The sequence below is a fragment of the Streptomyces sp. NPDC056628 genome (assembly GCF_042792555.1).
In the GTDB taxonomy this organism is placed as follows: Bacteria; Actinomycetota; Actinomycetes; order Streptomycetales; family Streptomycetaceae; genus Streptomyces.
Map to the genome: position 1 here is coordinate 57,291 of NZ_JBHTWG010000022.1, position 55,983 is coordinate 113,273.

The 55,983-nt window shown below is 72.7% G+C and carries 45 protein-coding genes (1 of these 45 cut by a window edge); 24 read left to right on the forward strand and 21 right to left on the reverse strand.

What is annotated here, in order from left to right:
* From ACFRAC_RS24300 to ACFRAC_RS24315, 4 genes are all read left to right on the forward strand, one after another.
* Positions 1 to 91 carry the final stretch of an amino acid permease gene (locus ACFRAC_RS24300; protein ID WP_382927442.1) on the forward strand. It extends 1,364 nt beyond the left edge of the window, so only the last 91 of its 1,455 coding nucleotides appear in the window; its start codon lies beyond the left edge, outside the window; the stop codon is at positions 89 to 91.
* 243 nt (positions 92 to 334) lie between these two features.
* Complete coding sequence (locus ACFRAC_RS24305) at positions 335 to 1,705, forward strand: peptidase C39 family protein (RefSeq protein ID WP_382927333.1); 1,371 nt, start codon at positions 335 to 337, stop codon at positions 1,703 to 1,705.
* A 103-nt stretch (positions 1,706 to 1,808) separates the two neighbouring features.
* Positions 1,809 to 1,949, forward strand: coding sequence for an SCO1431 family membrane protein (locus ACFRAC_RS24310; protein WP_107115766.1), 141 nt, complete (start codon positions 1,809 to 1,811; stop codon positions 1,947 to 1,949).
* Positions 1,950 to 2,095: 146 nt separating this feature from the next.
* The gene (locus tag ACFRAC_RS24315; RefSeq protein WP_382927338.1) at positions 2,096 to 2,755 is read left to right on the forward strand and encodes a TetR/AcrR family transcriptional regulator; all 660 of its coding nucleotides are present in this window, start codon (positions 2,096 to 2,098) and stop codon (positions 2,753 to 2,755) included.
* 59 nt (positions 2,756 to 2,814) lie between these two features.
* Here the strand turns inward: ACFRAC_RS24315 and ACFRAC_RS24320 are convergent, their stop codons facing one another.
* Positions 2,815 to 4,053: a glycoside hydrolase family 18 protein gene (locus ACFRAC_RS24320; RefSeq protein ID WP_382927341.1), complete on the reverse strand. Its 1,239-nt coding sequence runs from the start codon at positions 4,051 to 4,053 to the stop codon at positions 2,815 to 2,817.
* 335 nt (positions 4,054 to 4,388) lie between these two features.
* Between ACFRAC_RS24320 and ACFRAC_RS24325 the strand changes: the two genes are divergently transcribed.
* The gene (locus tag ACFRAC_RS24325) at positions 4,389 to 5,561 is read left to right on the forward strand and encodes an acyl-CoA dehydrogenase family protein (protein WP_382927343.1); all 1,173 of its coding nucleotides are present in this window, start codon (positions 4,389 to 4,391) and stop codon (positions 5,559 to 5,561) included.
* Positions 5,562 to 6,005: 444 nt separating this feature from the next.
* Here the strand turns inward: ACFRAC_RS24325 and ACFRAC_RS24330 are convergent, their stop codons facing one another.
* Positions 6,006 to 6,443, reverse strand: a complete 438-nt coding sequence (locus tag ACFRAC_RS24330) for a hypothetical protein (RefSeq protein ID WP_062674396.1) — start codon at positions 6,441 to 6,443, stop codon at positions 6,006 to 6,008.
* Between the two features lie 265 nt (positions 6,444 to 6,708).
* On the opposite strand from ACFRAC_RS24330, the gene ACFRAC_RS24335 reads away from it, so the two are divergent.
* From ACFRAC_RS24335 to fxsA, 4 genes are all read left to right on the forward strand, one after another.
* Positions 6,709 to 7,149 (forward strand): Lrp/AsnC family transcriptional regulator, encoded by a 441-nt coding sequence (locus ACFRAC_RS24335; protein ID WP_361340451.1) that lies wholly within the window; start codon positions 6,709 to 6,711, stop codon positions 7,147 to 7,149.
* Between the two features lie 57 nt (positions 7,150 to 7,206).
* Positions 7,207 to 8,811: an amidohydrolase gene (locus tag ACFRAC_RS24340; RefSeq protein WP_382927347.1), complete on the forward strand. Its 1,605-nt coding sequence runs from the start codon at positions 7,207 to 7,209 to the stop codon at positions 8,809 to 8,811.
* Positions 8,812 to 9,354: 543 nt separating this feature from the next.
* Positions 9,355 to 10,170 (forward strand): polyprenol monophosphomannose synthase, encoded by an 816-nt coding sequence (locus ACFRAC_RS24345; RefSeq protein ID WP_382927350.1) that lies wholly within the window; start codon positions 9,355 to 9,357, stop codon positions 10,168 to 10,170.
* A 61-nt stretch (positions 10,171 to 10,231) separates the two neighbouring features.
* Positions 10,232 to 10,786, forward strand: a complete 555-nt coding sequence (fxsA, locus tag ACFRAC_RS24350) for an FxsA family membrane protein (RefSeq protein ID WP_382927352.1) — start codon at positions 10,232 to 10,234, stop codon at positions 10,784 to 10,786.
* A 221-nt stretch (positions 10,787 to 11,007) separates the two neighbouring features.
* On the opposite strand, the gene ACFRAC_RS24355 is transcribed toward fxsA, so the two are convergent.
* The 4 genes from ACFRAC_RS24355 to ACFRAC_RS24370 all read right to left on the reverse strand — a co-directional run bounded on the left by ACFRAC_RS24355 (position 11,008) and on the right by ACFRAC_RS24370 (position 14,494).
* Positions 11,008 to 11,382, reverse strand: a complete 375-nt coding sequence (locus ACFRAC_RS24355) for an RNA polymerase-binding protein RbpA (RefSeq protein WP_030677841.1) — start codon at positions 11,380 to 11,382, stop codon at positions 11,008 to 11,010.
* Positions 11,383 to 11,660: 278 nt separating this feature from the next.
* Positions 11,661 to 13,019: an MFS transporter gene (locus ACFRAC_RS24360; protein ID WP_382927355.1), complete on the reverse strand. Its 1,359-nt coding sequence runs from the start codon at positions 13,017 to 13,019 to the stop codon at positions 11,661 to 11,663.
* 54 nt (positions 13,020 to 13,073) lie between these two features.
* The gene (locus ACFRAC_RS24365; RefSeq protein ID WP_382927359.1) at positions 13,074 to 13,844 is read right to left on the reverse strand and encodes a glycerophosphodiester phosphodiesterase; all 771 of its coding nucleotides are present in this window, start codon (positions 13,842 to 13,844) and stop codon (positions 13,074 to 13,076) included.
* Complete coding sequence (locus tag ACFRAC_RS24370) at positions 13,841 to 14,494, reverse strand: YitT family protein (RefSeq protein WP_382927361.1); 654 nt, start codon at positions 14,492 to 14,494, stop codon at positions 13,841 to 13,843. Before ACFRAC_RS24370 ends, ACFRAC_RS24365 begins: the two co-directional genes overlap by 4 nt.
* A gap of 98 nt (positions 14,495 to 14,592) precedes the next feature.
* Here ACFRAC_RS24370 and ACFRAC_RS24375 point away from each other — a divergent pair, with 98 nt between their 5' ends.
* On the forward strand, positions 14,593 to 16,092 hold the full coding sequence (locus ACFRAC_RS24375; RefSeq protein WP_382927364.1) for a PLP-dependent aminotransferase family protein: 1,500 nt from the start codon (positions 14,593 to 14,595) through the stop codon (positions 16,090 to 16,092).
* A 27-nt stretch (positions 16,093 to 16,119) separates the two neighbouring features.
* Here ACFRAC_RS24375 and ACFRAC_RS24380 read toward each other — a convergent pair whose 3' ends face one another.
* Positions 16,120 to 17,754, reverse strand: a complete 1,635-nt coding sequence (locus ACFRAC_RS24380) for a hypothetical protein (RefSeq protein ID WP_382927367.1) — start codon at positions 17,752 to 17,754, stop codon at positions 16,120 to 16,122.
* Positions 17,755 to 17,795: 41 nt separating this feature from the next.
* The gene (locus ACFRAC_RS24385) at positions 17,796 to 17,990 is read right to left on the reverse strand and encodes a hypothetical protein (protein WP_004002760.1); all 195 of its coding nucleotides are present in this window, start codon (positions 17,988 to 17,990) and stop codon (positions 17,796 to 17,798) included.
* 312 nt (positions 17,991 to 18,302) lie between these two features.
* Between ACFRAC_RS24385 and ACFRAC_RS24390 the strand changes: the two genes are divergently transcribed.
* Both ACFRAC_RS24390 and ACFRAC_RS24395 read left to right on the forward strand, forming a co-directional pair.
* Positions 18,303 to 18,695, forward strand: coding sequence for an ankyrin repeat domain-containing protein (locus tag ACFRAC_RS24390; protein WP_382927369.1), 393 nt, complete (start codon positions 18,303 to 18,305; stop codon positions 18,693 to 18,695).
* A gap of 300 nt (positions 18,696 to 18,995) precedes the next feature.
* The gene (locus ACFRAC_RS24395) at positions 18,996 to 20,414 is read left to right on the forward strand and encodes a HEAT repeat domain-containing protein (protein WP_382927374.1); all 1,419 of its coding nucleotides are present in this window, start codon (positions 18,996 to 18,998) and stop codon (positions 20,412 to 20,414) included.
* 300 nt (positions 20,415 to 20,714) lie between these two features.
* Here the strand turns inward: ACFRAC_RS24395 and ACFRAC_RS24400 are convergent, their stop codons facing one another.
* The 5 genes from ACFRAC_RS24400 to ACFRAC_RS24420 are packed head-to-tail and all read right to left on the reverse strand — an operon-like array spanning position 20,715 to position 25,139.
* A complete protein-coding gene (locus tag ACFRAC_RS24400; RefSeq protein ID WP_382927377.1) occupies positions 20,715 to 21,584 on the reverse strand; it encodes a biotin-dependent carboxyltransferase family protein in 870 nt (289 codons plus the stop codon).
* On the reverse strand, positions 21,581 to 22,198 hold the full coding sequence (locus ACFRAC_RS24405) for an allophanate hydrolase subunit 1 (RefSeq protein ID WP_382927379.1): 618 nt from the start codon (positions 22,196 to 22,198) through the stop codon (positions 21,581 to 21,583). The genes ACFRAC_RS24400 and ACFRAC_RS24405 overlap by 4 nt, the downstream gene beginning before the upstream one ends.
* The gene (locus ACFRAC_RS24410) at positions 22,195 to 22,953 is read right to left on the reverse strand and encodes a LamB/YcsF family protein (protein ID WP_382927382.1); all 759 of its coding nucleotides are present in this window, start codon (positions 22,951 to 22,953) and stop codon (positions 22,195 to 22,197) included. Before ACFRAC_RS24410 ends, ACFRAC_RS24405 begins: the two co-directional genes overlap by 4 nt.
* A 27-nt stretch (positions 22,954 to 22,980) precedes the next feature.
* Positions 22,981 to 23,796, reverse strand: coding sequence for a putative hydro-lyase (locus ACFRAC_RS24415; protein ID WP_382927444.1), 816 nt, complete (start codon positions 23,794 to 23,796; stop codon positions 22,981 to 22,983).
* A gap of 26 nt (positions 23,797 to 23,822) precedes the next feature.
* Positions 23,823 to 25,139, reverse strand: a complete 1,317-nt coding sequence (locus ACFRAC_RS24420; RefSeq protein ID WP_382927385.1) for an MFS transporter — start codon at positions 25,137 to 25,139, stop codon at positions 23,823 to 23,825.
* Positions 25,140 to 25,337: 198 nt separating this feature from the next.
* Here ACFRAC_RS24420 and ACFRAC_RS24425 point away from each other — a divergent pair, with 198 nt between their 5' ends.
* From ACFRAC_RS24425 to ACFRAC_RS24440, 4 genes are all read left to right on the forward strand, one after another.
* Positions 25,338 to 26,042: a GntR family transcriptional regulator gene (locus tag ACFRAC_RS24425; RefSeq protein WP_382927388.1), complete on the forward strand. Its 705-nt coding sequence runs from the start codon at positions 25,338 to 25,340 to the stop codon at positions 26,040 to 26,042.
* Between the two features lie 115 nt (positions 26,043 to 26,157).
* On the forward strand, positions 26,158 to 27,684 hold the full coding sequence (locus ACFRAC_RS24430; RefSeq protein WP_382927391.1) for a hypothetical protein: 1,527 nt from the start codon (positions 26,158 to 26,160) through the stop codon (positions 27,682 to 27,684).
* Between the two features lie 85 nt (positions 27,685 to 27,769).
* Complete coding sequence (locus ACFRAC_RS24435) at positions 27,770 to 28,651, forward strand: hypothetical protein (protein WP_382927392.1); 882 nt, start codon at positions 27,770 to 27,772, stop codon at positions 28,649 to 28,651.
* Between the two features lie 48 nt (positions 28,652 to 28,699).
* Positions 28,700 to 33,361 (forward strand): hypothetical protein, encoded by a 4,662-nt coding sequence (locus ACFRAC_RS24440; RefSeq protein WP_382927394.1) that lies wholly within the window; start codon positions 28,700 to 28,702, stop codon positions 33,359 to 33,361.
* Positions 33,362 to 33,388: 27 nt separating this feature from the next.
* On the opposite strand, the gene ACFRAC_RS24445 is transcribed toward ACFRAC_RS24440, so the two are convergent.
* Positions 33,389 to 33,904 carry a hypothetical protein gene (locus tag ACFRAC_RS24445; RefSeq protein WP_382927397.1) on the reverse strand — a complete coding sequence of 172 codons (516 nt, stop codon included), beginning with the start codon at positions 33,902 to 33,904 and terminating at the stop codon, positions 33,389 to 33,391.
* Between the two features lie 421 nt (positions 33,905 to 34,325).
* Here ACFRAC_RS24445 and ACFRAC_RS24450 point away from each other — a divergent pair, with 421 nt between their 5' ends.
* The 5 genes from ACFRAC_RS24450 to ACFRAC_RS24470 are packed head-to-tail and all read left to right on the forward strand — an operon-like array spanning position 34,326 to position 42,302.
* On the forward strand, positions 34,326 to 37,202 hold the full coding sequence (locus ACFRAC_RS24450; RefSeq protein ID WP_382927399.1) for a nitrate- and nitrite sensing domain-containing protein: 2,877 nt from the start codon (positions 34,326 to 34,328) through the stop codon (positions 37,200 to 37,202).
* Positions 37,199 to 37,636, forward strand: coding sequence for a roadblock/LC7 domain-containing protein (locus tag ACFRAC_RS24455; RefSeq protein WP_382927401.1), 438 nt, complete (start codon positions 37,199 to 37,201; stop codon positions 37,634 to 37,636). Before ACFRAC_RS24450 ends, ACFRAC_RS24455 begins: the two co-directional genes overlap by 4 nt.
* Positions 37,637 to 37,645: 9 nt before the next feature.
* On the forward strand, positions 37,646 to 38,041 hold the full coding sequence (locus ACFRAC_RS24460; protein ID WP_382927404.1) for a DUF742 domain-containing protein: 396 nt from the start codon (positions 37,646 to 37,648) through the stop codon (positions 38,039 to 38,041).
* A gap of 24 nt (positions 38,042 to 38,065) precedes the next feature.
* On the forward strand, positions 38,066 to 41,716 hold the full coding sequence (locus tag ACFRAC_RS24465) for a hydantoinase B/oxoprolinase family protein (RefSeq protein WP_382927407.1): 3,651 nt from the start codon (positions 38,066 to 38,068) through the stop codon (positions 41,714 to 41,716).
* Positions 41,697 to 42,302 carry an ATP/GTP-binding protein gene (locus ACFRAC_RS24470; RefSeq protein ID WP_382927409.1) on the forward strand — a complete coding sequence of 202 codons (606 nt, stop codon included), beginning with the start codon at positions 41,697 to 41,699 and terminating at the stop codon, positions 42,300 to 42,302. The genes ACFRAC_RS24465 and ACFRAC_RS24470 overlap by 20 nt, the downstream gene beginning before the upstream one ends.
* A gap of 182 nt (positions 42,303 to 42,484) precedes the next feature.
* Here ACFRAC_RS24470 and glpK read toward each other — a convergent pair whose 3' ends face one another.
* The 4 genes from glpK to ACFRAC_RS24490 all read right to left on the reverse strand — a co-directional run bounded on the left by glpK (position 42,485) and on the right by ACFRAC_RS24490 (position 46,941).
* Entirely contained in the window at positions 42,485 to 43,996 is a 1,512-nt protein-coding gene (glpK, locus tag ACFRAC_RS24475; protein WP_382927411.1) for a glycerol kinase GlpK, read from the reverse strand.
* 22 nt (positions 43,997 to 44,018) lie between these two features.
* Positions 44,019 to 44,744, reverse strand: coding sequence for an MIP/aquaporin family protein (locus tag ACFRAC_RS24480; RefSeq protein WP_382927413.1), 726 nt, complete (start codon positions 44,742 to 44,744; stop codon positions 44,019 to 44,021).
* Between the two features lie 584 nt (positions 44,745 to 45,328).
* A complete protein-coding gene (locus ACFRAC_RS24485; protein ID WP_382927416.1) occupies positions 45,329 to 46,519 on the reverse strand; it encodes a lipid-transfer protein in 1,191 nt (396 codons plus the stop codon).
* Positions 46,516 to 46,941 carry a Zn-ribbon domain-containing OB-fold protein gene (locus tag ACFRAC_RS24490; protein ID WP_382927447.1) on the reverse strand — a complete coding sequence of 142 codons (426 nt, stop codon included), beginning with the start codon at positions 46,939 to 46,941 and terminating at the stop codon, positions 46,516 to 46,518. Before ACFRAC_RS24490 ends, ACFRAC_RS24485 begins: the two co-directional genes overlap by 4 nt.
* 215 nt (positions 46,942 to 47,156) lie before the next feature.
* Between ACFRAC_RS24490 and ACFRAC_RS24495 the strand changes: the two genes are divergently transcribed.
* A complete protein-coding gene (locus tag ACFRAC_RS24495; RefSeq protein WP_382927420.1) occupies positions 47,157 to 47,693 on the forward strand; it encodes an NUDIX domain-containing protein in 537 nt (178 codons plus the stop codon).
* On the opposite strand, the gene ACFRAC_RS24500 is transcribed toward ACFRAC_RS24495, so the two are convergent.
* Entirely contained in the window at positions 47,684 to 50,059 is a 2,376-nt protein-coding gene (locus ACFRAC_RS24500; RefSeq protein WP_382927422.1) for a TIM-barrel domain-containing protein, read from the reverse strand. The genes ACFRAC_RS24495 and ACFRAC_RS24500 overlap by 10 nt on opposite strands.
* 213 nt (positions 50,060 to 50,272) lie before the next feature.
* On the opposite strand from ACFRAC_RS24500, the gene ACFRAC_RS24505 reads away from it, so the two are divergent.
* Positions 50,273 to 52,240: an acetoacetate--CoA ligase gene (locus ACFRAC_RS24505; RefSeq protein ID WP_382927424.1), complete on the forward strand. Its 1,968-nt coding sequence runs from the start codon at positions 50,273 to 50,275 to the stop codon at positions 52,238 to 52,240.
* Positions 52,241 to 52,403: 163 nt separating this feature from the next.
* On the forward strand, positions 52,404 to 53,306 hold the full coding sequence (locus ACFRAC_RS24510; RefSeq protein WP_382927427.1) for a hypothetical protein: 903 nt from the start codon (positions 52,404 to 52,406) through the stop codon (positions 53,304 to 53,306).
* A 60-nt stretch (positions 53,307 to 53,366) separates the two neighbouring features.
* On the opposite strand, the gene ptsP is transcribed toward ACFRAC_RS24510, so the two are convergent.
* Positions 53,367 to 55,037 carry a phosphoenolpyruvate--protein phosphotransferase gene (gene ptsP, locus ACFRAC_RS24515; protein ID WP_382927430.1) on the reverse strand — a complete coding sequence of 557 codons (1,671 nt, stop codon included), beginning with the start codon at positions 55,035 to 55,037 and terminating at the stop codon, positions 53,367 to 53,369.
* Between the two features lie 86 nt (positions 55,038 to 55,123).
* Entirely contained in the window at positions 55,124 to 55,573 is a 450-nt protein-coding gene (locus tag ACFRAC_RS24520; protein WP_382927433.1) for a PTS glucose transporter subunit IIA, read from the reverse strand.
* Positions 55,574 to 55,983 lie beyond the last annotated feature (410 nt).

Consider the following 55,983-nt stretch of genomic DNA (forward strand, 5'->3'; position numbering starts at 1 on the left):
GCTGTGGTGGTTCACCTCGGCGCGGCGCCGCTTCCCTGGCCCGGTGGGCTACGGCCGCCCCGACCAGATCGCAGCCATGGACCTCGTCTGAGGCCGCGTCCCACGTCCGCGGGGTACGCCGTCCTGGTGTACCCCGGGACGTGGGACGCCCGCCCCGGGGTGCGGAGGCGAAGGGTGTCTTCGCGGACAACCGCAGGTCATGCCAGTGGTCGAGACCAATATTGGCGGGCACGCCCGGGGCCGAAGTGCTGGCAGACGCCGCCGGGGGCGGCCATAGTTGGCGCACACCCGTGCACCGGACCCACCCGACTCGACACCTGGGGGTCTCCCGCCCATGAGCACAGCCGAACAGCCGTCCCGCAGAATCGTTCTGGCGGCCGCGGTGGCCGCAGCCGTCACCGGCGCCGCGGGACCCGCGGCCGCCGCCGGTACCGCCGTCGAGGCCGACACCGACCGCTCCCCCCGTGCCGCCGCCCGCCAGGTCGACTACCGCGCCTGGACCTCGTACACGGACTGGCGCGGCGGCACCGCCGCGGGCACCCGCGCCGTCGCGGGCTCCCGCCCCGGCCTGGTGATCGGCACGCCGGCGGGCACGACCGAGTACACGGACCCGCACACCGGAACGAAGGCCCGCTGGGAGTACGCGACCTGGACGTCCCCCGTCCACCGCCTCGCCGTCCCTGCGACCGAGGTGATCGCGTCCTGGAACGCGCACACACCGGCCGGGAGCTGGCTGCAGATCGAACTCGAGGGCACCTACTCCGACGGCACGGCCACCCCCTGGTACGTGATGGGCCGCTGGGCGGCCGGCGACCAGGACATCCGGCGCACCTCGGTCGACGACCAGAGCGACGGCCGCAGCAGCATCTGGACGGACACCTTCGCGATCGACGACCCGGCGACGGGGCTGCGCCTCGCCTCGTACCGGCTGCGGCTGACCCTCTACCGCGAGCCCGGTACCAAGGTGACCCCGAAGGTCTGGCGGGCCGGTGCGATGGGCTCCGACGTCCCGGACCGCTTCACCGTCCCGGCCTCGAAGCCCGGCCTCGCCCGCGAGCTGACCGTCCCGCGCTACTCGCAGGAACTCCACGTCGGCCAGTACCCGGAGTACGACAACGGCGGCGAGGCCTGGTGCAGCCCCACCTCCTCGCAGATGATCATCGAGTACTGGGGCGGCCGGCTCACCCCGGAGCAACTGTCCTGGGTGGATCCGGCGTACACCGACCCGCAGGTCTGCAACGCCGCCCGCTTCACCTACGACCACCAGTACGAGGGCTGCGGGAACTGGCCGTTCAACGCCGCCTACGCGGCCACCTTCGACGGCCTCCAGGGCGTGGTCACCCGGCTCGGCTCGCTGACCGACCTGGAGACGCTGATCGCCGCCGGCATTCCGGCCATCACCTCCCAGTCCTTCCTCAAGGAGGAGCTGACCGGGGCGGGCTACGGCACCGCCGGGCACCTCATGACCGTCGTCGGGTTCACCGCCGACGGCGACGTGATCGCCAACGACCCCAACTCGCCGACCAACGAGGCCGTACGCCGTGTCTACAAGCGGCGGGAGTGGGAGAACATCTGGCTCAGGACCAAGCGCTACAACGCGAGCGGCAAGGTCGTCTCGGGCACCGGTGGCGTCTGCTACCTCTACTTCCCGGCGCGGCCGACGCCCCGCCAACGCGCCGCGCTCGCCGCGGTGGGCGTGCGCTGACCCCGCGCGACGCGACGGTGACAGGGCTCCGGGCGACCGGGGCCCTGTCGCTGTGAGCAACGTCTCGGCCGCACGGGCCGCCGGCGGTGGCAAGGTGGGGCATATGACCGCGCACTCCACCTCGGCGGGCCGCGTCCGCACCGGCGGACCCCGGGAAGACGGCCCCAAGATCCTCGAACACCTCATGGGCTGGACCCTCGTCGTGGTGCTCGCGATGCTCGTGACCCAGCTCGGGTTGCTGTGAGCTGACCCACACCGGGCCCCCGGGCCGGACATATACCGACCCCGCTGTGAGCGGACCCGTCAGCCTCGATCACACTCGAACAAGCAGCTGGCGCCCGTCTGCCATACTGCCGATGTCCCGCCGCCCGTTGGATAACAGGGTCGAAATTGAATATTAGTCAGCAGCGTGACGCGGCCCGTCCCAGGGCCCGCGGCACCGAGCGCTCGATGGCACGCCGTGCCGAACTCATCGCCATCGGGCGGAAGCTGTTCGCCGACACGTCCTACGACGCGCTCTCCATGGACGACATCGCCCGGCAGGCCCGTGTGGCCAAGGGGCTCATCTACTACTACTTCCAGTCCAAGCGCGGCTACTACCTCGCGATCATCCAGGAATCCGTGGCCGAGCTCGTGACCTTCGCGGCGAGCGGGGGCGAGCTGGATCCTGTGGACCGGGTGCACCGCACCATCGACAGCTATCTGTGCTACGCCGAGCACAACCAGGCCGCCTACCGCACCATCGTCAGCGGCGGTGTCGGCTTCGACACCGAGGTGCACTCCGTCCGGGACGGCGTGCGCGAGGCGATCATCGCCACCCTCGCGGAGGGCGCGTACGGCCGCACCGACATCGCCCCGCTCGCCCGCATGGGCCTGCTGGCCTGGGTGTGCAGCGTGGAGGGCGCCACCCTCGACTGGATCGACCGCCCCGAGCTGCCCCGTGACACCATGCGCGAACTGCTGGTGAAGACCCTGGGCGGCGCCCTGCGCGCCATCGAGGACCTCGCCCCCGCCTACCGCGCCCCGCAGCCGGCCCGCCGCGAGGTCTGATCCGAACGGCAAGGGGCGGAGGCTCGTGGTCCTCCGCCCCGAGTCCCCCGTGGGACCGGTTACCTGATGGCCCTGATCAGCTCACCGTTGGCGGTGTCACCGCTCAGCTCCCAGAAGAAGGTGCCGCCGAGACCCTGCTGGTCCTTGTAGGTCATCTTCGTCCCGACGGTCGCCGGGGTGTCGTAGCTCCACCACTGGTCCCCGCACTTCGCGTACGCCGTGCCGCCCACCGTGCCGGTCGCCGGGCACCTCGTCCTCAGCACCTTGTAGTCCTCGATGCCCGCCTCGTAGGTGCCGGGCGCCGCGCCCGTCGCGGTGCCGCCGGGCTGCGACTGGGTGACGCCGGTCCAGCCGCGCCCGTAGAAGCCGATGCCGAGCAGCAGCTTGGACGACGGGATGCCGAGGCCCTTCAGCTTCGCGATGGTCGCCGAGGTGTGGAACTGCGCCTTCGGGATGCCGGAGTACGAGGTCAGCGCCGAGTGCGGAGCCGTGGGACCGGTCGCGTCCCAGGCGCCGAAGAAGTCGTACGTCATCGGGTTGTACCAGTCGACGTAGCGCGCCGCGCCCGCGTAGTCCGCCGCGTCGATCTTGCCGCCGCTGGTGGCGTCCGCGGTGATCGCCGCGGTGACCAGGTTGCCGGAGCCGAACTTCGCCCGCACGGCCGACATCACGTTCCTGAAGGCGTCGCGGCCGCTGGTGTCACACGTGGCACCGCAGGCGTTCGGGTACTCCCAGTCGATGTCGATGCCGTCGAAGACGTCGGCCCACTTCGAGTTCTCGACCAGGTCGTAGCAGGACTGCGCGAAGGCGGCCGGGTTGCGGGCGGCCTCGCCGAAGCCGGTCGACCAGGTCCAGCCGCCGAAGGACCACAGGACCTTCAGGCCCGGGTGCTTCTTCTTGAGCTCGCGCAGCTGGTTGAACGTCCCGCGCAGCGGCTGGTCCCAGGTGTCGGCGACGCCGTCCACCGACTCGCCCGCGGTGTAGGTGCGCTCGGTCGCGGCGTAGGAGTCGCCCATCGCGCACTTGCCGCCGGTGACGTTGCCGAAGGCGTAGTTGATGTGGGTGAGCTTGTTCGCCGAACCGGACGTCTCGATGTTCTTGACGTAGTACTTGCGGTCGTACGTGCCCCATTCGGTGAAGTAGCCGACGACCTTGGAGCCGGCGGAGAGCCTCGGGCCGGAGGCGGGCTCGGCGCCGGCCGGTGCGGCGCCGGCGAGCAGTCCGGCGCCGAGGACCGCCGCGCAGGCGGCGGACACGAGCGCGAGGAGCCGGGGGCGTGAGGGGTGCGGATTGTGCATCGGGGTGCGTCCTCCGTGGGGGGAGAGGGGAGCTGAGCCGATTGGCATGAACGCGTTGATGAACCGCTCCGTCAAGGTAGGAGGACTAGACCAGTACGTCAATGGTTCGGACCAATTCCGGACCGCGATAACGTGCTGGACACGTTGTGGAGTGAGCGGTCGTTAACTGGTGACGGCATACGTCCGATCGGGCATACTCACAGCGCACAGCCGCTGGTCAGCAGCCTCCGAGACCCGGAGTTCGCGAGCATCGGACTGGCCCAGAGAGACCTGGCGGAGCCGCCGAACCCAAGGCGACACGTCCGCCGACGTGCCCGACAGGGAGGATCGTCGCCATGCCCGACCGCGCCCCGCAGACGGTGGACCGTCAACTGCCCACGGACGAGGCCCGGGACCTGATCTCGCTCGTCCGCGACATCGCGCAGCGCGAGATCGCCCCGAGGGCGGCCGAGGAGGAGGACGCCGGGCGCTTCCCGCGCGAGGTCTTCACGCTGCTCTCCGAGTCCGGCCTGCTCGGCCTGCCCTACGAGAGCGAGTACGGCGGCGGTGACCAGCCGTACGAGGTCTACCTCCAGGTCCTGGAGGAACTCGCCGCGGCCCGCCTCACCGTCGGGCTCGGCGTCAGCGTCCACACCCTGGCCTCCTACGCCCTCGCCACCTACGGCAGCAAGGAGCAGCAGGTCGAGCACCTGCCCGCGATGCTCGGCGGCGGGCTGCTCGGCGCCTACTGCCTGTCCGAGCCGGCGTCCGGATCCGACGCGGCCTCCCTGCGCACGCGGGCGGTCCGGGACGGCGACGAGTGGGTGATCACCGGCACCAAGGCGTGGATCACGCACGGCGGCATCGCCGACTTCTACACCGTCATGGCCCGCACCGGCGAGGAGGGCCCGCGCGGCATCACCGCGTTCCTGGTGCCCGGCGACGCCGACGGGGTCGGCGCGGCACCGCCGGAGAAGAAGATGGGCATGAAGGGCTCACCCACCGCGCAGGTGCACTTCGACGGCGTCCGCGTCCCCGACGGGCGCCGCCTCGGCGAGGAGGGCCAGGGTTTCGCCATCGCCCTGTCCGCGCTCGACTCGGGACGGCTCGGCATCGCGGCCTGCGCGATCGGTGTGGCCCAGGCGGCCTTGAACGAGGCGGTCGCCTACGCCACCGAGCGCCGCCAGTTCGGCAAGCCGATCGCCGACTTCCAGGGCCTGCGCTTCATGCTCGCCGACATGGCCACCCAGATCGAGGCCGGCCGCGCGCTGTACCTGACGGCGGCCCGGCTGAAGGACGCGGGCCGGCCGTTCGCCAAGCAGGCGGCCATGGCGAAGCTGCACTGCACCGACACCGCGATGAAGGTCGCCACCGACGCCGTCCAGGTCCTCGGCGGGTACGGCTACACCGCGGACTTCCCGGCCGAGCGGTACATGCGCGAGGCCAAGGTCCTGCAGATCGTCGAGGGCACCAACCAGATTCAGCGCATGGTCATCGCCCGTCACCTAGCGGGTCCCGAGTCACGCTGAACTGACCGCGCTTGACCTGCGGCGCCGCGAGCCGGATCCACTCCGGGTCGTGATGCCCGGGCAGCGTCTGGCCGCGGTCCGCCCACATGCGCATCAGGTCGCGGTAGATGGGCGGGTCCTGCTGCTGCGGCGGCGCCGGCGGCTGAAGCGTTCCTGCGGGACGCGGGACGAAGACGCGTCGCTGGGGCCCGGTCGCGGAGTAGGTGGGGGGCATACCCGGGCAACGCGGAGGCCGCCGGGCAAGTCACTGCTCCGCAGATTCGGGCGTGAGTTCGCGGACACCCCCACGCCGGGGCGTGCGCCGCGCACGGGGTGCGTCAGCTCAACGCGTCTGGCAGGCACGGCGGTTGACGGGACCGCGCGCACGACTCCCGCACCACGGCGAGCAGCACGATGCCGTGGTGCGGGCGTCGACGAGGATCACATGCGGCGCGGGGCGCTCGCTCAGGCGGCGTGGCGCCGCATGACCGGTACCCGCATCGGTCGCGAGCCCGGGCCGCCGACGTGCGAGAAGGGCTGGGTCCGCCAGTCGAGCCCCTGAGGGAGCGTCAACAGCAGGGCGGTGTCCTGCTCCTGGGGCTCCGCCGACTCGTCCGCGGAGCGGGCCTCGGAGGCGAGGCGGCCGGTCCCCGCGCACACGGTCAGACCGAAGGGGTTCCACGGCGAGGCGCACAGCGCGTGCTCCGGCAGGACCTCCTCGTCCGCCAGCAGTGCGATGGGCTGCGCGCAGTCCGGGCAGATCACCCGGTACATCTCGAAGGTGTCGTACGCGTCGAGTTCGTCGTCCTCCAGGGCGTCGGGTTCGACGCCCTCCGGAGCGGGCTCGACGACAAGCTGCCGGCGCTTGGGCGCCGTACGACCGGGACGCTTAAGACTCTGCATGGGATTCTCCCCCTCGGGCTGGGCCGTGAAGGCGCTGCGGCCTCGACCACAGCAAGCACTTCCCTCCGGCCCACGGCGTTAATCACGGCGACATCACGGAGCCTGTTCGACGACTGTGGCCTTCGTCACATGCCGCCCGCAGGTGCCCGCTGCGGCCGGTTTGTCCCCCGGCGGACCGACGGCGGCCGGCGCCGACATCACGAACCGGCCATGACCTGGGCCGGCGAGGTATCCGTGGAGATCAAGAGCCCTGTAGGTTCTTGCCATGGAGGAGCTGGACCGACAGATCGTGCAGCTGCTCGTCAAGGACGGGCGGATGAGCTACACCGACCTGGGCAAGGCCACCGGCCTGTCCACGTCGGCCGTGCACCAGCGGGTGCGCCGGCTGGAGCAGCGCGGCGTCATCCGCGGCTATGCCGCTGTCGTGGATCCGGAGGCCGTGGGACTGCCCATGACCGCCTTCATCTCGGTGAAACCCTTCGATCTCAGCGCCCCCGACGACATCGCGGACCGGCTCGCGGGCGTGCCCGAGATCGAGGCCTGCCACAGCGTGGCGGGCGACGAGAACTACATCCTCAAGGTCCGGGTGGCCACCCCGCACGAGCTGGAGGAACTGCTCGCCCGGCTGCGGTCGCTGGCGGGCGTCTCGACCCGGACGACCGTGGTGCTGTCCACGCCGTACGAGGCACGGCCGCCGAGGATCTGACCGCCCTCGCGGCGACCCCGGTCCGAAGGCGGCCGGGCGAGGCGCGAAACTGTTCCCATGAGTGAGTCCACCGCCCAGCCGCAGACCGTCCTCCTCCGCCGCGGGGAGGTCCACAGCCCCGCCGATCCCTTCGCCACCGCGATGGTCGTGGAGCGCGGCCAGGTCGCCTGGGTCGGTTCCGAGGGGGCCGCCGACGCCTTCGCGGACGGCGTGGACGAGGTCGTCGACCTGGACGGCGCGCTGGTCACCCCCGCGTTCACCGACGCGCACGTGCACACCACGGCGACCGGCCTCGCGCTGACCGGGCTCGACCTGTCGGGTGCCCCCTCCCGGGAGGCCGCGCTCGCCCTGGTACGGGACTTCGCCGCCGCACGCCCGGGCGACCGCGTCCTGCTCGGGCACGGCTGGGACGCCGCCCGCTGGCCCGGCGGCCGCCCGCCGACGCGTGCGGAGCTCGACGAGGCCACCGGCGGCCGCCCGCTGTACCTCTCCCGGATCGACGTCCACTCGGCGGTCGTCACGACGGCCCTGCTGAAGATGACGCCGGGCGCCGCCGGCGCGCCGGACGCCCCGCTCGTCGCCGACGCCCACCACGCCGTCCGCGCCACCGCGCTGGCCGCCCTGACCGACGCCCAGCGCACCGAGGCCCAGCGGGCCGCCCTCGCGCACGCCGCGTCCCTCGGCATCGGCACCGTCCACGAGTGCGGCGGGCCCGACATCTCCTCCGAGGACGACTTCACCGGCCTGCTCCGCCTCGCCGCGCAGGAGCCGGGCCCCCGGGTCGTGGGGTACTGGGCCGAACAGGACGTCGACAAGGCGCGGGAGCTCGGCGCCGCCGGCGCGGCCGGCGACCTGTTCGTCGACGGCGCCCTCGGCTCCCACACCGCCCGCCTGCACGAGCCCTACCGCGACGCCGGGCACACCGGCACCGCCTACCTGGACGCGGCCGCCGTCGCCGCCCACGTCGTCGCCTGCACCGAGGCGGGACTCCAGGCGGGCTTCCACGCGATCGGGGACGCCGCCGTGACCGCCGTCGTCGACGGGATGCGCGCCGCCGCCGACCAGGTCGGCCTCGCCCGGATCCGCGCCGCCCGCCATCGCGTCGAGCATGCCGAGATGCTGACCCCCGAAACCGTCGCCGCCTTCGCCGAGCTTGGTCTGACCGCGTCCGTGCAGCCCGCGTTCGACGCCCTGTGGGGCGGCGAGGACGGTATGTACGCCCAGCGCCTGGGTGCCGAACGCGCCCGCGCGCTCAACCCGTTCGCGGCCCTGCTGCGGGCCGGGGTGCCGCTCGCGTTCGGTTCGGACAGCCCGGTCACGCCCCTGGACCCCTGGGGCACGGTCCGCGCCGCCGCGTTCCACCGCACGACGGAGCACCGGATTTCGGCGCGCGCCGCGTTCACCGCGCACACGCGGGGCGGGTGGCGGGCCGTCGGCCGGGACGACGCGGGCATCCTGGTGCCGGGCGCGCCCGCCGACTACGCGGTGTGGCGCACCGGCGCCCTGGTCGTCCAGGCGCCCGACGACCGGGTCGCGCGCTGGTCGACCGACCCGCGCTCCGGCACCCCCGGCCTTCCCGACCTCTCTCCGGGCCGTGACCTGCCGGTCTGCCTGCGCACGGTGGTCGGCGGACGCACGGTCTTCGTACGGCCGGGCGAGTGATCTACCGGGGTGGCGTGCGCGGGCCCGGCTCGCGCCGGTGCGTCGTACGACCTGGGAATCCTGGGCGCTGACCTGGGACGTTTCCGGAAAGCCGCAGGTCGCAAGCCTGTTGACAGGCGGAGGTCCGGGGCCGGTAGGTTCGGCGGCGTCCACCACCGGACGCCCGAGCAGACCACCGGGGAACTTTCGGGAAACGGTCGTAACGCCGCTGGGTCAGGGACGGTGTGCCGCACCGGCGCACCGCCACTGGGAGCCAGGCTCAGCGCCGGCGCGGCGACGACGGAACGTTCCGGCCTGCCGGGGAGGTGTGACCCGGGTGGGGCCCGGGCGCTCAGTAGACAACGGCTTCAGGTCGACCCGCAGCCGGCGGGTCCCAGGTCGGCCCGAAGGGCGCCGGGCCCCCATCCGCAGACGGCCGCGGACCGCCGGCCTCCGCGCGAAGCCCCCGAGCGCGTCCCGCAGCGCCGTACGACCGTGCTGTCACGTCGGCGCAGGCCGCGCCCACTATGGTGGTCCTCTGCGGACGGACATGAAGGGGCAGCAGTGAACGACGGCGACGGGACCCTCGCGGCACAGGACCGGGGGAGGCAGTTCGGGCCGCTCGGCACGGCATTGGTGATCATCCCGACCTACAACGAGGCGGAGAACATCAAGAGCATCGTCGGCCGGGTCCGCGAAGCGGTCCCCGAGGCGCACGTGCTCGTGGCCGACGACAACAGCCCCGACGGCACGGGCAAGCTGGCGGACGAGCTCGCCGTTCAGGACGATCACGTCCAGGTTCTGCACCGCAAGGGCAAGGAGGGCCTCGGCGCGGCCTATCTCGCGGGCTTCCGCTGGGGCCTGGAGCACGACTACGGCGTGCTGATCGAGATGGACGCCGACGGCTCCCACCAGCCCGAGGAGCTGCCGCGCCTGCTGACCGCCCTCAAGGGGGCCGACCTGGTCCTCGGGTCGCGCTGGGTGCCGGGCGGCCGGGTGGTGAACTGGCCCAAGTCCCGCGAGTTCATCTCCCGGGGCGGCAGCCTCTACTCCCGCCTCGCCCTGGACCTGCCCCTGCGGGACATCACCGGCGGTTACCGTGCCTTCCGCCGCGAGACCCTGGAGGGGCTCGGCCTGGACGACGTCGCGTCCCAGGGCTACTGCTTCCAGGTCGACCTGGCCCGCCGTGCCGTCAAGGCCGGCTACCACGTCGTCGAGGTCCCGATCACCTTCGTGGAGCGCGCACTCGGCGACTCCAAGATGAGCCGCGACATCCTGGTCGAGGCGCTGTGGCGGGTCACCACCTGGGGGGCGCAGGAGCGGGTGGGCAAGCTCGTGAACCGGGGGAAGCCGTCGACGCCCAAGGGGGAGCGGGCGTAGGACGAGCGGCCCCGGCCGTCCACTTATACCGCTCTGAACCGGGCCCAGGCACACTGGACGCATGACGACTGGCGCACCGCCCTCCACCTCGCCCGCCCGGCCCCGCCGCTCTCGTCTGCGCGGCTTCCTGCCGCTGGGCGTCGCCGCGTGGCTGGTGCTGGAGATCTGGCTGCTGACGGTGGTGGCCGGCGCGGCCGGCGGGCTCACGGTCTTCCTGCTGCTGGTCGCCGGGCTCGTGCTCGGCTCCGTGGTCGTGAAGCGGGCGGGCCGGCGTCCCTTCCAGGCGCTCAACGAAGCACTTCAGCGCGGCGGCACCCCGGAGAGCGGCGGTGGGAACGGGCTGATGATGCTGGGCGGCCTGCTGATCATGCTGCCGGGCCTGGTCTCGGACGCGCTCGGGCTGCTCCTGCTGATCCCCCCGGTGCAGAAGGTGGTGAGCCGTTTCGCGGAGCGGACCTTCGACCGCAAGCTGCGCGAGGCGGCGGCCGGGTCGTTCGGCGACGCCTTCCAGCAGGCGCGCATCCACCGCCCCGACGGCAGGATCGTGCAGGGCGAGGTCATCCGCGAGCGGCCCGGTGACGAGCCCCAGGGGCCCCGCCCGCCGCTGACGCGCTAGGTCGTCTCCGTAAGGTCGCGTCCTCCGCCCGTAGGCGGGCCGACCGATGCGCTGCGAGTGAGGGTCCCCCTGCTCGAAGAGTTCGGGGAGCGTGCCGGACACCGGACGGCAGGTGGGACCTCGCGGACACCTCCTAGCCGCCGGCGCTGCCAGGACAACGCACAAAACCGCAGGTGCCGTGGGGCACCTGCGGTGTGTGTGCGCTCGTCAGCCGGTGTCCGCTAGGCGGACTTGCGGCTGTCCCGGGGATGAACGGCGATGTTCATCGCCCCTGACCGGAGAACGGCGAGACGCTCCGCGAGGACCTCTTCGAGTTCCTCGCGGGTACGCCGCTCCATCAACATGTCCCAATGCGTACGCGCGGGCTTGGCCTTCTTCTCCTCAGGGCCGTCGCCGTCCACGAGGAGTGCCTGGGCTCCGCAGACCTTGCACTCCCACTCCGGCGGGATCTCCGCCTCGACCGAGAAGGGCATCTCGAACCGGTGCCCCTTCTCGCATGCGTACTCCACGGCCTGGCGCGGGGCCAGGTCGATGCCGCGGTCCGTCTCGTAGCTGGTCACCACGAGGCGCGTGCCGCGAAGAGCTCGCTCACTCATGAATCGTGCCTCCCGGGCTTGTCGCCCACAGGACAGGTGTCGCTGTCGTCGTCATCCGGTCAACGTCCGGTCGGCGGTAAAGATTCCCGTTCCGAGTCACGTTCCGGGTCGTGCGTCGCCGTCGTAGCCGCAGCCTTGCTGACCAATGTCGTACCCACCGGCGCCCGGTTTGTCACATCTGCAAGGAGATGTGACACAGCGTTTCGGCATCTTTGACGCGCAGTAACGGTACGCCTGGTAGGCCAAACGCGTACACTACCGCCCTTTCACTCCGAACGCTAAATCGTGGGCGGTACGCGGTTGCCCGCGTCGCTGATCGCCCGTCGTACGGGTACCCGCGCGAGCAGGATGAACCCGATCACGAAGAAGGCCACCAGCGAGATGATCGCGTCCCGGTAGCTCCCGGTGAGCTGATAGGTCAGGCCGAACAGCAGCGGGCCGAGCCAGCTCATGCCCCGGTCGCTCATCTCGTACGCCGAGAAGTACTCGGCCTCCTTGCCGGGCGGCACCAGATGGGAGAACAGGGACCGCGACAGCGCCTGACTGCCTCCCAGGACCAGGCCGATCCCGGCCGCCAGCACGAAGAACCACACCGGGGCCCCGGCCGGCAGGAAGTATCCGGCCGCCAGCGTGACCGTCCAGGCGACCAGCGATCCCAGGATCGTCCGTTTCGCGCCGTAGATCCGTGCCAGGCGTCCCATGGTCAGCGCGCCGGCGACCGCGAGGACCTGCACCAGCAGCACGGCCCCGATGAGGGTGGCCTGGCTGAGCCCCAGTTCCTCGGAGCCGTAGACCGACGCCTGGGTGATCACCGTCTGGATGCCGTCGTTGTAGACCAGGTAGGCCAGCAGGAAGGCGAGGGTCAGTGGGTGCCGGCGCATGTCGCGCAGGGTCGCGGCGAGCTGCCGGAACCCGGAGGTGGTGCCCTGCCCGGCGGCCCGCCCGGCGGCCGGTCCCCGGTCGCGCAGCCGCAGCAGCGGGACCAGCGCGAACCCGCCCCACCACAGACCGGCCGAGGCGAGGCAGATGCGGACGGCCATGCCCTCGGAGACCCCGAACGAGTCGTGCCCCAGATACAGGCCGAGGTTCACGACCAGCATCAGCGAGCCCGACGCGTAGCCGAACGCCCAGCCCCGGGAGGAGACCGCGTCGCGTTCCTCGGGGGCGGCGATCTGCGGCAGGTAGGAGTTGTAGAGCATCATCGCGACGGACTGCGCGGCGTTCGCCACCACGAGCAGCAGGCCGCCGAGCAGATAGCGGTCCCCGTCCAGCAGGAACATCGCCGTGGTCGCGGCCGCGCCCGTGTAGGCGGCGGCCGCCAGAAGCGGCTTCTTGCGCCCCGTACGGTCGGCTGCCGCCCCGACCAGCGGCATCACCAGCACGGCCACGACGACCGACAGGGACACCGAGTACGCGAAGAACGACCCCGCGCGCACGGGGATGCCCAGCGGATGGACGAAGCCGTCCGCGTCCGCCGCCTCCTCCGCGACCGATGTCAGATACGGGCCGAGGAACACGGTGAGCACGCTCGTCGAGTAGACGGAGCACGCCCAGTCGTAGAAGTACCAGCCGCGCTGTTCGCGACGCCGTCCGGCGGCCTCGTCGGCCGCCTCCGTACGCACGGTCTCGGTGCCCACCCGTGCCCTCGCTTCCCCGTGGAGATCCCGCGCGAGGGCGGAGCCAGGACGGGGTCAGACCCAGACGCCCCGGTCCTCCATGACCTTGCGCAACGTGTCGATGTGATCGGTCATGATGCCATCCACTCCCAGGTCCAGGAGCCGGTGCATCCGCTCCGGATCGTTGATCGTCCACACGTGCACCTGCAGCCCGTGCGCGTGGGCCGTCCGCACGAAGCGGTGGTCGACCACCTGGATGCCGGACTGGGCCTCGGGCACCTGGGCCGCCACCGCCGAGCGGCGCAGCGCGGCGGGCACACCCCAGGAGCGCAGCCGCAGGTTGAGCACCCCACGGGTCCCGTACGACGTCGCCAGGCGCGGGCCCGCCAGGCGCCGGGCACGGACCACGCGCGCCTCGGAGAAGGAGCCGACACAGACGCGGTCCCAGGCGTTCACGCGCTCGACCAGTTCCAGGAAGGGGTGGAGGGCGGGCTCCGCCTTGAGGTCGACGTTCCAACGCACCTCCGGGAACGTCTCCAGCAGTTCCTCGAACAGCGGCACCGGCTCCTCGCCCGCCACCCGGGCCTGCCGCACCTCCGACCAGGGCAGGTCCTCGATCCGGCCCGCGCCGTCCGTCACCCGGTCCAGTGTGGCGTCGTGGAAGGCGACGAGCCGGCCGTCGCGCGTGGTGTGGACGTCGGTCTCGATGTACCGGTAGCCCTGTTCCACGGCCCGCCGGAACTGCAGTGCCGTGTTCTCCAGGCCGTCCGCCGCGCCGCCCCGGTGGGCGAAGGGGATGGGGCCGGGGTGGTCGAGGTAGGGGTGGCGTATCCGTGTGGTGCTCACGGGCGCAGTATCGCCCCTTCGGGTTGCCCGCCGGCAACGACCGTGCTTCCGCCGGACAGCGGCGGGACGGCGAACATCCGCAGGAACAGCTGCGCCAGCGGGCCGATGGACAGCGCGTACAGGATCGTGCCGATGCCGATGGTCCCGCCCAGCGCGAAGCCGGTGGTGACGACCGCGACCTCGACGGCCGTGCGCGTCAGCCGGATGGAGCGCCCGGTCCGCCGGTGCAGGCCGGTCATCAGGCCGTCCCGCGGGCCCGGCCCGAAACGCGCGGCGATGTAGAGGCCGGTGGCCATGCCGTTCAGCACGATGCCGGCCACGAGGAACGGGATCCGCGCGGCGAGGCTGTGCGTCTCGGGGAGCAGTGCGAGGGTGCCGTCCATCGCCAGGCCGACCGCGAACACGTTGGAGACGGTGCCGAGACCGGGACGCTGGCGCAGCGGGATCCAGAGCAGCAGCACGGCCGCGCCGACGATGATCGAGACGACCCCGATGGTCAGACCGGTGCGCTCGGCTAGGCCCTGGTGCAGTACGCCCCAGGGTTCCAGGCCGAGACCCGCGCCGACCAGCAGTGCCGAGCTCACCCCGTAGAGGGCGAGGCCCGCGTACAGCTGGGACAGCCGTCGTACGAGGTGCCGCTGGCTGGACAATTGCGCCCCCTGGTGGTGGTAGTGGCCTGCCGCATGACACCCTGTGGCTTGGGATGCAACGCCATCCATGGCCAATTCGAAGTAGGTGGACTGGAATCATGGCGCAGTGGACTTCCGCGGTGGGTGCCGCACAGCTCGCCCGTCTCCTCACCTCGCAGCAGGACCGCCCCGCCGGCCCCGGCACCCGGCGTCCGCCCGCGTACCGGGCGCTGGCCGACGGCGTCCGGCTGCTCGTCCTCGAGGGCCGCGTCCCGGTCGCCGCCCGCCTGCCCGCCGAGCGCGAACTCGCCCTCGCGCTGTCCGTGAGCCGTACGACCGTGGCCGCCGCCTACGAGGCGCTGCGCGGCGAGGGCTTCCTGGAGTCGCGGCGCGGGGCCGGCAGCTGGACGGCCGTGCCCGCCGGCAACCCGCTGCCGGCACGCGGGCTGGAGCCGCTGCCGCCCGAGGCGCTCGGCTCCATCATCGACCTGGGCTGCGCGGCTCTGCCCGCCCCCGAACCCTGGCTGACCCGCGCCGTCCAGGGTGCCCTGGAGGAACTGCCGCCGTACGCCCACACCCACGGCGACTATCCCGCCGGGCTGCCCGCGATGCGGGCGATGATCGCCGACCGGTACACGGCGCGCGGCATCCCGACCATGCCCGAGCAGATCATGGTGACGACCGGGGCGATGGGCGCGATCGACGCGATCTGCCAGATGTTCGGCGGGCGCGGCGAGCGGATCGCGGTGGAGTCGCCGTCGTACGCCAACATCCTCCAGTTGATGAGGGAGGCCGGCGCCCGGCTCGTGCCGGTCGCCATGGCGGAGGGGCTGTCCGGCTGGGACATGGACCGCTGGCGGCAGGTCCTGCGGGACGCGGCGCCGCGGCTCGCCTACGTCGTCGCCGACTTCCACAACCCGACCGGCGCCCTGGCCGACGAGGACCAGCGCCGTCGGCTGGTGGACGCCGCCCGGTCGGCGGGGACCGTCCTGATCGCCGACGAGACCATGAGCGAGCTGTGGCTCGAACCGGAGCTGGAGATGCCCCGGCCGGTGTGCGCGTTCGACCCCGCCGGATCGACCGTCATCACCGTCGGCTCGGCCAGCAAGGCCTTCTGGGCCGGCATGCGGATCGGCTGGGTGCGGGCCGCCCCGGACGTGATCCGCAGCCTGGTGTCGGCACGCGCCTACGCCGACATGGGCACACCCGTGCTGGAGCAGCTCGCCGTGAACTGGCTGTTCGGCACCGGCGGCTGGGAGCAGGCCGTGGAGGCGCGGCGCGGCCAGGCCCGGGAGAACCGGGACGCGCTCGTGGCCGCCGTCCGCCGCGAACTGCCCGCGTGGGAGTTCGAGGTGCCGCGCGGCGGCCTCACCCTGTGGGTCCGCACGGGCGGCCTGTCGGGATCGCGGCTCGCGGAGGCGGGGGAGCGCGTCGGCGTCAGGGTGCCGTCCGGGCCCCGTTTCGGGGTGGACGGCGCCTTCGAGGGCTACGTCCGGCTGCCGTTCACCGTGGGCGGCGCGGTCGCCGAGGAGGCGGCGAGCCGCTTGGCCGCGGCGGCGCGGCTCGTGGAGAGCGGGGTCACCGGCGGGGGCGAGTCGGTGCGGCCGTTCGTGGCCTGACCGGGCCGCGCCCCGTCCGGGCCCCCCTCACGACGTCTCGGCCACCACGGCCTCGACCGGGACCGGCTCCGGTTCCGGTTCGGTCTTCGTGAGCCGGGGCGAGGGCTCCGCCTCCATCGGGGTGGTGCGCTCCGGCAGCAGGTCCAGTACGGCCTGCCGGTGCGCCTCGCTCGTCGCGTCGTCGTACGGGTCCGGGGTCGCCGGCACCTGGAGGCGGTGGACCAGGCCGGTGCCCAGGCGGGCGTAGCCGCGGCCGGGCGGGGTGTCGGCGACCGGCGTGGTGTGCGGGGGAGCGCCGAGGACGGATTCGAGCTGCTCCGCCGTCGCCGGACCGAGCACGACACGCGCGCGCGTGTGCTGGCGTACGGCGTCGCCGAGGGCGTCCAGCGCGTCCCACTGCTCGGCCACGACCACCGTGACTCCGGCGGCCCGACCGTGCCGCAGGGGCACCTGGAGGAGGGACTGCGGATCCTTGCGACCGTCGGCGGCGGCCAGGTGCGTGAAGACGGTCGGGCGGTCCAGCAGGACCCACAGCGGGCGCTTGGTGTCCTCGGGCGGCGGTTTGCCGGCCTGCCGGGCCCGGTTGACGGCGATCAGGCGCCGTTCCGTCTCGGTCGCCACCCACTCGATGCTGGCCACCGCCCCCGCCAGCCCGCACTCGACGGCCAGGACCCCGTCCCGGCCGGTGAGGCAGGCGTACTCGCCGGTGCCACCGCCCTCCACGATCACCACGTCACCGTGCTGGAGCGCCTGGAGCGCGATGGAGCGCAGCAGGGTGGATGTGCCGCTGCCGGGCTGGCCGACGGCGAGCAGGTGCGGCTCGGTGGACCGCAGACCGGTGCGCCACACCACCGGCGGGACGTCGCGCTGCCGGGCGCCGTGGGTGAGCGGCAGCGTGCGGCGGACCAGGGTGGCGTCGGTGAAGCCCAGCACGGTCTCGCCGGGTGCCGTGACGAACCGCTGCGCGGCGATGTCCGTGGGCAGCGGGGCGAGCGCCGAGACCGTCAGCTCGTTGCCCTCCTCGTCCCAGTCGAAGTGGTACTCGCGGCCACGGCCCGCCTTGGAGGTCAGCAGATGCTCGATCCGGATGCGGGCCTGCGCCTCCCCGTCGGTGAAGTAGGCCGGGTAGCGGATCAGCAGCCGGACCACCCGGCCCGTCCCGTCGAACTCGTACTCGGGCAGGGCCTTCTCCCAGTCGCCGCCGTGGGAGTACAGCGGCTCGGGGTCCTCGGGGGCGGAGAAGTACGGGACGAGTGCCTCGTACAGCGCCTTCAGCCGCTCGGTCCGCGACGGGTCGGACCCCTCGGGAGCCGCCGGTCCGCGGTCCCTGCCCTGCCAGGCTGCCGCCGCCATCACGGTGATGACGGCGAGCAGCGGCCCGTACGGAACCAGCGCGACGACCAGGATCACCGAGGCCACCAGGAAGAGGAGCGGCCCGCGCCTGTCCTTGGGGGTCTCGGCCCACCTGCGCCGTCCGGCGGCAGCCAGCCGGCGCAGACCGCGGGTGACCGTGATCAGCGGGTGGAGGACGTCGGAGGCGCTGTCGCCCGCCGTCCGGGCCAGCTCCCGGCTTCGGGCGAACTGCGTCCGGGCCAGCTCTCGGCTCCGGGTGAACTGTGCGCTGCCGGTGCTCAGGATGCGGGGGAGGGGGCGGCGGGCCACTGCTGTCTCCTACGAGTGCGTACGGGCGGGAGGGGGCGGCGTCAGAACTGGATGCCACCCAGGAGGCTCGCAAGGCTCTCGCCGCCTGCCTTGATGCTCGGGGCGATGGCCGTGCTTGCCAGGTAGAAGCCGAACAGGGCCGAGATCAGGGCGTGCGACGCCTTCAGCCCGTCCTTGCGGAAGAAGATGAAGACGACGATGCCGAGCAGTACGACGCCTGAGATGGAGAGGATCATCTGAGTGCTCCTGGTTTGTGGGGACAGTCACCATGAGTACTTCCAGGCTCACAGGATGTATCCATACGATAAAAGGTGCAAGTGGGTGAAATTCGGCTAATTTCCCCCGCTCGGCGGAGTGTCCTTGGCCGGATGAGCCGGGCTCCTGAGCGCCACTGTGTCTGCGATGATCTTTGCCGCGGACGCAGCGGGTCATGTGCCGCGCGAGCCAGTACCCTGGCGAATCACCCGTACGGCCGCGCTCCGCTCGCCGGCCCGTACCCTGCTCCCCGCAGAACCCAGTCCCCGTGCACGCAGGAAGGCGGTCCGGCCATGAGCGAAGCCCCCGACCCCGAGGTCGTGGAGCTGGCGACCAAGATCTTCGATCTGGCCCGGCAGGGGGAGACCGAGCAGCTCGTGGCGTACGTCGACGCGGGCGTTCCGGCCAACCTCACCAACGACCGCGGCGACTCCCTCGTGATGCTCGCCGCCTACCACGGGCACGCCGAGGCGGTACGCGCCCTCCTCGCGCGCGGTGCCGAGGGCGACCGCGTCAACGACCGAGGCCAGACACCACTCGCCGGGGCGGTCTTCAAGGGCGAGACCGAGGTGATCAAGGCCCTCCTCGACGGAGGCGCCGACCCGGCCGCGGGCACGCCGTCCGCCGTGGACACGGCCCGCATGTTCGGCAAGACCGAACTGCTCGAGCTGTTCGGCGCACACTGATCCGACGGTTCTGACCAGCGAGGACACGGAAAACGGGGGAGGCGGTACCGGGCCGCCGTAATTTCGGTCGCGGCGGACGGAAGTGCCGAGTCATCATGACGTCGTGATTCACGGACGCGAGGGCTGGGCAGGTGTTGCCGCACCGCGCGGGCCGTGATCGGTCCGCATGGGCCACCGACGAGAGGCAGAGGAAGATGGTCTACAGCAAGCAGGAAACGGCGGGCGCCCCGACGTGTTGTCACGCGGCCAGGTGAAGCAAGAACCCCGGTTGCGTCGACGCTTGATGTGAGGCTGTTTCCCATGTTCGAACCGGTCATAGCGCCCAGCGGTACGCTGCTCGGCCTGCTCCAGCGGGGCCGCGGCGACGGAACGCTGCACGCGCTCACCGCCCCGCGCTCCGAGGCGCTCGCGGCCCTCGACCAGTGCGTGCTGCACGATCCCCGGCACGACTGGCACGTGGAGAACCGCTCCCTCTACTACGCCCGGCTCTACCTCGACCTGAACGGCGAGCTCGACACGATCGAGGCCCATCTCTTCGACGCCGAGGACATCCTCGACACCGACGAGTCACGAACCGGGCTCGCCCTCGCCGTCCTGGGCCATCTCGCGTCCTACGGCCGCCGGGACGCCCTCGAACTGCTCCGCAGGTACGCCGCCTCGGGCTCGAACTGGGCCTGGGCCCTGGACGAACTGGCGCTGAGGGACGACGACGCGGGCCTGCGCGCCCTCGCCGCCCCCGTCCTGGCGCGCTTCCCGGCCGACCCGGAGGGCGACGCCGAGCTGGCCGTCGCCGTACGCGACGCCTTCGAGCCACGGCCCTGGCGGCTGTGGGCCGACGATCCCCGGCCGTCGATCGCCACGCGGGTGCGTACCGCGCACGAGGCGGGGTGCTTCGACCGCTGGCAGCGGCAGATGCGCCCCGGCGGGCCCCGCCCGGGATGGAGCGTGCAGGCGGTCTTCGACTGGGCCCAGGAGGGGCTCGAACGCGGCGCCGCGCTGCACGTGCCCGCCGCCCGGTGCCTGTCGGCCGTCGCCGGGCCCGAGGACCGGCCGCAGATCGTCGCGGCGGCCCGGGACGGCGGCGACGGAGCCCGCTGCACCGCCCTGCGCTACCTCGCGGACATCGGCGACCCCGACGTGCTCGACCTCGTCGAGGCCGCCGTCGTCACCGGCTCACCGGCCGTCGTGGAGGCCGCCGTCGACGCCTTCGAACGCATGCGCGGCGTCGCCGCCGTGGACCGCGCGCGCGGCTGGGCCCGGCGGCCCGACGCGCTGGGCGCCGCGGCCGGACGTGTCCTCGCCTGCCGGGGCGGCGCCCGGGACAAGGACCTCGTCCTCGCGGCGCTGCGGGAGGCCGTACGCGGTGAGGGCCCCGACGCCCCCACGCTGTGGACCCTCGTCGACGGCACCGGACGCCTCGGCCTCGCCTGCGCCGCTCCCGTCCTGCGCCATATCTACCGGGAGACCGCCTCCTCCCATCTGCGCGGCCGCACCGCCCGCGCCCTCGCCGCCACCGATCCCTCCTTCCCGGCCGGCTTCGCCGTCGAATGCCTCTGGGACTGCGAGGAGAACACCCGCGAGATCGCCGCCCGGCACGCCGAGACCGGCGACGCCCGGGTCGTCGAGCGCCTCCGCCGCCTCGCCGCGGATCCCGCGGAGGAGGACGAGGTGCAGACGGCTGTACGCAGCCGGATCGGGCCGGACGCGACGACGGGCTGAAGCGGGGGCCGGCCGGGGGTCGTCTCCGTGCGGGCCCTGCGTCTACGGATACGCCGACCCGCCCAGGGGGGCGCGCGCCCGGCGTCCCGGACCGGTCGAGCGGCACGATGGCAGGTGCGCCGGGCCGACCCGCACCGAGGGACCCGCCCTGGCGGCGATGCGCGTCCGGGCAGTCCGGTCCGCCGGGGCTCGCCGCTGGTCGGGACCCCACGCCGTACCCCGGTCCCGGGCGGGCCTGCGTCAAGCCGCCGGGGGCGCTCAGGGATACCGGGAGCGATTCTGGGCGGCCCCCGGCAGGGCTCAGCGGCGGCGTACCGCGACGAAGCGGATCGGGGTGCCCGGGGGTGCCTGGGCGGCGGATGGGAGGTCGGGGGTGCGCACCACCGCGATCACCGGGTAGCCGCCCGTGGTCGGGTGGTCGGCGAGGAAGACGACGGGCCGGCCGTCGGGCGGGACCTGGACCGCGCCCAGGACCATGCCCTCGCTGGGCAGTTCACGGGTGGTCGCCCGGCCCAGGACCGGGCCCTCGGTGCGCAGGCCGATGCGGTTGCTCGCGGGGGAGACGCGGTAGGGACGCGACGTGAAGACCTGAAGCGCCTCCGGAGAGAACCAGTCCGCGCGCGGGCCCAGCGTGACACGCAGGACGAGTTCCGCCGGAGGCGCCAGCTGGGGAGCGACGTCCACGCGCGCGTGCAGCCCCGCCGGGCGGCCCAGGGGCAGCACCGCGCCGTCCGTGAGGGGTGGCGGGCCCAGGCCCGACAGCAGGTCCGTGGAACGGCTGCCGAGCACCGGCTCGACGGCGACGCCACCGGAGACGGCCACATAGGTGCGCACGCCCGCCGTGGCGGGGCCCACGTCCAGCAGCGCGCCCGCCGCCACCCGCACCGGAGCGCCCCACGCGACCGGACCGCCGTCCACCGTGACCCGGCAGGGCGCGCCGGTCGCGGCCACCATGAGCGTCGAACGGGGCCGCACCGTACAGCCGCTGAGTGTCGTCTCCAGGACGGCGGCGTCGGCGGGGTTGCCGACCAGCCGGTTGGCGAGCGCCGCCGCGGGCGGGTCGAGGGCACCCGAGCGCGGCACTCCGAGATGCGCGTGACCGGGACGGCCGAGGTCCTGCACGGTGGTCAGGGCGCCGGCGCGGACGACGGAGAGCGCGTGGTCGGTCATGATCCGTCCACCGGGACGAACCGCACCCGCGTACCCGGCGCCAGCAGTGCCGCCGGCACCCGCGTGTGGTCCCACAGCACCGCGTCCGTCGTGCCGATCAACTGCCAGCCCCCCGGCGAGGAACGCGGGTACACGCCCGTGTACGGGCCGGCCAGGGCCACCGCGCCCGCGGGGACGGCCGTGCGCGGGGTCGCCCGGCGTGGGACGTCGTACCGCGGTGGCAGCCCGGTCAGATAGCCGAAGCCGGGCGCGAACCCGCAGAAGGCGACGCTGAATTCGGTGCCCGCGTGGATACGGGCGACCTCGTCGGGCGACACCCCCCAGTGCGCGGCGACATCGTCCACGTCGGGTCCGTCGTAGCGCACGGGGAGTTGGACGACCTCGCGCGCGTGTGCCGGGGCCGGAGGCACGTCGGACAGGGCGAGTTCGGCGGCGAGGCGGTCCGGGTCGGTGAGGCCGTCGAGCAGGACGGTGCGGGCCGCGGGGACGATCTCGCGTACCCCCAGTGAGCCTTCGGCACGGCGGCGCAGCAACTCCGCGTGCAGGGCCTGGGCCTCCTCGCCCGAGGACACCTCCACCAGCAGCGCGTCGTCGCCGACGGGCCGCGTCCTCATGCGAAGGCCTCCACCCGGACACCCGACTCCTCCAGCCGCTCCCGCACCCGGCGGGCCAGTTCGACGGCCCCGGGCGTGTCGCCGTGCAGGCACAGCGACCGCGCGCGTACCGCGACCCGCGTCCCCGTGTGGGAGGTGACCTCGCCGGCGCGGGCCAGCCCCAGCGACCGTTCCACGACGGCCTCCGGATCGGTGACCACGGCACCGTCCCGGCCGCGCGGGACGAGCGTGCCCTGCTCGGTGTACGCCCGGTCCGCGAACGCCTCCGTGACCGGGGGCAGCCCGGCCTTGTCCGCCAGCTCCAGCAGCCGTGAACCCGGCAGGCCGAGCACGGGCAGGGTGGAGTCGGCGAGGAGCACGCCGTCCACGACGGCGCCCGCCTGCTCCTCGTCGTGCACGACCCGGTTGTAGAGCGCGCCGTGCGGTTTCACGTACGCCACACGCGCACCGGCGGCCCGCGCGAAGACCTCCAGGGCGCCGATCTGGTACGCCACTTCGGCCGCCAGCTCGGCGGGCGGCACGTCCATCGCCCGCCGCCCGAACCCCGCGAGGTCCCGGTAGGAGACCTGGGCGCCGATCCGCACCCCGCGCGCGGCCGCCTGCTCGCACACGCGCCGCATGGTGGCCGCGTCCCCGGCGTGGAAGCCGCAGGCCACGTTGGCGCTGGTGACGACCGACAACAGCCGTTCGTCGTCGGTGAGCTGCCAGCGGCCGAAGCCCTCGCCCAGGTCGGCGTTGAGATCGATCGAGGTCATGAGTCCGTCGTTTCCCCGGTGCGGTGGTCAGGCGACGATGCGGTACTGCTCGTCGCGGGCGTCGGTCAGGAACATCTGACCCGGTGCGTGCGTGATGGCGAACGGTGGGCGCGACGCCATCACCGCGGCCTGCGGAGTCACCCCGCAGGCCCAGAACATGGGGATGTCGTCGGGCTCCAGGTCCACCGGGTCGCCGAAGTCGGGGCGTCCCAGGTCCGCGATGCCGAGCGCCGAGGGGTCGCCGCAGTGCACAGGTCCGCCGTGCACCGCCGGGAGCAGTCCCGTCTCCCGCAGGGCGGCCGCCACGTGCTGCGGCGGCACCGGACGCATCGACACCACCATCGGCCCGCGCAGCCGTCCCGCGGGACGGCACGGGCGGCTTGTGACGTACATCGGCACGTTGCGGCCCTGTTCGACGTGGCGGATCGGGACGCCGGCCTCACCGAGCGCCGACTCGAAGGTGAAGCTGCACCCGATCAGGAACGACACGAGATCGCTCCGCCAGTGGGCGCGCACGTCCGTCGGCTCGTCCACCAGCTCCCCGTCCCGCCAGACCCGGTAGCGCGGCAGGTCGGTGCGCAGATCGGCGCCGTCCGCGAGGACCGTCGTCCAGGAACCGGTGTCCGTGACGTCGAGCACCGGGCAGGGCTTCGGATTGCGCTGGCAGAACAGCAGCATGTCGTAGGCCCAGTCGGCGGGCACCGCGATCAGATTGGCCTGGGTGTGGCCGGCCGCGACCCCCGCGGTGGGGCCCGCCTGTCCGGCGCGGAAGCGGGCGCGGGCCTCCGCGGGGCTCCACGCGCGTGCGTGCGCGTCGAGGAGGGCGACCGGCGAGTCGGGCACGCCGGCGACGGGCGAGGCGCCGCGGTTCACACGAGCTCCTTCCCGCGCGTCTCCGGCAGGCCGAGCAGGGCGAGCGCCGCGATGCCGTAGCCGATCGCACCGAACACCAGCGCGCCGCCCACCCCCCAGCTGTCGGCGAGGAAGCCCACCATGGTGGGGAAGACGGCGCCCACCGCGCGGCCCGTGTTGTACGTGAAGCCCTGTCCTGTGCCGCGCACGGCCGTCGGGTACAGCTCGCTCAGATACGAGCCGAAGCCGCTGAAGATGGCCGACATGCAGAAGCCGAGCGGGAAACCGAGCACCAGCAGCACGGTGTTGGCGCCGGCCGGGATGTTCGCGTACGCCAGGATGCAGACGGCGGACAGGAGCGCGAACAGCCATATGTTGCGGCGGCGGCCCAGCAGGTCCGTGAGGTAGCCGCCGGTCAGATACCCGGCGAAGGCACCGGAGATGAGGAAGGTCAGATACCCGCCTGTGCCGACGACCGACAGCTCCCGCTCGGTCTTCAGATAGGTCGGCACCCAGGTGGCCAGGGTGTAGTAGCCGCCCTGGACGCCGGTGGAGAGCAGGCCCGCGAAGAGCGTGACGCGCAGCAGTCCCGGCTTGAAGATCGCGGTGAACGAGCCCTTCTCCGCGCTCTGTTCGCGCACGGCGACGGCATCGGGGGCGTCGTGCACCCGGCGGCGCATCCAGATGACGAGCAGCGCGGGCAGGGCACCCGTCCAGAACATCACCCGCCACGCCAGGTCGTCGCCGACGAACGAGAACACCAAGGTGTACATGACCGCCGCGAGGGCCCAGCCGACGGCCCAGGAGCTCTGGATCGCCCCGAGGGTGCGGCCCCGGTGCCGCGCGCTCGCGTACTCGGCGACCAGGATGGCGCCGACCGCCCACTCGCCGCCGAAGCCCAGCCCCTGGAGGGCACGGAAGACCAGCAGCCACTCGTAGCTGGGGGCGAAGCCGCAGGCCACCGTGAACACGGCGTAGGTGACGACCGTGATCATCAGGGCCTTGACCCGGCCGATCCGGTCGGCCAGCACGCCCGCCAGGGCGCCGCCCACCGCGGAGACGACCAGCGTGACAGTGGTGAAGAGACCCGTCTGGCCGCTGTCCAGACCGAAATACGCGGCGAGCGCCACCATGCTGAGCGGCAGGGTGAAGTAGTCGTACGAATCGAGGGCATACCCGCCGAAGGCACCCGCGAATGCGCGGCGCCCGCGCGGTCCCAGGGCGCGCAGCCAGCCGAGCGCGCCCTCATCGCCCGCGTGCTCGGCGGCGGTGGCCGGGTGGGGAGCGTCCGGCGGAGCGGTCTTCGAGGTCCGCGGTGGAGGGGGAGTGCTCATGGGCACCTCGCAGTGAAGGGAGGGGTGGGGACGGCGGTGGAGCGGGGCGTGGGGGGTGGCAAAAGTCGGCGGTGAGGGGAGCGGAGGGCGGAGGTGTGCCGTGCTGAACCGGACCGTGGGCAGCAAGGTAGGGGATCGTTGAACGATCCTTCAATACCCCTGTTGTTTCGTTCCTCTGACTGCGGTTGAATTCCGGGCATGGCAGAGCAGCTGGGCGGACTGGCCGACGACCGTGCCCTTCTGGGGCGGACGAGCACGGCGGAGCGGGTCTCGGACATTCTCAGGAGCCGTATCTCCGAGGGCTTCTTCCCACCCGGGACCCGGCTGTCGGAGGACAGCATCGGCGGGGCGCTCGGTGTGTCCCGCAACACACTCCGCGAGGCGTTCCGCCTGCTCACCCATGAACGGCTCCTCGTGCACGAGTTGAACCGGGGGGTGTTCGTCCGGGTCCTCACCGTGGAGGACGTGGAGGACATCTACCGCACCCGGCGCCTGGTCGAGTGCGCGGTCGTCCGCGGGCTCGGCGAGCCGCCGTACCCCTTGGAGGGGCCCGCCGAAGCCGTCGCCGAAGGGCAGCGGGCCGTGCGTGAAGGTGACTGGAAATCGCTGGGGACCGCCAACATCCACTTCCACCGCGAACTGGTGGCGCTGGCCGGCAGCGAACGCACCGACGAGCTCATGCGCAGCGTCTTCGCCGAACTGCGGCTCGCCTTCCACGTCGTCGACGATCCCCGCCGTCTGCACGAGCCCTACCTCGCCCGTAACCAGGAGCTCCTGCAGGCGCTGGAGGCGGGCGACACCGCCGGGGCCGAGCGAATCCTCGGCGTCTACCTCGACGACTCCCTGGAACGCGTCGTCGAGGTGTACCGGCGACGGGTGGGGGAGGGGGAGATCGTTCCCTGAGGCGGGCTTCCCGGGCAGGCGGTGGACAAGGGGCCCACGCGGAGGGGCTCGCGCCCGCCGGAGGCGATCCGTGCCGTTTGGATCGTTGTCGGACCTAGGACCTAGTCTGTGCACCGTGACTTCGCCTGCATCGACGGACCGCGTTCCGCCCCAGCTCAGCGCGGGGCCGCGCCCCGCGCCGGGCCCGGCCGCCGACGAGGGCCTGGCGCGGCGGCTGCGCGCGCTCGCCTGCACCGCACCGCTGCACGACCTGGACGCCCGCAAGGCCAATCTGGCCGGCGAGTACTCGGTGTACGGCATGGCCGAGGTGGCCCTCGCCGCCATCGACCTGGTCACGCTCAACATGGACTTCGACACGGGCGCCGACCACGACCAGATAGTCGCCCGCCTCATCCCCCGCATCGCCGCCCAGGCCCCGCGGCGCCCCGTCGCCGAGCACGAGCGGGTGGCCCGCTGGGTCCTGGAGAACCTGATCAACGTCGGCAGCGTCGACCGCGGCTTCCGGGCCGTGTACGGCACCTTCACGCCGGACGGCAGCTACGTCCGCCGGGACTACGACTTCAAGCTGATCGAGGAGGTCCCCGGTCCGGGCGGCACCGTGTACCTCCGCACGACCGACGAGGCCGTCAACGTCCTGGTCGGCGCCCTGGACACGGACGTCACCAGCGCGCAGATCGCCGCCGAGGTCAAGCTGGAGGTGCTGATCAACCGCGGGCGCCTCGCGGACGCCCAACTGGCCGCCGAGCAGGCCAGGTACCGCACCGTGCAGTACTCCGAGACGCTGCGCCGCGCCCTGGACGCCACCCGTCGCAACGTCCGGGCGGTCGACTGGCTGAACGCCGTCCCGGACATGATCGCGGAAGCACTCGACCACGTCGCCGACCGGTACCGCCACGAGAACGCGATCCTCACCAACATCCGCAAGGCCCGTGACGAGACCGAGGACCCGGAGCACAAGCGCCGTGCGGCCGAGCTGGTCGACATCGTCAAGGACTGCATCCGGCGCCACACCCAGCTCCAGTCCCGGCTGCTGGAGGCCGGACCGCTGTTCCGCGCCGAGCAGGACCGGCAGGCCTTCGCCACCCCCCTGACCACGTCGGGTATGGACCTGTACGGGCATCTCGTCGCGCCCGTGCTGCCGCTGCCGCTGGAGCGGGCCGTCCGGGTCACGGACGCCTTCTTCACGCGCGGCACCGGCCTGCGCACACCGGTGTCGGTGCGGCTCGGCGACCTCGTCGACATCCTGCTCACCCCGCCCGTGGAGCGGGAGCACCTGGGCGCCGAGATGCCCGAGCCGGACCTCATCGCGACCCCGGACGACAGCCGGTTCAGCGAGGAGCAGCTCGCCGCCGCGATGGAGCTGCTCGACCTGCCCGCCGACGCCCCCCGCCGGCTGTCCGGCCTGCTGGCCGAGGCACGCCGGCGGGACCCCGAACTGCCGTACCTGGTCGCCCTGCTGGCCGTGCACGCCGCCAGCCCTCCGGTGGGCACCGCCTACCGGCAGGGCGAGGAGAAGCTGCTGTTCGCGGTGGACGACGGTACGGAGCTGGACGACCCCGAATTCGGCGGCGCCGACCTCATCGTCGGCACGGCGCTGCTCGACGCCGCCGGGATGGCCGCCGACCGGACGGAAGCCGCATGAGCCGCGCCGGGCACCGTACGACTCGGGGCCGCCACCGCGAAGCGCACCGCACGACCCCGCACCACCGCCACAAGGAGCCGCAAGCGTGACCGAGCACGTCGATCGGAGTGAGCCGGAGGCCGCCGTACCGCAGGCGCCCTCCGCCGTCACCCCCGCCGACGCCGCCGACGCGGCGCGGCTCGTCTCCTTCGGGCTGCAGCCCAAGCTCCAGCCCACCCGCGACCAGGAGTACACCGAACTGCTGCGCCGCTACCGCGAGGACCCGGCGTTCGCGCGGCTCGCCGACGCCGTGGCCACGGGACTCGGGCTGGTCGTGCTGGAGGTGTCCCCGCGCGCGGGCATGGCGGTCACCGCCGCCGAGGACTCGGTGTTCGCGGTGCGCATGAGCGACTACGCCCGCCGGACGTCCGCCGACGGCGGCGACCGGTTCCTGCACGGGCTGGCCCATCTCGCCGTCGCCGCGATGGCGTTCCCGCGTCCCGAGGACCTCGCCGACGACGGCTACATCGGGCGCGTCAGTGTCAACGGCGTCGACGCCTTCGTCCGGCAGGCATGCCGCCGCCTGGAGGAGCGCGCCGAGGAGCAGGGGGAGAACACCGACCCGGCCACGGACGCCCCCGGCCTGGAGGCCGCCTGGCGCATCTGGATCAGACGCAGCGCCGCCGGTGCCACCAAGGACGCGCGACGGCTCGCCGGTTCCACCACCGGCATCGTCGGCAAGGCCGTCGCCTTCCTCACCGACTCCGGCTTCCTCCAGCGGACCGGCGACGACCACGGAGGCACCTACCGCACCACGGCCCGCTACCAGCTCCAGGTCCGTGACATGGCGGGCAGCGCCGCCATGACCGAACTGCTGGAACTGGGCGTCGTCCCGGTCACCGACGGCACACCGACCCTGCTGCCCGCCGAGGACACCGACGCCCTGGACCTGGTGGCCGACGCCGGGCTGCCGTTCCACTCGGCCTGAGCCCCACCCGACCTCCCCCCACCTGCCGAAGACTTACGAGAGTCCGCCATGTACGAGCTGTCCCGGATCCGCCTCTACTCCATCGGACCGGCCGGTGCGCGCTACGCCGACACCGTGCTTGACCTGCGCGGTGTCGGCGAGCCCGTGCCCGATCCCGCGCCCACCCAGGCGGAGTTCTTCGAGGAGGAGCCGGTCGGCCCGCGGCGCCGGCCCGCCCCCGCCGGCGTGCTCTTCCTGGAGAACGGCGGCGGCAAGTCGGTCCTGCTCAAGCTGATCTTCTCGGTGATGCTGCCCGGACACCGCAACACGCTGGGCGGCGCCAGCTCCGGTGTACTGCGCAAGTTCCTGCTCGCCGACGACTGCGGGCACGTCGCCCTGGAGTGGCAGCACACCCTGACCGGCGAGTGCGTGGTGGTCGGCAAGGTCAGCGAGTGGCGCGGCCGCCAGGTCTCCAACGACCCGCGCAAGTTCGCGGAGGCCTGGTACTCCTTCCGCCCCGGCCCCGGCCTCAGCCTGGACAACCTCCCCGTCGCCGAGTCCACCGCCGTACGGCCGCCGGTCGAGGGGCAGTCCGGCGCGCAGGGCCGCCGGCGCACCATGAAGGGCTTCCGGGACGCCCTCACGGAGGCGGGCAAGGCGTACCCGCATCTGGAGGTGCACTGGGAGGACATCCACGACCGCTGGATCGAACACCTCGGCGACCTGGGCCTCGACCCCGAACTCTTCCGCTACCAGCGCGAGATGAACGCCGACGAGGGAGAGGCGGCCGGCCTCTTCGCGGTCAAGAAGGACTCCGACTTCACCGACCTGCTGCTGCGGGCCGTGACCGACACCCGGGACACCGACGGCCTCGCCGACCTGGTCAGCGGGTTCGGCAACAAGCTGGGCCGGCGCGCCGAGCTGATCGCCGAGCGGGACTTCACCGCCGGGTCCGTCGACCTGCTCGGGCGGATCGTCGAGGCCGCGGAGACCCGCACACGCGCGCGGGACGTCCACGCCGGCGCCGAGCGCCGCACCCGCGCCCTGGCCCGGCGCCTCACCGCGCGGGGCACGCGGGAACGCGTCCGGGCCGCCGACCTCGCCCAGCGCGTCACCGCGGCCGCCCACGCCGTCACGCATGCCGAGGGCGCGCGTGAGCGCAGTGCGCTGATCGCCGCGGAACTCGCCTACCGGCACGCCTCGTTGGCGCTCGCCGCCGCCGAGAAGTCCGCCGCCGCGCAGAAGCGCGAACTCGCCGACGCCCGCACCCTGCACTCGGCCTGGCAGGCCGCCGAAGCCGTCCTGCGTCACCGCGCCGCCGCCGACCGGGTGGCACGCGTGGCCGCCGCCATCCAGGAGGCCGAGCGCGACGCGGCCCCCGCGCTGGCCGCCCGCGCCAAGGCCGCCGTCGATCTCGTCCGCGCCCTGCACGCCGCCGCCGAGCGTGCCGAGGCACAGGCCAACGAGGGGGAGGAGCGGTCCGCCGCGCTCCAGGAGGTGGGCGAGTCCGCCCACCGGGACTCCACGGCCGCCGCCACCGAGGCGCAGCGCGCCCGCAGCGAGGCCGGGCATCTGCGGCAGCGGCTGACCGAGGTCGAGCAGGAGACCGCCGAGGCCGTCCGCGCCGGCTGGCTCGACGACAGCGCCCCGGACGCCGACCCGGCCCGTGCCGCCCTCGCCGCGAGCGACGCCGAGAAGTCCGCCGTCGCCGCTTGGGACACCGCCCGGGAGGCCTCCCGGCGGGCCTCGGAGCACGCGCGCGAGGCGGCCTCCGCGGAGTCCCGTGCCGAACTGACGGCGGCCCGCGCTGCCGACGCCGCCTCGGCGGCGGAGCGTGCCCACGACGCCGAGCGCCGCCTCGCCGAGAGCCTCGCGGCGGAGGAGCGCCTGGTGGAACTGCTCGGCCTCTCCGGTGACTCGGGCCCCAGGCGCGGCGCGGTGCCCGCTCCGCGCACGGGCGACCAGAGCGGTGCGAGGGCGCGGGCCGAGGTGGGCGGGGCCGCGGAGGGCGAGCTCACCCCGGAGGACCTCGACCGGTTCGCCGACGAACTGCGTGACCTGCTCGACGACGCGGTCTCCGCCGCCGAGCGCCAGCTCTTCGACCTGCGAACGGCCGCCGCCGACGACGCCCGTATCCTCGGCGCGCTCGGTGACGGCGGGCTGCTGCCGCCCGGCCCCGACGTGCTGGCCACCGTGGAGTTCCTCGGCGAGCAGGGCATCCCCGCGCTGCCGGGCTGGCGATACCTCGCGCAGGCCGTCGACCCGACCGACCACGCGCGTGTGCTCGCCGCCCGTCCCGAACTCGTCGACGGCGTGATCATCACCGACCCCGGCACGCACGCCCGGGCCCGCGAGGCACTGGCCGACGCCGCGCTGCTGCCCCGCTCCACCGTCGCCGTCGGCACGGCGGCCGCCCTGCTCGCCCCCACCCCGGCCGCCGGCGCGTCGGACACGGACGTCTTCCTCGTACCGCCGAACCCGGCCATGCACGACGAGCACGCGGCCGACGAGGAACGGCAGGCGCTACGGGCCCGGGCGACCGAGCGCGACGAGGAGATCCGCGGCCTCGCCACCCGCCTCGGCAAGGACCGGGAGCTGGCGGCACGCCTGGCCTCCTGGCGCACCGGCTGCCCGGCCGGACGACTCGTGGAGCTGGCCGAGGCCGCCCGGGAGGCGCGCGTGTTCGCCGGGGAGTCCGAGGCGGAGCTCGCCGAGGCGCGGACCGTGCGCGCCGAGGCCGACGAGGCCGCGGCCGAGGCCGCGGCGGTCCGCGACGAACGCCAGGAGGCCGCGCAGCGGGCGCGGCGCGCCGCCGACGCCCTCGCCGGACTCGCCTTCCGGCTGCGCGAGCGGGCCGGCTGGCAGGTCAGACTCCGCGAACTCGCCGACGAGGCCGCCGAGTCCGAGGCCCGCGCCCAGTCCTGTCTGGAGCGTGCCCGCGCCGCCGACGAGGACCGCCGTGCCGCCCAGCGCGCCGCCGACGACGCGCGCCGCACCGCGCGGGCCCTGCGCGCCGAGCGCTCGGAGATCGCGGGCGCCCCCGACGACGTACCGGACACCGACGCGGACGCCCCGAAGACGTCCCTGCCGGCGCTCCGTGAGGCGTACCGGGCCGCGTCCCAGGTGTACGAGAAGGTCGGTGTCGGCGCCGACCTGCGCGCCGAGCAGGCCCGCGCGGAGAGCGACGAGAGCGCGGCCCGCGCCGACCTGGACCGGTTGAGCAACAAGGTCCGGACCCGCGCCGAACAGCTCCTCGAATCGCCCGACGGCTCCGACGGACCCTCCCGGCAGGCGGCCGCCTCGCGCGCCGAGGAACTGGTCCAGGTCCTGGAGACCCGCGTGTCCGCCGCCAGCGAGCAGCTGGGCCGGCTGCGGGGCGAGGCCGAGCGTCACGCTCCCCAGGAGGGCGAGACGCACACCGACCTGCCGGAGGAGCTGCGGCCGCGCGACGCCGAGCACGCCCAGTACCTGCTGCGGACGGCGACCGGCGAACTCGCCGCGCTCACCGAAGCGTTGGCACAGGCCCGTGACGCGCACACGGAACTCCTCGATGCCCACCGTGCCGCCGAGGACGCGGCCGGCGGGTTCGACGAGATCGCCGCGATGCTGCGCGACCTGCTGCGCGAGCACACCTCGGACGAGGAGCAGGAGGACGTCGAGCCCTACCCCGGCAGCCTGGAGGAGGCCCGCCGGTCCGCGGCCGAGGCCCGCCGCTCCCTGCGCGGCTGTGCCGCCGACCTCTCCGCCGCCGAGGCCGCTGTGCGCGAGGCCGGCGACGTCCTCGTCCGGCACGCCAACGCCACCCGCTACGAGCAGGTCCGCACCCCGGCCCGCCAGCAGATCCGCGAGCTGCCCGCCTCCGCGCTGCCCGAGCACGCCCAGAAGTGGGCGGACGCCTTCGCGCCCCGGCTGCGCGTGCTCACCGACGAGCTGGCCCAGCTCGAGCGCAACCGCGACTCGATCGTCGACCGGCTCCGCGGCCTCGTGGAGTCGGCGCTGGCGACCCTGCGGTCCGCCCAGCGGCTGTCCCGGCTGCCCGAGGGACTGGGGGAGTGGTCCGGGCAGGAGTTCCTCCGCATCCGCTTCGAGGAGCCCGACCAGGCCACCCTCACCGAACGGCTGGGCGAGGTCATCGACGACGCCACCCGGGCCGCCGTGAAGAAGAATTCCGACCTTCGGCGGGACGGTATGTCCCTGCTGCTGCGCGGCGTCGCCGCGGCGCTCCAGCCGAAGGGAGTCGCCGTGGAGATCCTCAAGCCGGACGCCGTGCTGCGCGCCGAGCGGGTGCCCGTCGGCCAGATGGGCGACGTGTTCTCCGGGGGGCAGCTGCTCACGGCGGCCATCGCGCTGTACTGCACCATGGCCGCGCTGCGGTCCAACGACCGGGGCAGGGACAAGCACCGGCACGCCGGCACGCTGTTCCTGGACAACCCCATCGGGCGGGCCAACGCCACCTATCTGCTGGAGCTCCAGCGCGCCGTGTCCGACGCGCTCGGTGTCCAACTGCTGTACACCACCGGCCTGTTCGACACGACCGCGCTCGCGGAGTTCCCGCTCGTCATCCGGCTGCGCAACGACGCCGACCTCAGGGCGGGCCTGAAGTACATCAGCGTGGAGGAGCATCTGCGACCCGGACTGCCGCAGCAGCAGACGGGCGAGGCCGGGCACAGCGAGATCACCGCCACCCGGATGTTCAAGCGCCCCGCGCCCGGGGATCCCCAGGCGGTCTGACGAGCTGCCGCGCGGCGCGGGCCGGGGTCAGGGGTGCGACAGCTGCCCCGCGCCGGCCCGCCGACGTATGCGCGCCTGGGCGCGCTCGGCCGAGCGCGCCAGCCGTCGCGCCGTGCGGCGCTCACGCCGCAGGGACCGCGCCGTGCTGCTGGGGGTCGACACCACGCCGTGCCGCTGGTTCCAGACCTGGCGGGTCACCCACACGTCGAGGGCGGCCCAGGTCGCCACGACGACGCTGACCACACTGCTGATGACCATCGGGAAGGCCAGCCAGGACCCCGCGAGTGTGCACAGGAACGCCACCACCGCCTGGATCAGCGTCACCGAGACGACGAGCACCGCCCGGACGGCCGCCGTCCGCACCGGATCGGGCATACGCCGCCGCGGCGCCGGGTCCTCGACCCACAGCGGTCGGTAGTACGCCCGCTCGTCGCTCCCGGCACCCTCGCCCGCGCTCACCGGAATGTCGCGATCCAGCACATCGGGTCCCCGCCGCACCGCAGCGCTGCCCTGGGACCCCTCGCGCTGCTCCGCCGTACCCATCACCGTGTCACTCCCCACCGTCCGCGGACCGCTCGCCCGCATCCCAACACCCAGCCCCTCAGCGACTGCCCGGCTTGCGCTGTTTTACGCCGCCGGGGGGCTGGACGCGGCTCCCGTGGTCCCATCCGCCCCTATTTCCCGTAGAGAAGGACGATCAGCGCCCCCGGAAGATTCCCGCCGAGCAGAGATTTCCGGCCAACTGGCCGAGCGGGTGGGCCGGAACGATTCACCATGGTGCACGACGTTTGCGGGAGGTAATTCCCGTCATGCCCGGACAACTCCCCATGTCTCGTCACCAGTGCGGAAGTTCAGGCTCCGGATGTTTCTTCGAGTTACCAGTGCGTCGGTAGTAGGCTCGCGCCCATTGTTGACGCACAGGTGTGCCCCCTGGCCGGCAGGGGGGACCGAGCTGGGGGAGGCCATGCGCTTTCGCGGGAAGTCGATCCGCCGGAAAATGGTGGCGCTGCTTCTCGTGCCGCTGGTGTCCCTGACCGCGATCTGGGGATTCGCCACGGTACTCACCGGGCGAGAGGTGACCCAGCTGTTCACGGTGTCCTCCCTCGTCGAGAAGATCGGCTACTCCACCGAGGACGCCGTCCGCGTGATCCAGCAGGAGCGGCGGCAGGCCCTCGTCTACCTCGCCGACCGCCGCGCCTCGGACGCCCTGGCCGCCCTCCGGGAGAGCCGGAAGGCGACCGACACCGCCATCGCCGAGATCCGCGGGAACACCCAGGACCCCGACGTCCGCGACGGCATGGACGCGGGCGACACCGAACGCCTCACCGCCGTCCTGGACGCCTTCGACGGCATCGGGCCCCTGCGCCGCAGCGTCGAGGACGGCACGGTGAAACGCGCCGAGGCGCTCCACCAGTACAACCTCCTCGTCGAGCCCTGCTACGCCCTCCTCGCCTCTCTCGACGGCATCGACAACGTCGCCATGGACAAGGAGGCCCGCGCCCTCCTCAACATCACGCGCGCCCGCGAACTGCTGTCCCGCGAGGACGCGTTGCTCAGCTCCGCCCTCGTGGTCGGCCGGCTCACCCGCGACGAGATCCGCGACATCTCCGATCTCATCGCCCAGCGCACCCTGATGTACGACCTGAGCCTGACCGACCTGCCCTCGTACGAACGCGAACGCTTCCAGCACTTCTGGAAGAACGGCTCCACGGCCCCGCTCCGGGTCGCCGAGCAGTCCGTCGTCTTCTCCCAGCCGGGACGCCCCAGCACGGTGGACGCCCAGGACTGGGACACCGCCGCCGGCGGTGTGCTCGACGAGCTCGGCAAACTGAACGACGAGGCCGGCGACCGCTATCAGGACCGCGTCCGCCCCGTCGCGATGGGCGTCATCGTCAAGGCCGTCGTCGCCGGCGTGCTCGGACTGCTCGCCGTGCTGTTCTCGCTCTTCCTGTCCGTACGGATCGGCCGCGGCCTCGTCCGTGACCTGCGCCAGCTCCGCCTCGACGCCCATGAGGCCTCCGGCGTCCGGCTGCCCAGCGTGATGCGCCGGCTCTCCGCCGGTGAACAGGTCGACGTCGAGACCGAGGTCCCGCGCCTCGCCTACGACAAGAGCGAGATCGGCGAGGTCGGGCAGGCCCTCAACACCCTCCAGCGGGCCGCCGTGGAGGCCGCCGTCAAACAGGCCGAACTGCGCGCCGGGGTCTCTGAGGTCTTCGTCAACCTCGCCCGCCGCAGCCAGGTCCTCCTGCACAAGCAGCTCACCCTCCTCGACACCATGGAACGCCGGACCGAGGACACCGACGAACTCGCCGACCTGTTCCGGCTGGACCACCTGACCACGCGCATGCGCCGCCACGCCGAGGGACTGGTGATCCTCTCCGGCGCGGCCCCGTCCCGCCAGTGGCGCAAACCCGTCCAGCTCATGGACGTCGTACGCGCCGCGGTCGCCGAGGTCGAGGACTACGAGCGCATCGAGGTGCGCCGGCTGCCCCGTGTCGCCGTCACCGGACCAGCCGTCGCCGACCTCACCCACCTGGTCGCCGAACTCCTCGAGAACGCCACGGTGTTCTCCCCGCCGCACACCGCCGTCCAGGTCCTCGGCGAACGGGTCGCCAACGGCTTCACCCTGGAGATCCACGACCGCGGACTGGGGATGGCCGCCGACGCCCTGCTCGACGCCAACCTCCGGCTCGCCGAGACGCCCGAGTTCGAACTGTCCGACACCGACCGGCTCGGTCTCTTCGTGATCAGCCGGCTCGCCCAGCGGCAGAACGTCCGGGTCTCCCTCCAGCCCTCGCCGTACGGGGGCACCACCGCCGTCGTCTTCATCCCGGACGCCCTCCTCACCGACGATGTCCCGGACACCAACGGCATCGGCTTCCGCCTCGACCGCCCCACCCCCTCGAAGGAGGCCGAACTGGAGGAGTCGCGACGAGCCGCGCTCTCCAAGGTGCCGGCCCGCACGCCGGGGTTGCCGGCCGCGCTCCTCGACGGCCCCGTCGAACTCGAGGCCCCCGTCGACCTCGACGCCCTGAGCGACTTCCCGGACTCCCTCGATGAGGAGGACGGCGAACGCGGCGGCCTCTTCCACCCGCGACGCGCCTTCGGCCGCGCCGAGGACGACCCCGCGAGCCGGCGCGGAGACCTGGGCCCGGTCACCGGGGTCCCCGACGACCCGGACGACGACCTGAACGCCCCGGTCCCCATGCCCCGACGCCGGACCCCCAAGCTGGTCAGCTCCCACGGGCGCCCGGTCACCGGACACCGGCCCCGCCTGGAGAAGACCGACGGGGAACCCTCGTATCGCCCCAGCCGCGCGCAGTCCGACGGTCCGGCCCCGCTGCCCACCCGGCGCCGCGGCACCGGCCCCCGAGGCGGCATCGCCGGCGCCGCGGAACCACAGGGATCCGGCGATCCCGCCGGGCCCGGACACCCGGCAGGATCCAGCCGCTCCGAAGCACCGGACACCGCCGGCTCCGACGCCGTCGGCCCGCACGAGCCCGCCGCCCTGACCGGACGCGCCCGGCGCTCCGAGATCGCGGCCGGTGGACCGGACGACACCACCCCGGACCCGAGCACGGCCCCGCGGCCGCCCGCACCCGGCACGGGGCCGCTGCCCCGGCGGGTCCGGCAGGCCAGCCTGGCACCCCAGCTCAAGAAGGCACCGGCCCCCCGCCCCGCGACGCCGGACCACGGCGAACGCGACGCGGACGAGGTACGCAGCCGTATGGCCTCGCTCCAGCGTGGCTGGCAGCGGGGCCGGAAGGAGAACGCCGCGGGCGACGACACCGCGCCGGGCGGCACAGCACCACAGGGAACGACAAAGGGGGACGGTCGATGACCGCACCAAAGGCGACCGACCACGCCGCGACCACGCAGAACGGCGAGCTCAACTGGCTTCTCGACGATCTGGTGGACCGCGTCGCCAGCATCCGCAAGGCCGTCGTGCTCTCCGGGGACGGCCTGCCGACCGGCGTGTCCAAGGACCTGACCCGTGAGGACAGCGAGCACCTGGCCGCCGTCGCCTCCGGGTTCCACAGCCTCGCCAAGGGCGTGGGCCGGCACTTCGAGGCCGGCCGCGTCCGCCAGACCATCGTCGAACTCGACGACGCCTTCCTGTTCGTGACGGCCGCCGGTGACGGCAGCTGCCTCGCGGTGTTCTCGGACGCGGACTCCGACGTCGGCCAGGTCGCCTACGAGATGACACTCCTCGTGAAGCGGGTCGGCGTGCATCTGGGGACCGCACCGCGCACCGATCTGTCCTCGGGCGGGTAGTGGGAAGGCATGAGCGCTGACGGTCAGGGAAGAAGCCACTGGTTCGACGACGAGGCCGGACCGGTCGTCCGTCCCTACGCGATGACACGCGGCCGCACCACGAGTGCGGCCCAGCACCGCCTCGACCTGATCGCGGTGGTCGTCACCGAACCGCACGCGGGTGATCCGGAAGCCGACTCGACGCTGTCCCCGGAACATGTGGAGATCGTCGGACTGTGCCGTGAGGCCCCGCAGTCCGTCGCCGAACTCTCCGCCGAGCTCGACCTGCCCGTCGGCGTCGTTCGGGTCCTCGTCGGCGACCTCGTGGACGGGGAATTCGTCCATGTGAACCGCCCCGTCCCACCGGCCGAGATGGTCGACGAGAGTATTCTGCGCGACGTGATCGACGGCCTGCGGGCGCTGTGAGCGGCGCGGAAGCGGGGTAGTGACGTGACAGCCTGGCAGTTCTGGGTCGACCGGGGTGGCACCTTCACGGACGTCGTCGCGCGCCGCCCGGACGGCCGGCTGCTGACTCACAAACTGCTGTCGGAGAACCCCGCCCGCTACCCGGACGCGGCCGTCGCGGGCGTCCGCGAACTGCTCGGCGACTCCACCGCCCGCGTCGAAGCCGTCCGCATGGGCACCACGGTCGCCACGAACGCCCTCCTCGAACGCAAGGGCGAGCGGACGCTCCTGGTGATCACCCGCGGCTTCCGCGACGCCCTGCGCATCGCCTACCAGAACCGCCCGCACATCTTCGCCCGCCGCATCGACCTCCCGGAGCTGCTGTACGAACGGGTGGTCGAGGTCGACGAACGCATCGCGGCCGACGGGACCGTCCTGCGCGCCCCCGACCTGCGGGCCCTCGCCGGCCCGCTCCAGGAGGCGTACGACGACGGCGTCCGGGCCGTCGCCGTGGTCTGCCTGCACAGCCATCTGCACCCTGGGCACGAACAGGCCGTCGGCCGGGTCGCCGCCCGTATCGGCTTCCCGCAGATCTCGCTGTCCAGCGAGGTCAGCCCGCTGATGAAGCTCGTGCCCCGCGGGGACACCGCCGTCGTCGACGCCTACCTGTCGCCGGTCCTGCGCCGCTACGTCCAGCACGTCGCCGACGAACTCGACGGTGTACGGCTGATGTTCATGCAGTCCAATGGGGGCCTCGCGGAAGCGGGGCAGTTCCGCGGCAAGGACGCCATCCTCTCCGGCCCCGCGGGCGGCATCGTCGGCATGGCCCGGATGTCCCAGCTCGCCGGCCACGACCGGGTCATCGGCTTCGACATGGGCGGCACCTCCACCGACGTGTCCCACTTCGCCGGCGACTACGAGCGCGTCTTCACCACGCGGATCGCCGGGGTCCGGCTGCGCGCCCCCATGCTGGACATCCACACCGTCGCGGCCGGCGGAGGCTCGGTGCTGCACTTCGACGGGTCGCGCTACCGCGTAGGGCCGGACTCGGCGGGCGCGGACCCGGGGCCCGCCTGCTACCGGGGCGGCGGCCCGCTCACGGTCACCGACGCCAACGTCATGCTCGGCCGCGTCCAGCCCGCCCACTTCCCCGCGGTGTTCGGACCCCACGGCGACCAGCCCCTCGACGCCGGCCTCGTCCGCGAACGCTTCACCGCGCTCGCGGCCGAGATCCGTGACCGCACCGGCGACGACCGCACCCCCGAACAGGTCGCCGAGGGGTACCTGCAGATCGCCGTCGCCAACATCGCCAACGCCGTGAAGCGGATCTCCGTCCAGAAGGGGCACGACGTCACCCGCTACGCCCTCACCACCTTCGGGGGCGCCGGCGGCCAGCACGCGTGCAAGGTGGCGGACTCCCTCGGTATCCGCACCGTCCTGGTGCCCCCCATGGCCGGTGTCCTGTCCGCGCTCGGCATCGGCCTCGCCGACACCACGGCGATGCGGGAGCAGTCCGTCGAGGCACCTCTGGAGCCCGCGTCGATGGGAGGTGTCCTGAAGACCGCGGACGACCTCGAGGCGGCCGCCCGCACCGAACTCCTCGACGAGGACGTCCCCGCGGACCGCGTCCGGGTCACCCGCCGCGCCCAACTGCGCTACGACGGCACCGACACCACCCTCACCGTCGAACTCACCGAGCCCGACGCCATGCGGCGAGCCTTCGAAGAACGTCATCGCGCCACGTACTCCTTCACGCTCGACCGCCCGATCGTCGTCGAAGCCCTCTCCGTCGAAGCCACCGGCATCACCGAACCCCCCGATCTCTCCGCTCTCGCGTCCCCCGGCACCGCCCGCGAGGACAGCCCGGAGGCCCCGGGCACCGTCGCCCTCCACACGGGCGGCACCTGGCGCGACGTCCCCCTGCACCGCCGGGAGCGAATGGCCCCCGGCGCATCCGTCACCGGCCCGGCGATCATCGCCGAGTCGGGTGCGACGACCGTCGTCGACGACGGCTGGCGAGCCGGGACGTCCGACGAGGGGCATCTGGTCATGGAACGCGTGACGGTCACGGAGAGTTCCGAACTCGACACGAAAGCCGACCCGGTTCTGCTGGAGGTCTTCAACAACCTCTTCATGTCCATCGCGGAGCAGATGGGCGCCCGCCTCGAGTCCACGGCCCAGTCCGTCAACATCAAGGAGCGCCTCGACTTCTCCTGCGCGCTCTTCGACCCGGACGGGAACCTGGTGGCCAACGCCCCGCACATCCCCGTCCACCTGGGATCCATGGGCACGAGCGTCAAAGAGGTCATCCGCCGACGGGGCAACCGGATGCGCCCGGGCGACACCTACGCCGTCAACGACCCCTACCACGGAGGCACCCACCTCCCCGACGTCACCGTGATCACCCCGGTCTTCGGCACCGACCCCAGGGCGGAGACGGAGAGTGAACAGAGCATCCTCTTCTACGTCGCCTCACGAGGCCACCACGCGGAGATCGGCGGCATCGCGCCGGGCTCCATGCCCGCGAACAGCCGCACCATCGACGAGGAGGGCGTCCTCTTCGACAACTGGCTCCTCGCCGAGAACGGCCGCTTCCGCGAACAGGCGACCCTCCGCCTGCTCACCGAGGCGCCTTACCCCTCCCGCAACCCCACCACCAACCTCGCCGACCTGCGGGCCCAGATCGCGGCCAACCGGAAGGGCGCCGACGAGGTCGCCCGCATGATCGACGACTTCGGCCTCGACGTCGTCCAGGCATACATGCGGCACGTCCAGGACAACGCCGAGGAAGCCGTCCGCCGCGTCGTCGACGCCCTGGACGACGGCGCGTACGCCTACGAGACCGACTCCGGCGCCGTCATCCGCGTACGCGTGCGCGTCGACCGGGCCCAGCGCACCGCCACCGTCGACTTCACCGGCACGTCCCCCCAGCAGCCCAGCAACTTCAACGCCCCCTTCGCGGTCGTCAACGCCGCGGTCCTCTACGTCTTCCGCACCCTGGTCGCCGACGACATCCCTCTCAACGACGGCTGCCTGCGCCCCCTGCGCATCATCGTGCCCCCCGGTTCCCTGCTCGCCCCGGAGCCCCCGGCCGCCGTCGTCGCGGGCAACGTCGAGACGTCCCAGGCGATCACCGGTGCCCTCTACGCCGCTCTCGGCGTCCAGGCGGAGGGCTCCGGGACCATGAACAACGTCACCTTCGGCAACGCGCGCCACCAGTACTACGAGACCGTCGCCTCCGGTTCCGGAGCGGGAGACGGCTTCCCCGGCGCCCCCGTCGTCCAGACCCACATGACCAACTCACGTCTCACCGACCCCGAGGTGCTGGAGTGGCGGCTCCCCGTACGGCTCGACGAGTTCGCGGTCCGGCCCGGCAGCGGCGGCTCCGGACGGTGGCGCGGCGGTGACGGCGCGGTGCGCCGCATCCGCTTCCTCGAACCCATGACCGTGTCCACACTGTCCCAGCACCGCAGGGTGCCGCCGTACGGCATGGCGGGCGGCGCACCCGGCGCCCTGGGCACCAACCGCGTCGAACGCGCGGACGGCACGGTGACCACGCTGGCCGGAAGCGACTCGGCCGACGTCGGCCCCGGTGACGTACTCGTCATCGAAACCCCCGGCGGCGGGGGCTACGGCCCACCGCCGCGCGACCCCCATCAAGCAGGAGAAGAGATCGATGATCTTCGGGCGTTCTGAGCGCGGGAAGCCTCCGGTCGAGCCCGTCACGCTCAAGATCCTCGTGGCCGGCGGCTTCGGCGTGGGCAAGACCACGCTCGTCGGCGCGGTCAGCGAGATCCGGCCGCTGCGCACCGAGGAACTGCTCACCGAGGCCGGACGGCCGGTCGACGACACGAGCGGAGTCGAGGGCAAGCGCACCACCACCGTGGCCATGGACTTCGGCCGCATCACGCTGCGCGAGGACCTGGTGCTGTACCTCTTCGGCACGCCCGGGCAGGAGCGGTTCTGGTTCATGTGGGACGAGTTGTCCGAGGGGGCGCTCGGAGCCGTCGTCCTGGCCGACACCCGCCGCCTCCAGGACTGCTTCGCGGCGATCGACTACTTCGAGCGGCGCGGCCTCCCCTTCGTCGTCGGCGTCAACTGCTTCGAGGGAGCCGCCCGTTACCCCGCGGACACCGTACGGCAGGCCCTGGACCTCGACCCGGACGTACCGCTGCTCCTGTGCGACGCCCGAGAGCGCGAGTCGGTCAAGGACGTCCTGATCGGCGTCGTTCGGCACGCCATGGCGTTCCGGGCGGAGCGCCGCCCCTCCGTGACCACCTGACACCGCCGCGATCCGGCGAAAGCCACGACCCGTACCCCCGCCGACCGGGGTACGGGCCGTGTCCCATGGGTTCACGCGCCTGTGGGTTCACGTGGCCCCTACACGCGTGTGCCCCGCTCCGAAATCCCTACACCGGGACCGGCACCCCCGCGGGGCGGGCCCGGTGCCGGGGGCGGACTGCCTCAGCTCTCGCCGTCCTCCACCCAGCCGAAGCTTTTCTCCACCGCCTTGCGCCAGTTGTGGTACTCGCGGTCCCGTTCCTTTGCCGGCATGGACGGCGTCCACTCGGTGTCCTTCGCCCAGTGCGCCTTGAGCTCGTCCAGGTCGTTCCACACGCCGGTCGCCAGCCCCGCCGCGTACGCGGCACCCAGGCAGGTCGTCTCGGAGATCTTCGGCCGGATCACCGGCGCGTCCAGCACATCGGCCTGGTGCTGCATGAGCAGGTTGTTCTTGGTCATGCCGCCGTCGACCTTCAGGCTGGTGATGTGCACCCCGGAGTCCTGGAGCATGGCGTCCACGACCTCGCGCGTCTGCCAACTCGTCGCCTCCAGGACGGCACGGGCGAGATGAGCCTTGGTGACGTACCGGGTCAGGCCGGTGATGACACCGCGCGCGTCCGAACGCCAGTACGGCGCGAAGAGGCCGGAGAAGGCGGGCACGATGTAGGCGCCGCCGTTGTCCTCGACGCTCGCCGCCAGCGGCTCGATGTCGTCGGCGGTCCGGATGATGCCGAGCTGGTCGCGGAACCACTGGACGAGCGCGCCCGTGATGGCGATCGCGCCCTCCAGGCAGTACACCGGCGCCTCGCTGCCGATCTTGTACCCCATCGTCGTCAGTAGCCCGCTCTTCGACGGGACCGGACGGTTGCCGGTGTTGAGCAGCAGGAAGCTGCCGGTGCCGTAGGTGTTCTTCGCGCTGCCCACGTCGTAGCAGGCCTGCCCGAACACGGCGGCCTGCTGGTCGCCGAGCGCCGAGGCGACCGGCACTCCGGCGAGCTGCCCGACTGCGGTGCCGTACACCTCGGCGGACGACTTGATCTCCGGCAACACCGCCTCGGGCACGTTCATGGCCGACAGGATCGACGGATCCCACTCGAGGGTCTGCAGGTTCATCAGCATGGTGCGCCCGGCGTTCGTCACGTCGGTGACGTGCTTCCCGCCGTCGGTGCCGCCGGTGAGGTTCCAGATCAACCACGAGTCGATCGTGCCGAAGGCGATCTCCCCGCGCTCGGCCCGGTCCCGCAGACCGGGCACGTTGTCCAGCAGCCAGGCCGCCTTGGGCCCGGAGAAGTAGCTGGCCAGCGGCAGTCCGGTCTGCTCACGGAAGCGGTCCTGCCCCTCCGCGCCGCCCAGCTGGTTGCACAGCGTGGCCGTGCGCGTGTCCTGCCACACGATGGCGTTGTGCACCGGCTTGCCCGTCGCGCGATCCCACAGGACGGTCGTCTCGCGCTGGTTGGTGATGCCGAGGGCGCTGACCTGGTCGGCCTTCAGCCCCGCCTTGGCGATCGCACCGGCGACGACTGCCTGCACCTTGGACCAGATCTCGGTCGCGTCGTGCTCCACCCAGCCGGGCTTGGGGAAGATCTGCCGGTGTTCGCGCTGGTCGACGGCGACGATGGCGCCGTCCTGGTTGAAGACGATGCAGCGGCTGGAGGTCGTGCCCTGATCGATAGCGGCGACGAACTTGTCCGTCATGACGTCCCCTTCGTCGTGTCCGTCAGAAAGCTGCGTTGAAGATGAGCCCCGCCAGCGCCCCGCCGATCAGCGGTCCGACCACCGGGATCCACGCGTAGCCCCAGTCCGATGTCCCCTTGTTGGGGATCGGCAGCAGGGAGTGGACGATGCGAGGGCCCAGGTCACGGGCCGGGTTGATCGCGTATCCCGTGGGACCGCCGAGGGACAGACCGATGCCGACCACCAGGAACGACACCATCAGGATCCCGGTCCCGGACAGGACGAGTCCCTTCGTCAGCCCGAACGCCAGGAGCGGCAGCACCAGCCCCGTCGTCGCGATGATCTCTGTCATGAGGTTCGCCACGGGATGCCGGATCGCCGGCACCGTGGAGAAGATTCCCAGCGTCGGCTGTGCGATGTCCTTGTCGGCATTGGCCCGGAACTGCGCGAAGTAGACCAGCCAGCACAGGACCGCCCCCAGCATCGCGCCCACCATCTGGCCGGCGATGTACAGGGGGACCTTGTCCCAGACACCCGTGTCGATGGCGATCCCCAGTGTCACGGCCGGATTGAGATGCCCCCCGGACAGCGGCGCGGCGGTGTAAGCGCCCGCCATGACGCCGAAACCCCATCCGAACGCGATGACGATCCAGCCGCCGTCTTTCGCCTTCGAGTAGTTCAGGACGACGCCGGCGACCACACCGGCGCCGAACAGGATCAGAATCGCGGTGCCTATGACCTCACCGACGAAGATGTCTCCATTGTTCATGGCGGCTCCTAGGCCTGGCCGGGACGATCGGCCCCGGCTTCTCCGTGCGGGGTGCGTTCCCTTGGCGACTTCATCCGAGGGGGCGTGTCCCGCGCCCCGCCCGGCGTCCGACGAGCGTGACGTCGCGACCGATTCGCCGGAGGAGCGGGGCCTTGATGCGGGCGCAACCGCGCGGCGCTCTGCGTGGATACGCCGACGAATATGAGGCGATGTCGGCTGACACCGGGAAGTGTTCACCGGCGTCCGAGAGGCGTCAAGGTCGCGGATGCCGACGGTTGGAGGACGTGCCGACGGCTCACGGACCGTCACCGCCCCGGCCCATGGCACGCCCGCTCGGATGCGGGACTGAACGACGGGGCCCTGCACGGACCGACAGGCACGCCAGCTTCTGCCGAGCCGGGCAGTGGCCACTGACCATGGCTCGCGTGAGGGCGAGCGGATGGCCTCCGCCGACCTCGTAGCTGCAGAATCTCACCCTCTGCCCGGCTCCGCCACCGCCCGCCCGCACCGCTGACCTTGGCCCTCGCGCCGCCCCACATCTCGTGCCGGCCGCTGGTGGGAGCGGCCCCGGCCGCCTCAGCCCCTCACCGTGCGGCGACCACGGCGGATCCGTGCCCGAACAGCCCCTGGTTCGCGGCCATGCCCACACGGGCGCCAGGGACCTGCCGGTCGCCGGCCACTCCGCGTAACTGCCAGGTCAGCTCGCACACCTGAGCGATCGCTTGTGCCGGAACCGCCTCACCGAAGGAGGCCAGTCCCCCGCTCGTGTTCACCGGTATGCGCCCGCCCGGTGCGGTCGCCCCCTCCCGCAGCAGCTTCACGGCCTCGCCGGCACCGCACAGACCCAGATCCTCGTACCACTGCAATTCCAGAGCGGTGGACAAGTCGTAGACCTCCGCCAGGGACAGGTCCTCAGGACCCACACCAGCCTCCTCGTACGACGCCCGCGCGATCGACTCCCGGAAGGTCTCGGGGCCGGGCCGCACCGCGACGGCGGAGTCCGTCGCGATGTCGGGCAGGTCCAGGACGGTGTTCGGAAAGCGCGGCGTCACCGTGGACACCGCCCGGATCCGCACGGCGTTCCCGGCGCCGTGCCGACGGGCGAAGTCCATGCCCGCCAGCACGAGCGCGGCCCCGCCGTCGGAGGTCGCGCAGATGTCGAGCAACCGCAGCGGATCGGCGACCACGGACGACGCGGCGACCTCTTCGGCGGTGACCGCCTTGCGGTAGCGGGCGTAGGGGTTCCGGGCGCCCAGGGCGGCGTTCTTCACCTTGACCTGCGCGAAGTCCTCGAGCGTGTCCCCGTGCACCGTCATCCGCCGTCGTGCGTACAGCCCGAAGTACGTCGGATTCGACGCCCCGAGGACACGGAAGCGCAGCCAGTCCGGGTCGTCCGGACGATCCCCGCCCGCCGGCCGGAAGAACCCCTTGGGAGCCGCGTCGGCCCCCACCACCAGCACCACGTCCGCCAGGCCCGCGAGGATCTGCGCCCGTGCGGTGGCGATGGCCTGCGCCCCCGAGGCGCAGGCGGCGTAGACGCTCGTGACGCGGGCGCCCTGCCAGCCGAGCGCCTTCGCGAACGTCGCCCCGGCCACGTACCCCGGGTAGCCGCCACGCACGGTGTCCGCGCCGACGACCGACCCGACGTCCCGCCACTCCAGCCCCGCGTCCGCGAGCGCCGCGCGAGCCGCCTTCACGCCGTACTCGACGAAGCCGCGTCCCCACTTGCCCCACGGATGCATGCCCGCCCCGAGCACCGCCACGTCCTGCGTCATGCCCCCACCCCCGTCGGCCGCCACTGCCAGGTCGTCCAGGTCGTCTCCGCGTCCTCATGCAGCACACCGGCGACGGCCCGAGCCTCCATGCCCACCGCCAGATCGGCGACGGTGATCCCGGGAGCCGCCTGCCCCAGCACCACCAGACGCTCGGCCGGCAGCTCCACAGCGATCAACGTGCACGGCACCCAGGGAAGCTCCGGATCGGTCACATAGGGTGACGGGGGTCGGTACCGGCTGTCGGTGTACGACCAGACGCGCCCGTGCGACGAGAGCGGCACCTCCACCAGCCGGCCGCCGGCGCAGTACGGGTTGCGGCAGTGGGTGTCCTCCCGGGGGAAGAAGACCGTCGAGCAGGCGGAACACCGCGTGCCCAGCAGCCGGAAGGCGTCCCCGTCGCCGGTGAACCACCCGGCGACCACGGGCGTGCGCGTACGTGGCATGAGCCCTCCCGGCAGCCGTATCTGACGGAACGTCAGAAGTGTGCCAGAGGCAGCCGCCGAACGGCAGGGGACTCGGCGCCGGGCCGCCGGCGGAGGGCACTGCTCCGGCCCTCGCGCGCCCCTGACTTCCCGCCCGCGGATGCTCGGAGGAGCCCCCGGAAGACGCCCTTGAAGTGATCGGATACAGTCCGCGCGTGTCCGAATCTCAGCACTCCGACCCCAACTCCACAGCGAACTCCCACTGTTCGAGCTGCGGCGCGCCCTACGGAGAGGGCGTTTCCGGCTGGCCGCGCACCTGCCCCGCATGCGGCACCGTGGCCTACCGCAACCCGCTGCCCGTGGCCATCGCGCTCCAGCCCGTGTACGACACCAAGGGAACCGCCCTGGTCGTCATCACCCGGAGCATCGCCCCCGCGCGTGGAGGCGTCGCCCTGCCCGGCGGCTACATCGACGACCGGGAGGACTGGCGCCAGGCCGTCGTCCGCGAACTCAAGGAGGAGACCGGCCTCGACGCCGCCGCACGCGACGTGCGGCTCGTCGACGCGATGAGCTCGCCCGACGGGCATCTGCTGCTCTTCGGCCTGCTCCCCGAGCGCCCCGCCGACCGCCTGCCGGCCTCCGCCGCGACCGACGAGACCGAGGGATGGCAGCTCCTGCGCAGGCCGGAGGAGCTCGCCTTCCCCCTGCACACGCTGGCCGTCCAGGCGTTCTTCGAGGGCCGCTACATCTGAGCCCGGCGTCCGCCGAGCCCGCGCACCCGCACCGGACGGGGCGACGCGATCGTGCCGTCCTCGTGCTCCAGCTCGACGACCAGCTTCTCGCCCTCCCATCGGGTGACGTAGCGCTCGATCACCGGCTCCTCCCAGCCGTCGCCCGGGTCCGGCACCACCAGCCCGCCCCCGGTGCGCCCGGGGGCGGGCGCCCACACCTCCAGCTCCAACCCGCCGTCGTCCCCCCGCACGGGGACGACGGCGCCCGAACGCGCCAGCACCGGGATCCGTGACAGCGGCGCGTCGACGAACACCTCTCCGGGCCCCTCGTACGCCCGCTCCGTCGCCGTGTCGTACCAGCGTCCCCTCGGCAGCCGCACCGCACGCCGCTCGACGCCCCGCTCCAGCACCGGCGCGACCAGCAGACAGTCACCGAGCAGGAACGCGTCCTCACCGTCACGCAGCCGCCGGTCGTCGGGCGCCGACCACCACAGCGGACGGACATAGGGCGCGCCCGTGCGTCCGGCCAGATGCGCCAGCGTCACGAAGTACGGCAGCAGCCGGCGACGCTCGACGAGCGCCACGCGCGCGTGCTCCAGCACCCGGGGGCCGAACTCCCACGGCTCCCGGCGTCCCGCCCGCAGACTCGCGTGGGTGCGGAACAGCGGCAGATAGGCGGCCATCTGGAACCAGCGCAGATACAACTCCGGAGACGGGGAGCCGTCGAAGCCGCCCACATCCGGCCCCGAGAAGGGCACCCCGCACAGGCCGAGCCCCATGACCAGCGACAGCGACGCGCGCAACCCGGGCCACCCCGTGGCCACGTCCCCGGACCACGCTCCGCCGTAGCGCTGCATCCCCGCCCAGCCCGACCGTGAAAACACGAAAGGCCGCTGCTCGGGAGACAGCTCCCGCAACCCCTCGTAGCCGGCCCTGGCCATGTTCAGGCCGTACACGTTGTGCGCCTCCCGGTGGTCCCCGCCCCGGCCCTCCAGCACGTGCCGGGCCGAACGGGGCAGCGTCGACTCCCCGAAGGCCGCGAACGAGGTCGGCTCGTTCATGTCGTGCCAGAACCCGGCGAAGCCCTGCCCGAGCCGCTCCTCGTACAGCGCGCCCCACCATCGACGCACACGCGCGTGCGTGAAGTCCGGGAACACCACCTCGCCCGGCCAGGCGACCCCGCGCACCACACGGCCCGCGGCGTCCCGCACGAACACGTCCTCGGCGCTCCCGCCGTCGTACACGGCGTGGCCGGGCTCCGCACCGACCGCCGGGCCCACGATCGACACCAGGCGCACACCGTCCCCGCGCAGGTCCTCGGCGAGCTCCGGCAGCTTCCCGAACGCCTCCCCGTCGACCGAGAACACCCGGTGCGCGTCGTAGTGGTCGATGTCCAGATGGACCGCGTCCAGCGGCAGGCCCCGCTCCACGTAGCCCGAGACGATCCGGCGGACCTCCCGCGCGCCGCCGAAGCCCCACCGCGCGTGATGGTGCCCCAGAGCCCACGAAGGGGGCGCCGTGGGCGCACCGGTGAGCGAGGCCCAGACGAGCAGCACGCGCGCGGGAGTGCCCACCATCACCCAGCACCGCACCGGCCCGCCCTGCATCCGCAGCTCACTCGCGCCCGGCCGGTCGTGCCCGGAGCCGGCGCCCTCCTCGCCCTCGCGCAGCGTCACCGTGCCGTCCCACGACGTGTCGTGGAACACCAGATGCGTCGCGGCGTCCGCCACCACCACCTGCACCGGCATCGTGATGTACAGCGGATCGTCGGCGGGCCCGAACGGACGGCCCGGGTCCGTGTTCCACAACCGGTACGTGCCACCCCTGAGCCGAGGGCCGGACGCCCGCCCACCCAGCCCGAAGAACCGGGCGTCCGCGGCGACCTCCGACCGCTGCATCCACCGCGCCACCCCACCCCCGGCCGGCTCCCACCACCGCGGCGGCTGATCCCGGCGCACCAGCACCCCACCGGGCGTCTGCACCTCCACGGCACCGTGCCGCGAGATCACCACCGTCACTCGCTCGGCCACCACCCGCCAGCCGCCCTCCTTGTCCGGCTCCAGCACCGCCCGGGCGTCCGGCTCAGGAGACGCCGCGAGCGCGTACGACGGCTCCGGGGAAGCCCCGTCCCACCCCCAGAAGACAGCCCCGTTCACCGCGACGATCACACGCAGCTCGGAGCGGCTGAACCGGATGACCCCGCCCCCCGGACCCGGCCGCACCTCCTGCACGGTGCCCGGCACCCGGGCGCGCTCGGGACCTCTCGGCGGCAACCCGGCGGCATCGGCACGCCGCGTACGCCACGCGGCCCTCATGGTGCGCACGGCATGGGCGGTCCCCGCAGCGCCTATTGCCTTCACCGAACGCACCAGGTCACGACCGTTCATACTGCTCAGCCTGCCATTGAGGGCCCCACGCGCGGGGGGTCGTTCAACTGCCGTTCACTCGTGCCTGGACCACATCTTCACGTCACGGACTATGTGGGGCGCACCCTGGTGCCGAAGTCGATCACATGGCATCGTCCGTGTCATCCGCGTCACGCGCACACCCCCGCCGTGCGCGGCCGACGCACACGACGCGCAGAGTCCGGGAGCCACCCCATGACGATCGAGAACCTCCAGCCGCTCTGGCAGCCAGATCCGCAGCGCATCGCCGACGCCCAGATCACCAGGTTCCAGGCCTGGGCCGCCGAGCACCATGGCGCCCCGGCCGAGGGGGGCTACGCAGCGCTGCACCGCTGGTCGGTCGAGGAGCTGGAGACCTTCTGGAAGGCCGTCACGGAGTGGTTCGACGTCCGCTTCACGAGCCCCGGCACGCGCGTGCTGGGCGATCGCTCGATGCCCGGGGCCCAGTGGTTCCCCGGCGCGACCCTGAACTACGCGGAACACGCCCTGCGCGCCGCCGCGACCCGGGCCGACGAACCCGCCCTCCTGCACGTCGACGAGACCCACGAACCCCGCCCCGTCACCTGGTCCGAGCTCCGCGGACAGGTCGGCTCCCTCGCCGCCGAACTGCGCGCCCTCGGCGTACGTCCCGGAGACCGCGTCAGCGGCTACCTCCCGAACATCCCGCAGGCCGTCGTCGCCCTCCTCGCCACGGCCGCCGTCGGCGGTGTCTGGACCTCCTGCGCCCCCGACTTCGGCGCCCGCAGCGTCCTCGACCGCTTCCAGCAGATCGAACCGGTCGTCCTGTTCACCGTCGACGGCTACCGCTACGGCGGCAAGGAGCACGACCGCCGCGCCGTCGTCGCCGAACTGCGCCGCGAACTGCCCACCCTGCGCGCGGTGGTGCACATCCCGCTCCTCGGCACGGACGCACCCGAGGGCGCCCTGGACTGGTCGGCCCTCACCGCCGCCGACCGGGAACCCGTCTTCGAGCAGGTGCCCTTCGACCACCCCCTGTGGGTGCTCTACTCGTCCGGCACCACCGGCCTGCCCAAGGCGATCGTCCAGTCCCAGGGCGGCATCCTCGTCGAGCACCTCAAGCAACTCGGCCTGCACTGCGACCTCGGCCCCGACGACCGGTTCTTCTGGTACACCTCGACGGGCTGGATGATGTGGAACTTCCTCGTCTCCGGCCTCCTCACCGGCACCACGGTCGTCCTCTACGACGGCAGCCCCGGCTACCCGGACACGGGCGCCCAGTGGCGGATCGCCGAACGCACCGGAGCCACCCTCTACGGCACCTCGGCCGCCTACGTCATGGCCTGCCGCAAGGCCGGCGTCCACCCGGCCCGGGACTTCGACCTCTCGAAGGTCCAGTGCGTCGCCACCACCGGCTCCCCCCTGCCGCCCGACGGCTTCCGCTGGCTCCACGACGAGGTCCGCGACGACCTGTGGATCGCCTCTGTCAGCGGCGGCACGGACGTGTGCTCCTGCTTCGCCGGAGCCGTCCCCACCCTGCCCGTCCACATCGGCGAGCTCCAGGCGCCCGGCCTCGGCACCGACCTGCAGTCCTGGGACCCCAGCGGCAACCCCCTCGTCGACGAGGTCGGCGAGCTCGTCGTCACCAACCCCATGCCGTCCATGCCGGTCCACTTCTGGAACGACCCGGACGGCACCCGGTACCACGACAGCTACTTCGACACCTACCCCGGCGTATGGCGCCACGGCGACTGGATCACCGTCACCTCACGCGGCTCCGTCGTCATCCACGGCCGCTCCGACTCGACCCTCAACCGCCAGGGCGTCCGTATGGGATCCGCCGACATCTACGAGGCGGTGGAGCGCCTGCCCGAGATCAAGGAATCCCTGGTCATCGGCATCGAGCAGCCCGACGGCGGCTACTGGATGCCCCTCTTCGTCCACCTGGCGCCCGGCGCCGTCCTCGACGACACCCTGCTCGGCCGCATCAAGCAGACCATCCGCGAACAGCTCTCGCCGCGCCACATCCCGGACGAGATCATCGAGGTCCCCGGCGTCCCCCACACCCTTACCGGCAAGCGCATCGAGGTCCCGGTCAAGCGCCTCCTGCAGGGCACCCCGCTCGACAAGGCGGTCAACCCGGGCTCCATCGACAACCTCGACCTCCTCCACTTCTACGAGGACCTGGCCCGCAAGCGCGCCTGACCAGGCCCCGGGGACCCCGGACTCGCCGCACACCGGGGGAGTCCGGGGCCCGGCCCGGGCCCGTTGTCAGTGGCGCTGGTTACTGTGAGTGAGCATTGATCGACGGCTTCGGCGCACCGACGGCCCAGCCGTTCGACCGCGCCGACTGCTCACAGGGGGAACGATGACGGACACCGACCGCCGCACCATGCGCCACGTCCTGCGCCGCGAGATCGCCGGCACGATCGGCCTGCTCACCGACGAACACGACTTCGGGGCCATGCGCCGGTACCGCAGCTTCACCTTCGACGACCACACGACCTACCTCGAACAGGTCGAAGCCCTCCTGCGGACCCGCGCGGCCCAGGGCAGCCACACCGCGATCGCCCTCTTCGACCCGGAGGACTACGCCGCCTTCTGCGCCGGCACCGGCCTCGAACCCGACACCCCGGCCAGCCGCACCCGCTTCACCGCCGAACTCGCGACGACGGGCCCCACCGTCCCCTACGACGGCCGCCCCCTCACGGAGCTGGTCCCGGTCCTCGTCGACGAGGCCGTCCGACAGGCCACCTGGGAGTACGCCGCGACGCTCCTGGCGCGCCTAGGTCCGTGCGTCACCTGCGGCGAGGACATCGGCCGCGCGACCTTCACCCGCGCCTCCCACCTCGTCACCCGCATCCTCGACACCGCGCCACCCGGAGACGGCCACCTAGTGTGCAGCGTGACGGGCACCCCGGAGCCCCTCCTCGCCGTCCTCCACGCCGACCAGCAACCCGACGGCACCCATCACCTGGACGAGGCCGAACTGCTGGAGTTCACCACCGTCCTCGCCCTCGGTCTCGCCACCCGCAGCCCCGGCGGGCTCGTCATGCGCACCAGCGCCCCAGGCACCACCGACCGCGTCTACGGCTGGCGCCTGCGCGCCGACCAGGGCGACGGCCTCGTCCCTCTCACCGCCGGCGAAGTCTTCGACGCCTACTGCACCGACGTGGAATCCGGAGACCTCATCTCCCCGGAATCCGGCGTCGACTACTGCGCGCCCCCCGACCTCGGCGACGGCGGGGCACCACCGGCACACCGGCACTGACGCGAAAGGGGCGCCCCACCCGCAGGTGGAGCGCCCCGGCACACTGCCGAACGCGGCCGGCTACTCGCCCGACAGCACAGCCTGAGCGGCGTTCCGCGCCTCGTCGGCGGTGTCCGCCGCACGCGCCGCCGCCGCCGCACGCTCGCACTGGGCCAGCGTGTACTTCGCCAGCGTCGCCCGGACGTACGGGATCGACGCCGACCCCATCGACAGGGAGGTGACGCCCAGGCCGGTCAGCACACACGCCAGCAGCGGGTCCGACCCCGCCTCACCGCACACACCACAGCTCTTGCCCTCGGCCTTCGCCGCCTCGGCGGACAGCGCGACCAGGTCGAGCAGCGCGGGCTGCCACGAGTCCTGGAAGCGGGACAGCGCACCCACCTGACGGTCCGCGGCGAACGTGTACTGCGCGAGGTCGTTCGTCCCGAGCGACAGGAACTCGACCTCCTGCAGGATGGACCGGGCCCGCAGTGCGGCCGACGGGATCTCGACCATCGCGCCGAACTTGGCCCGCAGCCCCGCCTCACGGCACGCGTCCGCGAACGCCTTGGCGTCGGCGCGGTCGGCAACCATGGGGGCCATGACCTCGAGGTACACCGGCAGGCCCTCGGCAGCCTTGGCCAGTGCCTTCAGCTGCGTCCGCAGCACGTCCGGGTGGTCCAGCAGTGCCCGCAGCCCACGCACACCCAGCGCGGGGTTGGGCTCGTCGGCCGGCGTCAGGAAGTCCAGCGGCTTGTCCGCGCCCGCGTCCAGGACACGTACGACGACCCGTCCCTCGGGGAAGGCCTCCAGCACCTGGCGGTAAGCCGCGATCTGCTTCTCCTCGGACGGCGCCTGCTTGCTGTCGTCGAGGAAGAGGAACTCGGTGCGGAACAGGCCCACACCCTCCGCGCCGGCCTCCACGGCCGCCGGCACGTCGGACGGTCCGCCGACGTTGGCCAGCAGCGGCACCTTGTGCCCGTCCGCGGTGGCGCCCGGCCCGGTCGAAGCCGCCAGCGCGGCCTTGCGCTCGGCGGCCGCGGCCTCCAGCTCGGCCCGCTTCTGCGCGCTCGGGTCCACGAAGACGTCGCCGGTGCTGCCGTCCACCGCGACGACCGTGCCTTCGGCCAGCTCACCGGCGCCGGGGAGCGCGACCACGGCGGGCACACCGAGCGCCCGCGCCAGGATCGCGCTGTGGCTGGTCGGCCCGCCCTCCTCGGTCACGAACCCGAGGACGAGCGTCGGGTCCAGCAGCGCCGTGTCGGCCGGAGCGAGATCACGGGCCACCAGCACATACGGCTCGTCACTGTCCGGGACGCCCGGCATCGGGACACCCAGCAGCCGCGCGACGATACGGTTCCGCACGTCGTCGAGGTCCGCCACACGCCCAGCCAGGTACTCACCGGCACCGGCCAGCAACTCGCGGTACGAGGCGAACGCGTCGTACACGGCACGCTCAGCCGTGCTGCCGACGGCGATACGACGGTCCACGTCGGCCATCAGCTCGGGGTCCTGGGCCATCATGGCCTGCGCCTCGAGCACCGCCTGGGCCTCGCCGCCCGCCAGGTTGCCGCGTGCCATCAGATCGGCGGCCACCGCCTCCACGGCTTGGCGAGCGCGCCCCTGTTCACGCTCCGCGTCCTCCGCCGGGATCTGCTTGGCCGGCGGTTCCAGGACCGCCGTTCCCATGTGCCGTACTTCGCCGATCGCCACACCGTGGCTCACGCCGACGCCTCGAAGCGTTGTCTCCATCTCACCCGTCTCCGTTGACGCGGCGGGCCCCGCCGCCGCGGTGGTTGTGATCGCTACCTGTGCGCCGCCGTATGACGGCGATGAAGTCACTTCCAGACGAAGAGACTGTCGCCGGCCTTCACTTCGCCGCTCTCACGGAGCTCGGACAGCGCCTCGGCCGTGGCCTCCAGCGCCACGACCGGGCACACCGGGGACTTGCCTGCCGCCTCGACCGCGGAGGGGTCCCAGCGGACGACGGCCTGGCCACGCATCACGGTGTCGCCCTTGCTCACCAGCAGCTCGAAACCATCACCGTTCAGCTGCACGGTGTCGATGCCGAGGTGGGTGAGAACGCCGTGCCCCTGGTCGTCGACGACGACGAAAGCGTGCGGATGAAGGGAGACGACGACTCCGTCCACCGGAGACACGGCCTCGGAGGGCTCACGGACGGGGTCGATCGCGGTACCCGGGCCGACCATGGCTCCGGAGAAGACCGGATCCGGTACGGACGCCAGTCCGACGGCGCGTCCGGCGAGCGGGGACGTCACGGTGGTCATGGGAAGCCTCCCAGGGGTGGAGATCGATAGGGCCGTCTCTGCCTGTGCGGGACGGCGCACTGTTGAGCAGGGTATGTCACATGAAGTGCCGATTACGCGTGAGCACTTCAGAGTGGTCTAGACCATACAGCAAACCGATTTGCCCCCGCTCGTCGGCCGCGTGTACAGTCGTACTCCTGCTTGGGGGTAAGCGACGCCGGTGCGCGTCGTGGCCCGGCAGCATCCAAACTTGTCAGATTCTATCTTCGGATCCCCTTCTGCATGTCTGCGGAACGGTGGTCAGGGGGACGGAAAAACACTGATAGAGTTTGGAACACCGAAGGGAAGCGCCCGGAGGAAAGCCCGAGAGGGTGAGTACAAAGGAAGCGTCCGTTCCTTGAGAACTCAACAGCGTGCCAAAAATCAACGCC

Excerpts from the sequence above, each read along its gene's own strand:
- ACFRAC_RS24305 (WP_382927333.1), top strand. The coding sequence starts at position 335 with ATGAGCACAGCCGAACAGCCGTCCCGCAGAATCGTTCTGGCGGCCGCG.
- ACFRAC_RS24310 (WP_107115766.1), top strand. The coding sequence starts at position 1,809 with ATGACCGCGCACTCCACCTCGGCGGGCCGCGTCCGCACCGGCGGACCC.
- ACFRAC_RS24320 (WP_382927341.1), bottom strand. The coding sequence starts at position 4,053 with ATGCACAATCCGCACCCCTCACGCCCCCGGCTCCTCGCGCTCGTGTCC.
- ACFRAC_RS24325 (WP_382927343.1), top strand. The coding sequence starts at position 4,389 with ATGCCCGACCGCGCCCCGCAGACGGTGGACCGTCAACTGCCCACGGAC.
- ACFRAC_RS24330 (WP_062674396.1), bottom strand. The coding sequence starts at position 6,443 with ATGCAGAGTCTTAAGCGTCCCGGTCGTACGGCGCCCAAGCGCCGGCAG.
- ACFRAC_RS24335 (WP_361340451.1), top strand. The coding sequence starts at position 6,709 with ATGGAGGAGCTGGACCGACAGATCGTGCAGCTGCTCGTCAAGGACGGG.
- ACFRAC_RS24340 (WP_382927347.1), top strand. The coding sequence starts at position 7,207 with ATGAGTGAGTCCACCGCCCAGCCGCAGACCGTCCTCCTCCGCCGCGGG.
- fxsA (WP_382927352.1), top strand. The coding sequence starts at position 10,232 with ATGACGACTGGCGCACCGCCCTCCACCTCGCCCGCCCGGCCCCGCCGC.
- ACFRAC_RS24355 (WP_030677841.1), bottom strand. The coding sequence starts at position 11,382 with ATGAGTGAGCGAGCTCTTCGCGGCACGCGCCTCGTGGTGACCAGCTAC.
- ACFRAC_RS24375 (WP_382927364.1), top strand. The coding sequence starts at position 14,593 with ATGGCGCAGTGGACTTCCGCGGTGGGTGCCGCACAGCTCGCCCGTCTC.
- ACFRAC_RS24385 (WP_004002760.1), bottom strand. The coding sequence starts at position 17,990 with ATGATCCTCTCCATCTCAGGCGTCGTACTGCTCGGCATCGTCGTCTTC.
- ACFRAC_RS24390 (WP_382927369.1), top strand. The coding sequence starts at position 18,303 with ATGAGCGAAGCCCCCGACCCCGAGGTCGTGGAGCTGGCGACCAAGATC.
- ACFRAC_RS24395 (WP_382927374.1), top strand. The coding sequence starts at position 18,996 with ATGTTCGAACCGGTCATAGCGCCCAGCGGTACGCTGCTCGGCCTGCTC.
- ACFRAC_RS24400 (WP_382927377.1), bottom strand. The coding sequence starts at position 21,584 with ATGACCGACCACGCGCTCTCCGTCGTCCGCGCCGGCGCCCTGACCACC.
- ACFRAC_RS24405 (WP_382927379.1), bottom strand. The coding sequence starts at position 22,198 with ATGAGGACGCGGCCCGTCGGCGACGACGCGCTGCTGGTGGAGGTGTCC.
- ACFRAC_RS24410 (WP_382927382.1), bottom strand. The coding sequence starts at position 22,953 with ATGACCTCGATCGATCTCAACGCCGACCTGGGCGAGGGCTTCGGCCGC.
- ACFRAC_RS24420 (WP_382927385.1), bottom strand. The coding sequence starts at position 25,139 with ATGAGCACTCCCCCTCCACCGCGGACCTCGAAGACCGCTCCGCCGGAC.
- ACFRAC_RS24425 (WP_382927388.1), top strand. The coding sequence starts at position 25,338 with ATGGCAGAGCAGCTGGGCGGACTGGCCGACGACCGTGCCCTTCTGGGG.
- ACFRAC_RS24440 (WP_382927394.1), top strand. The coding sequence starts at position 28,700 with ATGTACGAGCTGTCCCGGATCCGCCTCTACTCCATCGGACCGGCCGGT.
- ACFRAC_RS24445 (WP_382927397.1), bottom strand. The coding sequence starts at position 33,904 with ATGGGTACGGCGGAGCAGCGCGAGGGGTCCCAGGGCAGCGCTGCGGTG.
- ACFRAC_RS24450 (WP_382927399.1), top strand. The coding sequence starts at position 34,326 with ATGCGCTTTCGCGGGAAGTCGATCCGCCGGAAAATGGTGGCGCTGCTT.
- ACFRAC_RS24455 (WP_382927401.1), top strand. The coding sequence starts at position 37,199 with ATGACCGCACCAAAGGCGACCGACCACGCCGCGACCACGCAGAACGGC.
- ACFRAC_RS24460 (WP_382927404.1), top strand. The coding sequence starts at position 37,646 with ATGAGCGCTGACGGTCAGGGAAGAAGCCACTGGTTCGACGACGAGGCC.
- ACFRAC_RS24470 (WP_382927409.1), top strand. The coding sequence starts at position 41,697 with ATGATCTTCGGGCGTTCTGAGCGCGGGAAGCCTCCGGTCGAGCCCGTC.
- glpK (WP_382927411.1), bottom strand. The coding sequence starts at position 43,996 with ATGACGGACAAGTTCGTCGCCGCTATCGATCAGGGCACGACCTCCAGC.
- ACFRAC_RS24480 (WP_382927413.1), bottom strand. The coding sequence starts at position 44,744 with ATGAACAATGGAGACATCTTCGTCGGTGAGGTCATAGGCACCGCGATT.
- ACFRAC_RS24485 (WP_382927416.1), bottom strand. The coding sequence starts at position 46,519 with ATGACGCAGGACGTGGCGGTGCTCGGGGCGGGCATGCATCCGTGGGGC.
- ACFRAC_RS24500 (WP_382927422.1), bottom strand. The coding sequence starts at position 50,059 with ATGAACGGTCGTGACCTGGTGCGTTCGGTGAAGGCAATAGGCGCTGCG.
- ACFRAC_RS24505 (WP_382927424.1), top strand. The coding sequence starts at position 50,273 with ATGACGATCGAGAACCTCCAGCCGCTCTGGCAGCCAGATCCGCAGCGC.
- ACFRAC_RS24510 (WP_382927427.1), top strand. The coding sequence starts at position 52,404 with ATGACGGACACCGACCGCCGCACCATGCGCCACGTCCTGCGCCGCGAG.
- ptsP (WP_382927430.1), bottom strand. The coding sequence starts at position 55,037 with ATGGAGACAACGCTTCGAGGCGTCGGCGTGAGCCACGGTGTGGCGATC.
- ACFRAC_RS24520 (WP_382927433.1), bottom strand. The coding sequence starts at position 55,573 with ATGACCACCGTGACGTCCCCGCTCGCCGGACGCGCCGTCGGACTGGCG.